We start from the raw sequence: 56684 nt of genomic DNA, 5'->3' as shown, positions 1-56684 counted from the left end.
TTCGACGCCTGGGAGCACGCCTACTACCTGCAGTACCGCAACGTCCGCCCGGACTACGTCACCCGCCTGTGGGACGTCGTCAACTGGCAGGACGTCTCGGACCGCTTCGCGGCCGTCAAGAGCGCCTGACCCGGTTCGGGTGACGGAGGGCCCCGGACCGGTCGGGCGGTCCGGGGCCCTCCCCTTGCGCCCCAAGGGGCGTCCCGCGCGGGCGGGTTGACGCCGGGCGCGGCCGACGCCCCGGCGGACCGGTGATTGCACCGTTCCGCTCGCTCGATTCAACCCGGCGTTCGCCCGCGGGCCGCATACGGTCCGTATGCTCGGGCCACTGTCGGTGACCGGCGGTCGACGGCCGCCCGGCCCGTCCGCTCGTGTCCTGAGCGAAAGGCCGTGCGATGGCCCCGCGTCTCTCCCTCGTCGTCCCGATCTACAACGTCGAGCGCTACCTCGGGGAGTGCCTGGACTCGATCGCGGCCCAGACGTTCGAGGACTTCGAGTGCGTCCTGGTCGACGACGGCTCGACCGACGACGGCCCCGTCATCGCCGAGGAGTACACCGAGCGGGACGGGCGCTTCCGACTGGTCCGGCAGCGGAACCAGGGCCTCGGCGCCGCCCGCAACACCGGCTGGCGCCACCTCACCCCCGGCACCGAGTACCTGGCCTTCGTCGACAGCGACGACGTCGTGCCGCCGCAGGCCTACCAGCTGATGATCAGCACCCTCGACGGGACCGGCTCCGACTTCGCCGCCGGCAACGCCCTGCGGTTGCGCACCTCCGGCCTCAGCCCCTCGCACGCCCACCGCCGCCCGTTCCACGAGACCCGGCTGCGCACCCACATCGGCGAGACCCCCGCCCTCGTCACCGACCGCACCGCCTGGAACAAGGTCTACCGGCGCTCCTTCTTCGACGGCGCCGGCCTGACGTACCCCGAGGGCATCCTGTACGAGGACGCCCCGGTCAGCGTGCCCCACCACTTCCTCGCCGCACGCGTCGACGTGCTCGCCGACCCGGTCTACCACTGGCGGGTGCGCGAGGACGGCGACCTCTCCATCACCCAGAAGAAGACCGACCCGCGCGGTGTCGTCGACCGGGTCCGCTCGATGGAACTCGTCCGCGAATGGCTGCTCGCCCGCCCCGAACCCGCCTTCGCCGAGCACCTGCGCGCCTACGACCGCAACTGCCTGGTCGAGGAGATCCCGATGTTCTTCTGGACCGTCCCGGACGGCGACCGCGCCTACCGCGCCGCCTACCAGCAGCACGTCGCCCGGCTCCTCCGGGCCATCGGCCCCGAGGCCCAGGCCGGCCTCAGCCCCCAGCTCCGCCTCAAGTACCGGCTCACCCAGGCCGACTCCATGCCCGCCTTCGTCGCCGTCCAACGCGCCCACCGCCTCGCCCGCCGCACCCGCCAGGCCCTCCGCCGCTGAGCCGGGGGCGTTGGTCGGCGGGTCGGGCGGTTCCGCGGGTACGGCGGCTCAGCGGACCGGGCCGGCGCGGTCGGCGCTGTGCAGGAGGACGGGCAGGGCGGCGGCCAACCGGTCGTACTGGTCGTGCGGGTCGTGCTGGTCCTGCCGGGCGGCGAACGGCAGCCGCAGGCGGCTGCGGAAGCCGTCGACGGCGGAGAAGGCGGGCCCGGGCACCACCAGCACCCCGGCCCGGCGGGCCAGTTGGGCGGTGGCCTCGGCGTCGGTGCCGGGGAGCTCGACCCACAGCGCGGAGCCGCCGGCCGGCCGCTCCCAACGCCAGTGCGGCGCCTGCGCGGTGAGCAGCCGCTCGGCCGCGGCGAGGCGCTCACGCAGCTGCGCGCGGCGCCGGGCCCGCGCCTCCGGCAGCCCCTGGAGCAGTCGCACCGCGAGCAGCTGCTCCACCACCGGACAGGAGAGGTCGACGGACTTGCGGAGCTCGGCCAGGCGGTGGATGACCGGGCGGGAGGCGCGGATCCAGCCCAGCCGCAGGCCGCCCCAGTAGAGCTTGGAGAGGGTGCCGATGGTCGCGGTCGTGCCGTCCGGCAGCTGTGCGGCGAGCGGGGGCGGCGCGCCGTCCTCGGACAGGGACAGCTCCGCGTACGCGTTGTCCTCGACGGTGTACAGGCCGCGCTCGGCCAGGACGGCGGCCCAGGCCCGTCGGGTCGGCCCGCTCATGGCGCGCCCGGTCGGGTTGTGCACGGCCGGCTGGAGGTACACCAGGCGCGGGCGGATCCGGCCGGTCAGCCGGGCCAGGGCGGCGGGCCCGTCGTCGTGCACGTCGGTGGCGCGGGCCGCGCCGGAGCGGGAGCCGTACGCGGGCAGCGGCACCAGGCGTGCGCCCCGGGCGCGCAGCGCCTCCAGGGCGCCCCGGTAGGTCGGGTCCTCGACGACCACGGTGTCGCCCGGCTCGACCAGCCCCTGGGTGATCAGCCAGAGCGCCTGCTGGGACCCGGCCGTGACCAGGATCTGGTCCGGCGAGGTCGGCAGGCCGGCCGCGCGGTACTGCTCGGCCAGCAGCTCGCGCAGCCGCGGCAGCCCGTACGGGAGGTAGCCGTCACCGGCGAGTGCGGCGGCGAGGTCCCGGCCGGACAGCGAGTCGAGGGCGTCCGCCACGGCGGGCAGGCCCTCCAGCGCCCCGCTGGAGAGGTCGACGACGCCGTCCCGGGTGCCGAAACTGGCGAGCCGCCCCTCGCCGACGGGCTCGCCGACCGCCCCCGAGGCGCGCAGCCGCGAGCCGCTGCCGTGCCGGCTCTCCAACCGCCCCTCCGCCTCCAGCAGCCCGTACGCGGAGGTGACGGTGGAGCGGCTGACCCCGAGGGCCGAGGCCAGCGCCCGCTGCGAGGGCAGCGCGGTGCCGGGGGCCACGTCACCGCGCTCGGCCAGTTCGCGCAGCGCGTCCGCGAGCAGCCGCGGCAGGGCCCCCGGACCGTCGGCGGCCCAGCCGGTGAGCAGGCGCGACAGGCGGGTGGCGGGGATCCGGTCCATGCCGTCCATGATGCCCCGGTGGCCCCGGCCGCCGTCCGGCCCGGTGACCGGGGCCGACGGCAGGCCACTTGCCCGCAAGTGGTCTTTGCCGCCGTCCCGGCCCCGCCGGATGATCGGGGCACCGTCCGTTCAAAGGAGCAGGGACATGGCGACCGTCGTACTGGTCGGGACACTGGACACCAAGGGCGCGGAGTACGCGTGGCTCGCCGAGCGGCTGCGGGAGGACGGCTGCGAGGTGGTCATGGTCGACGCCGGCGTGCTGCCGCCGCCCCCCGGCACGCCCGCCGCCGACCTCGGCCCGGAGGAGGTCGCCCGGGCCGCCGGGCACGACCTGGCGGCGCTGCGCTCCGCGGGCGACCGCGGGGCGGCCGTGACGGCGATGGCTCAGGGCGCAGAGCGGCTGGTCGGCGAGCTGTACCGGTCGGGCCGGCTGCACGCCGTCCTGGCGGTGGCGGGCAGCGGCGGGTCGTCCATCGCGGCCCGCGCGATGCAGGCGCTGCCGGTCGGCGTGCCCAAGCTGCTGGTGTCCACCATGGCGGGCGGGGACGTGGCACCGTACGTGGGCAGCAGCGACGTCACCCTGATGTACAGCGTGGTGGACGTCGCGGGCATCAACTCGGTGTCCTCGCTGATCCTCGGGAACGCGGCGGCGGCCGCCGCGGGCATGGCCGTCCGGCACGAGCGGGTGCTGGCCGCCCCGCGTCCGCACGGCCGCCCGCTGGTCGGCGCCAGCATGTTCGGCGTGACCACGCCCGCGGTCGACGCCGCCCGCGAGCGCCTGGACGAACTCGGCTACGAGGTCCTGGTGTTCCACGCCACCGGGGCCGGCGGCCGGGCGCTGGAGAAGCTGGCCGCGGGCGGCTTCCTGGCCGGCGTCCTGGACCTGACCACCACCGAACTCGCGGACGAACTCGTCGGCGGCGTGCTCAGCGCCGGGCCCGACCGGCTGACCGCGGCCGGACGGGCCGGCATCCCCCAGGTGGTCGCGCCGGGCGCGCTGGACATGGTCAACTTCGGCCCCCGGGAGACCGTTCCGGAGCGCTTCGCCGAGCGCCGGCTGCTGGTCCACAACCCCACCGTGACCCTGATGCGCACCACCGCCGAGGAGATGTCCGCCGTCGGCGCCGACCTCGGGCACAAGCTCAACGCGGCGCGCGGCCCGGTGACGGTGCTCTGGCCGCTCGGCGGGGTGTCCGCCGTGGACGCGCCGGGCGGGCCGTTCCACGACCCGGCCGCCGACCGGGCCGGCCTGGCGGCGCTGCGCTCGGCGCTGGCCGGCGGCCCGGTCGAACTGCGCGAGCTGGACGCCCACCTGAACGACCCGGCCTTCGCCGTCGCGGCCGCGGACCGGTTGCACCAGCTGATCACCGCGCACGCCTGACCCGTTGCCGTTATCCCCCCACCGAACGACACCCACCGAACGAGGAGCCCACCCGTGAACCGCACCGAAGCCCTGGCCCGCCTGACCGCGCAGATCACCGCAGGGAAGCCGGTCATCGGCGCCGGCGCCGGCACCGGCCTGTCCGCCAAGTGCGCGGAGGCCGGCGGCGTCGACCTGCTGATCATCTACAACTCGGGCCGCTACCGGATGGCCGGCCGCGGCTCGCTGGCGGGCCTGATGCCGTACGGCGACGCCAACGCCATCGTGCTGGAGATGGCGGGGGAGGTCCTGCCGGTGGTCCGCGAGGTGCCGGTGCTCGCCGGGGTGTGCGGCACCGACCCGTTCCGGATCATGGGCAACTTCCTGGACCAGCTGAAGGCCGTCGGCTTCACCGGGGTGCAGAACTTCCCCACGGTCGGACTGATCGACGGCACGTTCCGGGCGAACCTGGAGGAGACCGGGATGGGCTTCGGCCTGGAGGTCGACATGATCCGCCAGGCCCACGAGCGCGAACTGCTCACCGCCCCCTACGTGTTCGACCCGGAGCAGGCCGCCGACATGGCCCGGGCCGGCGCCGACGTGCTCGTCCCGCACGTCGGGCTCACCACCAAGGGCTCCATCGGCGCGGCCACCGCGCTCACCCTCGACCAGGCGGCGGCCGCCGTACAGGAGATGCACGACGCCGCGAAGCGGGTCAACCCGGAGATCATCGTGCTCTGCCACGGCGGCCCGATCGCCGAACCCGAGGACGCCCGCTTCGTGCTGGAGCACACCACCGGGATCGCCGGGTTCTTCGGCGCCTCCTCGATGGAACGGCTGCCCACCGAACGCGCCATCACGGAGCAGGCCCGCGCGTTCAAGTCCCTGCCGCTCGGCTGAGACCGACGGGCGGTGGCCGGACGGCGGCGTACCCGGGAACGGGAGCGCCGCCGCCCCGCCCTCCCGGCGGCGGGAGATCCCGGCGGCAGGAAATCCCGGCGCCGGCGCGGTCCGCGTCCCGACCGACGACCGGTCGGTCGAGGACCTCGCCCAGGACGTCCTCCGGGCCGCCGCCTGGTAGCGGCGGAACCCCGCAAAACGGTTGGCAGGGTGCCGCCCGCCCCGGTGAGAATGGGCGGATGATCGCCGCCGCGCCCCAGGGCCCCGTCCAGCCGCCACCCGTCGTCACCGAGCTCGCGGCCGGACGGCCGATCCGGGCCGTCTGGGAGAACGAACTCGGCGGACTGACCTTCCAGCTCGGCCACGGCGACACCCGCCAGTTCGTGAAGTGGACGCCGGCCGGCAGCGGCAGCGGCAGCGGCATCGACCTCGCGGCGGAGGCGGTCCGCCTGCGCTGGGCCGCGAGGTTCGCCGTGGTGCCACCGGTCATCGGCGAGGGCGCCGACGAAACCGGATCCTGGCTCGTCACCCAGGGCCTGCCCGGCCGGTCGGCCGTGGACGACCACTGGAAGCGCGACCCCGCCACCGCCGTCCGCGCCATCGGCGCCGGCCTGCGGGCCCTCCACGACGCACTGCCCGTCGCGGACTGCCCCTTCGACTGGTCCGCCGAAACACGCCTGACGAACGCCCGGGCCAAGGCGGAAGCGGGCCGCACCGACCCGGCCGACTGGCCGGGGGAACTGCGCCACCACGGCACCGTCGAACGCGCCCTGGCCACTCTCGCCGACATCCCCCCGATCGACCACCTCGTCGTCTGCCACGGCGACGCCTGCGCCCCCAACACCCTGATCGGCGACGACGGCACCCACACCGGCCACGTCGACCTCGGCACCCTCGGCCTCGCCGACCGCTGGGCCGACCTCGCCATCGCCACCTGGAGCACCCAGTGGAACTACGGCCCGGGCTGGGAGGAGCCACTGCTCGACGCCTACGGCATCGCCCCCGACCCGGACCGGACCGCCTACTACCGGCTGCTCTGGGAACTGACGGACTGAGCCCGGCATCCGCCAGGAGGCGGCCGCTGCGATTCTCGAACCAACCAGGGCCTGGCGAGTTCCCCTGCCGCATCCGCGTATGAGCGATAGACCGTGCTTCATTCCCCTAGAGCATCTTCCCGTCGCCCCGGATGCCGTGCACGATGCGCTGGGCGGCGGGGTAGTCGTCGGCAACGGTCTCAGGAACCCACTCCGCGCCATCCCATCGAAGGATCAGACGAGGTTCGGACGGGTCGACGTGAGAGGCGGCTTGTCGGCCGTCCAGTCGGACCGCCTTCAAATCGCCGACTGGACGGCGAAGAGCGTCCCGGCAGGCAGCCCACAATTCCAGCGGCTCATTCGAGTCTTCCATCAGTCACTCCAGTGCTGAGGTGCGCTCGTCCAGTTCCGCTACCCCGGGCACGCCGCGGAGGCGGTAGAGGTGGGCCCGCCTGTCGTTGACGGCGTCCTGGCGGAGGTGGACGGTGCCGAGGGCGGTGTCCTCGCCCCGGCCGACCCGGACCTTGTCGTCCGATGTGAGCCGCGCACGCCACAGAACGGCGACGGGGTCGGGCAGACCCGCCGTCGCGAGCGCGTACGCGCTGGAGGCGGCCACGAATCCCCGGCGATCCACCACGGCCCTCCGGCTCAGCTCGATGACGGAATTCACGACCGGGCTGTCGCCCAGCTGATGCTCTGTTCCCGCGGCGTCACCGTGACCTCGAAGCGCTCGAGCGGCGGCGCGCCGTCCGCGTGCCACTGCTGGACATGCCTCTCGACGTCGTCCCACAGCCGGTCCGGGCCTTCCTGGCGTACCGTCCAGCCGTCCGCCGCCCGCGACAACAAGGCCCAGGAGCCGGCCTCGACATCGACCAGGAGGTGTTCGTCCCGGCCCTCGCGGTGCAGCACGATCTTCTGGGCTTGCGGCGCGGCGAGCTGGGCGACGAAGCGGGCCGTCCAGTCTTCCAGGATCTCCGGTCCGTAGATGGCTCCCCGGCAGTCACCGGAATCCACATCGGGCAGCAATCCAAGGGGTGGCGGCTGATGGGGCCGGGCGAACATGAACGAGATCCCGCCCCCGAGGAACCGGCCGACCGCTGTCCCGTCGGCCTGGACAGTGAGCCGGGCCAGCTCCGAGGAGTGCATCCAGCCACCCACAGTTGCCAGGATCACACCGCCGGGTTTGATCTGCTCGATCCACTGTGCCGGGATGGTGCGTACTTCGCACGTCGCGATCAAGCGGTCGTACGGCGCACCTTCGGGGTGGCCCGCGAGCCCGTCGCCGACGACGAGGTTCGGCCAGTAGCCGAGGCCCCCGAGAGCCGCGCCGGCCCGCGCGGAGACGTCCGGATCGACCTCGATGGAGGTCACCTGCTCATCACCGAGGAGGTGCGTCAGTAGGGCGGTGGAATAGCCGGTTCCGGTGCCGATCTCCAGGACCGACATGTCTTCCGACACCTGGAGGTCCTCAAGCATGCGGACCACGAGACCCGGCATGGTGGAGGAGGACGTGGGGGCCTGGAGCAGACGCCCGTCCAACTGGAACGGAAAGATCACACCGCCGAGTTGAGTCACCAGGCTGTCGTCCTCGTACACGCGCCGGATCAGTTCCGGCTCGTCGGCGAGCGAAGCGGCTCGATACCAGCCGCCACCGTCATGCTCGAACCACCCGCCCGCGAGGAACGCTTCACGTGGGACGGACAGCATCGCCGCCTCCCATTCGGGGCTGCGGATCACTTCCTCATCCTTGAGCTGGGCGACGAGCTTCGCCCGCAGGACTTCGGACGGCATGGCGATCATGCGCTCTCTCCATTTTCCAGAAGGTCGGCAATCGCGGTCGTGATCGGCAGCTGGGCCGCGTGCTCAAGCCATGCCCACTGGCCGTTGGGGTTGCATTCCAGGAACCACCACTCGCCATCGGCGGTCACCGCGAAGTCGAACGCGCCGAACTTCAGGCCGAATTCGCTGAGGAAGAGCAACAGAGCCGAACGGACCGAGTCCGGGCACCCGATCGCCTCATAGGTGAGGTAACGGTATGCGCTGCGCCAGTCCACCACGCCCTCCGGGGCCCTGATCAGCGAGCAGAACACCTGATCGCCCACCACTACCGCCCTGACGTCGAAGACCTTGGGCACCTGTTCCTGGAAGAGGTGGGTGCAGCCGGTCACCCGATTGTCGATGTCCACAGGGTCGACCACTGCCGCCCAGATGCCCGCAGGTTCACCGCCGACATGGTACGGGGCGGCATGGAGGGGCTTGTAGATCGTAGGCCGACCGGACGTGAACGACCTTGCCACGGCAGGATCGTTGGTGATCAAGGTTTCAGGTACAGGGAGACCGAACCGTGCTGCGACGCTGAGTTGTTCGGGTTTGTACTCGGCTCGGGCGATGGCCTGTGGATGACTCAGGTAGAGGCAGTCGGGCAGTGCCGCGAGCACACCGCCCAGGCCTCGACGCGTCTCGTGCGCCGAGAAGCGGTCGGCCTGGTCTTCGGTGGCGGGAAGATGAGGGCTCGGCCGGCGGTGGTAGAGCGCGCGCACCTTGCCGAGTTCGGCCGCTCGGTCGCCGACGCGGAGCGCCCCCGTCAGCCCGTCGGCGCCGAATCGAGCCGCGAGGGTGACGATTCCGGGGAGATCCTTTCCGGGGTCGAGTCGCAGAACGGGCACCCGGCGCCGGTTCAGCTCCGCGATGACGAGATCGGCCGTCGGGTCCTCGTGCTCGGTGGAAACGAGCACCGGGTGTCCGTTCATGGTCCTCCCTCTCAGTCCTGCGAAGCGTCGTGGCCGGAGTCGCCGTCCACCTTGCCGTCCTTGCCTTGCTGGGTCGGCGGGTAGGTGTTCACGGACGTGCCGTGCTTGCCGAGTTCGGCAGGGGTCATGCTCCCGTCCTCACCGAACCATCGACCGGTCTGGGTCTCCGGGTCCAGGCCCGCGTACTGCCACCGTGACGGCTCGCCGTTGCGCAGGGGCATCATGCGTTCGAAGCCCCAAGGGACGATGGGGTGGAGATTGGTGACGATGCTCAACTTTCCTCCTGTGTATTGTTGTTGGGGAGGATCTGTCGCTCTGGCATGCAAGACGCTACAGAGCAGTGACCAGGCCGTGAAGTGACCGCCGGTACGGGTATGCCGGCGCGAATTCCCGAAGTTGAGGGCTTTCATGAGGTCGACCCCAAGAGAATCCCTGACTGTTGGTCAGGGAATGCCTCCGCGCTCGCGCGTGGTCAGCATTGCCGGGTACGTCTTCCGAGTGATGCGAGAGCAGCTCGGTCTCACGCAGCAGGAGTTCGCGGCGAGACTGACGGTCTCATTGGACACGATCGCGGGGTGGGAGAGCGGGCGACGTCCGCTCACGGCCGTGCCTGTCGGACAGGTGCTCATGCTTGGCCGTTGGCTCCTGCGTCTGGGCACAGCACCCGCGCTCGTCCAGACATGGGAGCGGGCGTTGGAGGCCGACGTTCTCCTGGCCGGCGTGCTCGCGGAGGAGAAGCACGTCCGGGAGAGTCTGATCGGATCAGTGGTGATGCGGAGAGACCTTGTCGAGATCCTGGCATGGCCTCTCAGCGGGGTGGCGCCGAAGGCCATTCACCTGCTTCCGAGCCCGCCACGTCCACGAAGGGGGCCGGTACCGGTAGGCCCGGAACTCTCCGCCGTCGACCGTGCGTGCTTCTTCGCGAACATCCGGCGTACCGCTGCCGAAGCGCGGGGAGCGGACCAGTTTCTCGTCCGCAGGCAAGCGCTCTACCTTGCGGGGTACGACGATCGAACGGACACGCGGGAGTGGGTCGCTCAGCAACAGCGAAACGAACAACCTGGGGACTGGCTGACCCGTTGGCTCAACTTCCGCTCCGTCGCCATGGTGTCCGCCCGCCACGGGGACCGGGGCCGCATCAACCACTTCATCGACACGGCCCTTGCCGATGAGGCCGGCACGATCGCGAACCTCAACTACTGGGCGTACTGGATCGGCGAAGTCGCGTACCTCGAACTCTCCGACGACTTCATCGGTGCGTCGAAGCCGGGCCCGTGGTCAGGTGACAAGCTGCTGGTACACCTTGCCGAGGGCCTCGTACCTCAGCATGGATACGTGGAGCTCAACGTTCACACCTTGTGGTCCCTGCTCCAGGTGCGACCGAACCTGTTGCGCTTCGGAACCCTGGCCAACGCCCTCCGCGAGCGGCTGCCCATGATGTTGGATAGCCGGGAGGTCTCGCGACGCGGGCGCCGCGAACTCGACAACATCCGCTATGCGATCCGCCTTGCTGAGGCGTGAGAGGAGTCGGCAGTGACGGACGACCTGGGCTCGGTGGCGAGGTTCCTGTTCGAAGCCGGGACGCTCAAGCAGACCAAGCGCACGGGCTGGTGGATGGCCGGTGTCCGTGACCCCGAGTCGGTCGCCGAGCACTCCTGGCGGACCGCGTTGATCGCCTCGGTCATCGCCAGGCTCGAAGGCGCCGATCCGGCGCAGGCCGCGTTCCTGGCGGTCTGGCACGACTCCCAGGAATCGCGCACCGGGGACGTCAACCACCTGGGCAAGAAGTACGCGCCGAGTGCGGATCCGGTGGCGGTGACGGCCGACCAAGTCGGGGGAATGCCGGACGTCCTGGCCTCGACCATTCGGGACCTCGTCGCGGAGTACGAGGCGAAGGAGTCGTTGGAGGCGGTCTGCGCCCGGGACGCGGACAAGCTGGAATGCCTGATCCAGGGCGTCGAGTACAAGGCGCAGGGCTACGCGAACGCGCAGCGGTGGATCGACAACAGCCGCGGCCGGCTCACCACGAAGACCGCGAACGACCTCGCCGATGCCGTCCTGGCGACCGACTCCCTCGACTGGCTGCGGGCCGCTCTCGGCGAGAGGCCGATGTGACGCGGTCAGCGGCGGGCTCCCTCCGGCCAGACGATCTCGACCGGCACGCCCTGTCGTCGAGCGAGGGCGACGACGTCCGCCGTCCCGCCCTGGCCGCGAGCCGGCAGGCCGTCCCAGACGGCGAGGAGCCTGTCGACGTGGTGTACGAGGAGTTCGCCTCCGGCCAGGTGTGCGGGTTCGTCGGATTCGACGTGGCCGGTGCGGTGTACGGCGGCGGCGCTGTCGAACAGCCGGTCGTAGACGGGGTGGTGCCACTCCGGCAGCCCGTCCCGGTACTGGTCGGCCGGGACGACGACCTCCAGCTGCCCGCCCCGCTTGAGCGCGATCTCTGCCAGCCACGAATCCGGCCCGTCCGCGATGCAGGAAACGACGGCGAGGCCTGAGGGTGTCCGGCTCGGTAGGGCGTCTTCGAGCAGTTGCCGGACCTGCACCTCCAACTCGGCCGTCAGTCCTCTATGTCCCGTGATCCCGATGCGGAGGCTCATGGCTCACGCGGCCTTCTGCTGTGCGACCTCGCGGGTGCGCTCCCGGAGTCGGCGCACGGTGCCGTTGGCGGCGTGGGCCGGGAGGGCGGTGTTCAGGGCGCGGAAGTGCTCGTCGCCGCGGACGGAGCTGAGCGTGACATAGTCGTCCAGGAAGGTGTCCCAGGTGGCGCAGGCGGCTTCGACGTGGCCGAGTTCCATCTGCCGCCGGGCGAGCAGGCCGTTGCCGTGTACGCGGCCCTGCTTCTCGTTGGCCGGGCGGGCCCGGTTGGAGAGCTGGAGCTCCTTGACCGCCCCCGGGAGGTCGCCGAGTTCGTACAGCACGTGCGAGACGTGGAAGTGGTACGCGCTCTGGTCGTAGCCGCCGATGGAGTCGTTGCGGCCGTCGGCCTGGGCCAGCGCCGTCTCGGTCTCGGCGAGGCGTGCGAAGGCCTGGCGCCGGTCCTTCACCATGGCGGCGCCGTGCGCCTGTTGGCCGGTGAGGAAGGCCTGCAGGCGGGGGCCGGAGGCCGGAGCGGCCTCGGCGGCCGAGTCGGCGAGTTCGAGGGCTTTTGGACCGTAGCCGAGGTTGGACGCCTGGAGTGCCATGCCACGCAGGGTGCGGCAGTACGTCACGTGGTCCTGGGCCTCCCGCGCGAGCTTGAGGGCCTGGACGTAGTACTTCTGGCCGAGGCCGTGGGCGGTCTCGTACATCGCCATCCAGCCGGTGAGGTAGGTGAGATCGGCGGCGGCCGACAGCAGGTCGGCCTTCACCTGGGTCGTGCCGGACGCCTGGAGCCAGGGCCCGACCGAGTTGACCAGGAACGCCGCAGCCATCGGGCGGGCATGGGCGGCACCGAGCTCGTCGAGGATGCCGGCGATCCGGTCGGTCACCGTCCGTACGGTCTGGACCTCGCCGTCGCCGACACGCACGGTTCGGCCCGCGGCGGCACGGGTGATCCGCTCGGGGCTCTCGTCGAACTCCGGCAGTGTCAGGGTCAGTGAGTAGAGACCGGCGGTCAGGACGCCACGGCGTGAGGGGTCCATGTCGGACCTGCCGATCGACCGTGCGGCGAGCTCGGGGTTGGGTGTGCGCGGTCGAGGGGTCATCGCGGTCCCGTCCTCTGTGCGACCGGTTCAACGGCTGCATCAGCATCTCCGGTTCTCCACGTCGGTGTACCCGCATTGACTCGTTGTCAGCCGTTCGGGCGACGGAAGAGGGCCGGAACGGGCCTGGCATGGCGTGGAGTTGTCGAGCTGCGACCGGATGGGATTCCCAGGAGAACCCGAGAAGCGCCGTGCCCCACGCGGGGGTGGGGCACGGCGCTCGGTCTGCGAGACCTGGGTCAGGCGAAGAAGGCGTCCAGGATCTGCTGGGCCGCCAGCCCTGCCGGGAGGGTGCCGGCGCGGACCTGGGCTTCCAACTCGGGGGTCAGGCGCCGTACTTCGGGGTTCTCGTGGAGGCGGGCGTAGAGCTGGTCGTGGACCATGGACCAGGTCCATTCGACCTGCTGGTCGCGGCGCTTCGCCGCCAGCGCGCCCGTGGCGTCCAGCACCTTGCGGTGCTGCTGCAGCCGCTCCCACAGGACGTCCAGGCCCGCGCCGTCGAGGCCGCTGCAGGTGAGCACCGGCGGCGTCCAGGCAGCGTCCGGGGCCTGCAACAGCCGTAGCGCGCCAGCGAGTTCGCGCGCCGCCGCCTTGGCGTCGCGTTCGTGCGGGCCGTCGGCCTTGTTGACGGCGATGACGTCCGCCAGCTCCAGGACGCCCTTCTTGATGCCCTGGAGCTGGTCGCCGGTCCGCGCCAGGCTGAGCAGCAGGAAGGTGTCGACCATCCCGGCCACCGTCGTCTCGGACTGGCCGACGCCGACCGTTTCGATGAGGACGACGTCGTACCCCGCCGCCTCCATCACCACCATGGACTCACGGGTGGCCTTGGCGACTCCGCCGAGCGTCCCCGAGGTCGGGGACGGCCGGACGAAGGCGGCAGGGTCGACGGCGAGGCGCTCCATCCGGGTCTTGTCGCCCAGGATGGAGCCGCCCGTCCGGCTGGAGGTCGGGTCGACGGCGAGCACCGCGACCCGGTGGCCCTGGCCGGTCAGCATCGTCCCGAAGGCGTCGATGAAGGTCGACTTGCCGACACCGGGCACGCCCGTGATGCCCACCCGGACCGCGCCACCGGCATGCGGCAGCAGCCGTTGGAGCAGCTGCTGCGCGAGTGCGCGGTGGTCGGGCCGGGAGGACTCGACGAGGGTGACGGCGCGCGCGATCCAGGCGCGCGAGCCGTCGAGTACGCCCGTCACATAGCTGTCGAGGTCGATCGTCCGCGGAGGCATGCGTTCAGGCAATCACAGCTCGTGGCCGAGTTCGGCCGCCAGGGACTTGAGCAGGTCGTACGCCGCGTCCGGGATGACCGTCCCCGGGGGGAAGACCGCCGCGGCGCCAGCCTCGTACAGGGCGTCGAAGTCCTGCGGCGGGATGACTCCGCCGACCACGATGGTGATGTCCTCCCGTCCCGCCGCGGCGAGTTCGGCGCGCAGCGCGGGCACCAGCGTGAGGTGTCCGGCGGCGAGCGAGGACACGCCGACGATGTGCACGTCGGCCTCGACGGCCTGGCGGGCGACCTCGGCCGGGGTCTGGAACAGCGGGCCGACGTCCACCGTGAAGCCGAGGTCGGCGAAGGCGGTGGCGATCACCTTCTGGCCGCGGTCGTGGCCGTCCTGGCCCATCTTGGCGACCAGGATGCGCGGACGGCGGCCCTCGGCCTGCTCGAACCGCTCGACCAGGTCGCGGGTGCGCTGGAGGGAGGCCGACGGGCCCGCTTCGTCTCGGTACACACCGGAGATGGTACGGATCTGGCCGGAGTGGCGGCCGTAGACCTTCTCCAGGGCGTCGGAGATCTCGCCGACGGTGGCCTTGGCCCGGGCCGCGTTGACGGCCAGGTGCAGCAGGTTGCCGTCCAGTGAGCCGCCGCGCTGCGGGCCGGCCTCGGCGGCGGCCGTCAGCGCGCGCAGCGCGTCCTGGCACGCGGCCTCGTCGCGTTCGGCGCGCAGTCGGCGCAGCTTCTCGACCTGCCGTGCCCGCACCGAGGAGTTGTCGACCTTGAGCACGTCGATCTGCTCGTCGTTCTCCACCCGGTACTTGTTGACGCCGATCACCGGCTGGCGGCCGGAGTCGATCCGCGCCTGGGTGCGGGCGGCGGCCTCCTCGACGCGCAGCTTGGGGATGCCCGCGTCGATGGCCTTGGCCATGCCGCCGGCGGCTTCGACCTCCTGGATGTGCTCCCAGGCCCTCGACGCGAGGTCGTGGGTCAGCTTCTCGACGTAGGCGGAGCCGCCCCACGGGTCGATCACCCGGCAGGTGCCCGACTCCTGCTGGAGCAGCAGCTGGGTGTTGCGGGCGATCCGGGCGGAGAAGTCGGTGGGCAGGGCGAGGGCCTCGTCCAGGGCGTTGGTGTGCAGCGACTGGGTGTGGCCCTGGGTCGCGGCCATCGCCTCCACGCAGGTGCGGGTGACGTTGTTGAACACGTCCTGGGCGGTGAGCGACCAGCCCGAGGTCTGCGAATGGGTGCGCAGCGACAGGGACTTGGGGTTCTTGGGGTCGAACTGCTTGACCAGCTTGGCCCAGAGCAGCCGGGCCGCGCGCAGCTTGGCGACCTCCATGAAGAAGTTCATGCCGATCGCCCAGAAGAACGACAGCCGCGGCGCGAAGGCGTCCACGTCCAGGCCCACGTCCAGGCCCGCGCGCAGGTACTCCACCCCGTCGGCCAGGGTGTAGGCCAGCTCCAGGTCGGCCGTCGCACCGGCCTCCTGGATGTGGTAGCCGGAGATGGAGATCGAGTTGTACCGGGGCATTTTCTGCGAGGTGTACGCGAAGATGTCCGAGATGATCCGCATCGACGGCTGCGGCGGGTAGATGTAGGTGTTGCGGACCATGAACTCCTTGAGGATGTCGTTCTGGATGGTCCCGGCGAGCTTCTCCGGTGGTACGCCCTGCTCCTCGGCCGCGACGATGTACAGCGCGAGGACGGGCAGCACGGCGCCGTTCATGGTCATCGACACGGACATCTTGTCCAGCGGGATGCCGTCGAAGAGTTGGCGCATGTCGTAGATCGAGTCGATCGCCACACCAGCCATGCCGACGTCGCCGGTGACCCGCGGGTGGTCGCTGTCGTAGCCGCGGTGGGTCGGCAGGTCGAAGGCGACGGACAGGCCCTTCTGGCCGGCCGCGAGGTTGCGGCGGTAGAAGGCGTTGGACTCCTCGGCGGTGGAGAAGCCCGCGTACTGGCGGACGGTCCAGGGCTGGTTGACGTACATGGTCGGGTACGGCCCGCGCAGGTACGGGGCGATGCCCGGGTAGGTCTCCAGGAAGTCCAGCCCGGCGAGGTCGGCCCCGGTGTACAGCGGCTTGACGCCGATGCCCTCGGGGGTGTCCCAGAGCAGCTCGTCGACGTCCTTGCCGGTGGACTGGCGCCAGGCGGCCCGCCACTGCTCGTCGGTGACGCCAGGGCCGCCCGTGAGGCTGCCGCCGGCGCCGTCCAGCCCGATTCCGGTGAAGTCGGGGATCATCGAGCGGCTCCGATCTGGTCCAGCAGGGAGGTCAGGACGGCGACCGCGTCGCCCCCCGCGAAGATGAACTCGTCCACGCCGTCGGGTACTTCGGCGGGTCGCCCGGCGAGCAGCACCCGTTCGGCGCCGGCCGCCTTCAGGGCGCCGGCGACCGGGGCGGCGTGCTCGGCGTACAGCGCGTCGCTGGAGCAGAGGCAGGCGACGGTCGCGCCGGAGGCCCGGAAGGCCTCGGCGAAGGCCGCCGGGTCGACGGACTCGGCCGAGACCGTCGCGATGCCGCCCGCCTGGAACAGGTTGGCGGCGAAGGTGGTGCGCGCGGTGTGCGCGGAGGCGGTGCCGATCGAGGCGAGGAAGAGGTTCGGGCGGGCGCCGTGCGCGGCGGCGTGGGCGTCCGAGCGGTCCCGCAGCGCCTCGTAGGCCTCGGCGCGGCGCACCCGCGGCAGCCCGCCGCCGGGCGCGGCCGGGGCCGGTTCGCGGACCAGCGGCTGCTCGTCCAGGTGCGGGAACTCGCTGACGCCGGTGACGGGTTCGCGCCGCTTGGCGAGCCGTACCGAGCGCTCGGCCCAGGTCGCGGCGATCCGCTCGCCGACGAGGCCGGACTCCAGGGCGGCCTGCTGTCCGCCGGCCCGCTCGATCTCCTGGAACCAGGCCCAGGCTGCCCGGGCCAGCTCCTCGCTCAGCTGCTCGACGTACCAGGAGCCGCCGGCCGGGTCGATCACCCGGGCCAGGTGGGACTCCTCCAGCAGGATCGCCTGGGTGTTGCGGGCGATCCGGCGGGCGAAGGCGTCCGGCAGGCCGAGTGCGCTGTCGAAGGGCAGCACGGTGACGGCGTCCGCGCCGCCGACCCCGGCGGCCAGGCAGGCGATCGTGGTGCGCAGCATGTTCACCCACGGGTCGCGGGCGGTCATCATCACCCGGGAGGTGACGGCGTGCTGGCGCTGTGCCGAGGCGGCCGCACCGGCCCCCGAGGCCTCGGCGACCCGGGCCCAGAGGCGGCGCGCGGCACGGAACTTGGCGATGGTGAGGAACTGGTCGCCGTCGGCGGCGTAGCGGAACTCCAGCTGGCCGAGCGCGTCGTCGACCGGGAGGCCGGCGGCGGTCAGCGCGCGCAGGTAGGCGACGCCGGTGGCCAGCGAGCAGCCCAGTTCCTGGGCGGGGGAGGCGCCCGCCTCGTGGTACGGCAGGGCGTCCACCGTGAGCGCCCGCACACCCGGGTACCCGGCGGCGCAGCGGGCGGCCAGCGCGGTGGCCTCGGCGAGCAGCGCCCCGGTGCGGTCGGTCCGGCCGGTGCGGGCCTGGAGGCCGAGCGGGTCGGCGCCGAGGTTGCCGGCGGCGGCGCCGGGGGAGACCTCGCGCTCCTCGTACAGGTTGAACAACTGCTCGGCGGCGTCGGTGAATTCGGCGCCGGCGTCGAGCGCCACGGCGGCCAGGTCCAGGTACACGCCGGTGAGCGCCTCGGGCAGGGCGTCCACCGGGAGGCCCGCGCCGCCCAGCTCCAGCCAGAGCGAGCTCACGCCGTGCTCCAGGTCGGCCAGGACGGCCTCGTTGGCGCGCCGGCGGTCCGGGTCGGCGTGCCGCTGGCGGACGTCCCAGCCGGCCACGGCGGAGCCCTGCGGCCGGCCGCCGCGCACGAACGGCGGGAAGCCCGGGTAGCCCGGGTCGGCGTCGGTGTCCTCGGCGGTGTACAGGGGGCGTGCGCTCAGCCCGTCCTGGAGCCGGGTGGTGAGCGCCTGCTCGGCGGCGGGACCGTCCTCGGGCTGGGCACCGGACTTGCGCAGCACGCCCTGGACGAGCTGCTGCCACTGCTCTCGGTGCGCGGCCGGGAACTCGGCAGCGAGGGGGAGCCCTTCGGGCGGGACCTTCATGTGCGCAGGTTAGCGCCCGTGCGCGGGGCTGCAGGAGAGGAATCTCATGTGACCTTTCCCTCGGTTCGGCCGCTCGCGAGCACTCTCCGGGGCGGGGGGTGCCATGGCGTGCGGGGACGGCTGGCACCCGCGGCCGATAGGGGTGTCGGCAGGGGGTCGGAGGTCAGGGGGTCGGAGGCGCCGGGTGGGGTCGTCCGGGGTGTCGGCGGAGGCGGGCGGCGCGGTCGTCCGGGTCGTCGTCAGCGGTCCGACCGGCGGTCGTCGGGTGGTGGGAGGTGTCCGCGGTGTCCGGAGGTGTCCGAGGTCAACGCCGATGGCACGGAACGCGATCGATGTCCTGTCATGCTGTCAAAACGTCATGATCAGGGGGATTGCGGAACCCGGCCCCTCATCTATTAAGTTACTTCGAAGAAGGTGGGCGGGGCAGCACCCCCCCGTTGCTCGTCCTGCCCGCCTTCGTCGTCCCCAGGCACCGGCCGAGCCGTCCCCCCGCTCCGCCCGGACCGTCCCGAGATTCCCCCGAAGGAGAGCGACCGCCATGGGAAAGCGCCGCAAGCCCAGCCCCCCGAGCCGGGCCCGCATGGCGGTCCTCACCACGGCCATGGCGGCCGGCGGCGCGGTCCTGGCCTCCGGTACCGCCCACGCCGAGCCGACCCCGAACCTCGCCACCGTCAAGGAGCAGGTCGACAAGCTCAACGAGGACGCCGAGCAGGCGATCGAGAAGTACAACGGCTTCCAGGCGAAGCAGCAGAAGCTCCAGGGCGAGGCCAACCAGATCCAGGAGAAGGTCGTCCGGGGCCAGGAGGCGATGAACGAGCTGCGGACCCGGCTCGGCGCGGTCGCCGCCGACCAGTACCGCACCAACGGCATCGACCCGTCGGTCCAGCTGATGCTCGACTCCGACCCGGCCGCCTACCTGGAGCGCGCCTCGGTGCAGAACCAGGTCTCCGACTCCCAGGCGAGTCTGCTCAAGCAGGCCCAGGACGAGCAGCGCAAGCTCGACCAGGACCGCGCCGAGGCCACCGCCACCCTGGCCGCGCTCGACTCGGTGGGCACGCAGCTGGCGGAGCAGAAGAAGGACATCCAGACCAAGCTGGCCCAGGCCCAGGGGATGCTGAACAAGCTCAGCGCCGAGGACCGCGCCAAGATCAACGCCCAGCAGAACGCGGAGAAGGCCAAGGCCGAGGCCCAGCAGGCCGCCGCCGCCGCGGCCAAGGACCGCGCCTCCCGCTCCAGCGACCGCCCGGACATGAACGCCCCGGTGCCGTCGGCCAGCGGCCGGGCCGGCGCCATCATCGCGTTCGCCCAGGCCCAGCTCGGCAAGCCCTACGGCTGGGGCAAGACCGGCCCCGCGACCTTCGACTGCTCCGGCCTCACCAGCCAGGCCTACCGCGCGGCGGGCGTCACCATCTCCCGGACGTCCGAGGAGCAGTGGAAGGACGGCCCGCACGTCGACCGTGCCAACCTCCAGCCCGGTGACCTGGTGTTCTTCTACGACGACCTGCACCACGTCGGCCTGTACATCGGCGACGGCAAGATGATCCACGCCCCGTACACGGGCAAGAACATCGAGGTCCTGCCGATCTCCGTGATGCCCTACAAGGGCGCCGTCCGCCCGGCCTGACCGCGTCCGATCGCGCGCCGCGACGGCCCGCTCCCGCTTCGGCGGGGGCGGGCCGTCGTCGTCCGTGCGGGTCGTCGTCGTGTGCCCGGGGCGGCCGGGGCGGGCCGGTCAGAGCGCGGCGAGCCGCCGCAGCACGTGCGCCGGGTCGGTGAGGCCGCAGGCCCGGCGCACGGCGGCGTCGTGGGCGGCGGCGAGGGCGTCCAGCCGGGTCAGCCGGGTGCGGCCCTGGCGGGAGAGGTGGGCGGTGATCCGACGGCGGTCCTGGTCGTCCTGGCGCCGGTAGACCCAGCCGGAGTCGGCCAGCGAGTCCACCAGCCGGCTCAGGCTCGCCTGCGGGATCAGCAGGGCCTGGGCCAGCTCGCCCATCGCGTGTCCCCGGTCGTCCGCGAGGACGCGCAGCAGCCGCCACTGGTCGACGGTGCAGTCCTCCTCGGCGAGGGCGGCGGCGAGGCCGCCGGAGAGCCTGCGGTGGGCCAGCGTGACCAGCTCGACCAGCAGCGGCTCCGGGGCGGCCGGGGGGCGCGCCGCGGCGCCGACGGTCTGCTCGGCGGCCGGGGCGGCGGTCCGGGCGGCGGGATCGCCGGGACGGCCGTCGACCCCCGGTGCGGCACCAGCTGCGGTCATCGGACCCTCCCGTTCCGGCCTTCCCCGATATCGGCGGTACGACGATACTCGCACCGTGAGCATCGAGGTGAGGGTGATCGATCCGCTCGATGCGCTGCACTCGGCTCGGGACGGGGCGGCGTTCCGGGTGGGCCTCGTCGTGCCGCAGTCCGGCCCGCTCGGGCTCACCGGCCCGTCCGCGCTGGACGGCGCGCTGCTCGCCGCGCACGAGGTCAACGCGGGCGGCGGGGTCCTCGGCCGCCCGCTGGAGCTGGTGCTGGTGGACGGCGGCGGCGCGCCGGGCCCGGTCGCCGGGGAGGTGCGGCGCCTGCTGGACGCCGGGGCGCTGGACGCGCTCGCCGGGTGCCACACCAGCGATGTGCACCGGGCGGTCGAGACCGTTGCCGCGGGCCGTCTCGCGTACGTCTTCACCCCGCCGCACGAGGGCGGCTCCCGGCTGCCCGGCGTGCTCTGCACCGGCATCGACCCGTCCCGCCAATTCGGCCCGGCGATCCAGGAGTTGACGGATCGTCACGGGATCGGCCGGTGGGCGCTGATCGGCAACGACTACATCTGGCCGCGCTCCGTCCACCGGGCCGCCGAGGGACTCGCGGCGCGGGCCGGCGCCCGGGTGGTGCTGGAGCGGCGGGTCCCCTTCGGGGCGGTCGAGGAGGCGCTCGACCCGCTGCTGGACGCGTTGCGTTCGGCCCGCGCGGACGCCCTGCTGCTCAGTCTGATCGGGCGCGACCTGGTGCAGTTCAACCGGGCGCTGCGGCGCAGCGGGCTGGATCGGAGGCTGGTGCGGCTCTCCGGCTCCCTGGAGGAGAACGGCCTGCTCGCGCTCGGCGGCGACGACACCGGGACGCTGTACGCGGCGATGCCCTCCTTCGCGACGCTGGCCGAGGAGCGCCGGCAGAGCCTCGCCGAGCGGCACCGGGCCCTGTGCGGTCCGTGGGCGCCGGTCCTGGACGCCTACGCGGTGGGCCTGTACGAGGGTCTGCGCCTGCTCGCCGACCTGCCGGCCCGTCGGGCCCTGGCCCCGGACGGCCTGGCGGCGGCCGCGGGCCGGCTGCTGCACGGCGAGGCCGCGGGCCGGGCGCCGATCCACCTGGCCCGGGCCGAGGGCCTCGGCTTCGCCGTCCTGCCCCGGTAGGTCAAGCCAGCCCCGGGTACTCCGTTCTCGTCAGGTGGAATGTCGGAACGAAACCCTTCCATCTGGAAATAGTTCCCTCTACAGTCTCCCCACACCCCTCGCAGGGTCGTCACGGAGAGAGAGCACCATGGCCGACACACCCGCACCCCAGGGCATCGAGAGCTACGGCTACCAGCAGGAACTGCGCCGTTCGCTCGGCTTCACCGACCTGCTCGTCTACGGGCTGGTGTTCATGGTGCCGATCGCACCGTTCGGCATCTTCGGCGGCGTCTTCCAGGGCTCCGGCGGCATGGTGGCCCTGGCCTACGTCCTCGGCATGGTGGCGATGATGTTCACCGCCCTGTCGTACGCCCAGATGTCCCGGGCCTTCCCGATGGCCGGCTCGGTCTACACCTACGCGGGCCGCGGCATCGCCGCCCCGGTCGGCTTCCTGTCCGGCTGGATGATCCTGCTCGACTACGTGCTGGTGCCCGGGCTGCTGTACCTGATCGCCGGTGTCGCGATGAACTCGCTGGTGCCGTCGATCCCGGTCTGGCTCTGGCTGATCGGCTTCGTGCTGCTCAACACCGTGGTCAACTACCTGGGCATCGAGACCACCAACCGGGTCAACAAGGCGATGCTGATCGGCGAACTCGTCGTGCTGGCCCTGTTCGTGGTAGTCGGCGTGATCGCCCTGGCCAACGGCAAGGGCCGGGGCTTCGACTTCACGCCGCTGTACAACGGGCACACGTTCTCGTGGAGCCTGGCCTTCGGGGCGGTCTCGATCGCGGTGCTCAGCTTCCTGGGCTTCGACGGCATCTCCACCCTCTCGGAGGAGAACCGGGACTCCGCCAAGGCCATCGGCCGGTCCATGGTCGCCGCGCTGCTGCTCGCGGGCACACTGTTCATCGTGCAGACCTGGGTCGCCTCGCTGCTGGTCGCCGACCCCGACGCGCTGATCCGGGACGGCGACCCGAACGGCACCGCCTTCTACGACGCGGCCCGCACCGCCGCCGGCGGCTGGCTCGCCACGCTGACCGCCGCCTCCACCGCCGTGGCCTGGGGCTTCGCCAACTCGCTGGTCGCCCAGGCGGCCACCTCCCGGCTGCTGTACGCGATGGCCCGCGACCGCCAGCTGCCCGCCTTCCTGGCCCGGATCCACCCCACCCGCCGGGTGCCGGTCAACGCGACCCTGCTGACCGCCGGGATCTCGCTGGTGCTCGGCCTCTACACGGCCTCGCGCGAGGACGGCATCACCCTGCTGAGCACCCTGGTCAACTTCGGTGCGCTGTCCACCTTCCTGGTCCTGCACGTCGCCGTGGTCGTCCACTACCTGGTCCGCAAGCGCAGCAAGGACTACTGGCGGCACCTGATCGCCCCGGCGCTCGGCTTCGCGATCCTCGCGTACGTGGTGGTCAACGCCAACATCGCCGCCCAGCGGCTCGGGTTCGTCTGGCTGCTCGTCGGCGGGATCGTGCTCGCCGGGCTGGTGGCGACCGGGCGCAGGCCCCGGCTGGCCGTCGCCGAGACCGATGCCGAGGCCGAGGCCGCGGCCACCGATGCCACGGCCGGGAACGCCACCACCACGACCACCACTGCCGCGAACAGCACCGCCACGAACAGCACCCCCGCCGAGGAGAAGCAGTGAGCCTGCCCGAGACCGTCCGGCTGTCCCCGACCCCGGAGGACTACGCCTACACCTTCGGCGGCCGCGCCCCGCTGGTCACCGTCCAGCCGGGCACCGTCGTCGAGTTGACCACCGAGGACTGCTTCGGCGGCAAGGTGCGCGGCACCGGGGACCTGCCCAGCCAGGTGTGCGTCTTCCCCTACCTCAACCCGGTCACCGGCCCGATCGCGGTGGCGGGCGCCGAGCCCGGGGACGTCCTCGCGGTGCACTTCGCGGAGATCACCCCGGCCCGGGAGTACGGCGTCTCCAGCACCTTCCCGCACTTCGGCGCGCTGACCGCGACCCACACCACCGCGATGCTGCACGCGCCGCTGGAGGAGCGGGTCTGGGTCTACGAACTGGACGCCAAGGCGGGCGTCTGCCGGTTCCGGGCCCGCAACAGCGGGTTCACGGTGGACCTGCCGCTCGACCCGATGCACGGCACGGTCGGTGTCGCCCCGGCGGCCGGCGAGGTGCTGGCCTCGATCACCCCGGGCGCGCACGGCGGCAACCTGGACACCCCCGAGATGCGGGCCGGCACCACCGCCTACTTCCGGGTCAACGTCGAGGGCGGCCTGCTCGCCATCGGTGACGGCCACGCCCGCCAGGGCGAGGGCGAGGTGTGCGGCACGGCGGTGGAGGCGGCGATGCGCACCACCGTGATCGTCGACCTGGTCAAGGGCGGGGGACCGGCCTGGCCCCGGCTGGAGAACGACGACTTCCTGATCAGCACCGGCTCCGCCCGTCCGCTGGAGGACGCGTTCCGGATCAGCCAGCACGACCTGGTCGGCTGGACCGGCGAACTGCTCGGCCTGGACCAGCTGGACGCCTACCAGCTGGTCAGCCAGGCCGGGCTGGCCCCGGCGGCGAACGTCTGCGACACCAACTACACGATGGTCGCCAAGCTGCCGAAGACCCTGCTCGGCCGGGCCCGCGCCTACGACGGGCTGCACGACCGGCTGCGCCGGACGGCGGAGGCGTACCTGCGGCACCGCTGACGACGAGGCGCCGCCGGCAACGCGGGCCCGGGCGCGCCGGTTCAGGCGCGCGGGTCAAGGCCACGGCAAATCCCACGAACCCCCACCCCCCACCCCCACCCGGGGCCCGTCGGCACCCCCACGCCGACGGGCCCACGGGGGTGTGTCCGGGGACGGATCCGAGCGCGAGGACTACCCGGCCTCCCGGGACCTCGCGTGTTCGAGGGCGGCGAGCAGGGCCGAGGCCTCCGCCCCGCTGATCCGGTCGACGAAGTGGAGCAGCGCGCCCGCCCGGTCGGGGGTGGTCTCCAGCGCCCGGTGCATCAGCCGGGCGGTGTACTCCTCGCGGGTGCAGCTCGGCCGGTACACCCAGGCGCGGCCGACCTTGTCGCGGCGCAGCCAGCCCTTGGTGTGCAGGATGTCCGCGACCGTGGTGACGGTGGTGTACGCGACGGCCCGGTCCCGCTGGAGGTCGTCGACCACCTCGCGCACCGTGGCGGGCCGGTCCCAGGACCAGAACCGGTCCATGATCTCGGCCTCCAGGTCCCCGAACCCCCGCAGCACCGCCCTCTACTCCCTCTGCTCCCTCGCCGAACCGGACGCCGACGCCCTTGGCCCGCCGGATCGCGGCCCATGGTACGGCGAGCGCCGGGCGCCCGCCCCCGGGTGAGGGGGACGGACGCCCGGCGCGTAGCGGTCGGTGCCCGGGTGGTGCCCAAGCGGTGTCAGCCGGTGGTCGGTACGTGTGCAAGACGTGTCCAAGGCTGACGGGGCCGTCAGGACAGCCGCCGCCCGAGCGGGATGCGGGAGCGGGTGAGCAGCGCCGCGAGCAGCCCCGCGACCACCGGCAGCACCAGCACGATCAGCAGCAGCTCGCCCCAGGGCGCGGTGATCAGCGCCGGCTTGGCCCCGAACCCGCTGGCCCGGGACTTCAGCAGCCCCACCGCCGGCACGAACCCGTTGACCGCCCCGAGCAGCGCGCCCAGCAGGGCGATCAGGGTGCACTGGAGGCCCGCCATGCTCCGCCGGATCCGCGGCGGCGCGCCGACCGCGGCCAGGGTGGCCTGGTCCTGCCGGGAGTCGGCGGCCGCCAGGCCGGTGGCGATCCCGGCCGCGCCGAGCACGACCAGCGCGGCGAAGCCGGTGAGCGCCAGGCTGAGCGCGTCGCCCGTGGGCTGGTAGCCGCGCTCCACCTCCAGCGTGGCGAAGCGGTCCAGCCGGACGGCGGCCGCCGCGGCGCGCTGCTGGGCCTTGCGGTCGGGCGGCGTGGCGGGCAGCCAGACCGAGCCGGACGGCCGGGACGTGAGCCCGAGCGCGGGCAGCGCGGAGGGCAGCGCCAGGCCCTGGGCGAAGTCGGCGGCGGCCGGGTTGTCGACCAGCACCGCGTCGACCGGGACCTCCTGGACGTCCGGCTTGGGCACCTCGCCGGGCTGCAGCGGAGCGCCGCCCCCGCCGCGCAGGACCATCACGGCCTTGCCGTCGGCGCCCACCAGGGACCGGTCGAAGACCAGCAACTTCCCGGCGGCCAGCGCCTGTTCGGCGGCCGGGTCGTGGACGGCGAACAGGTTGTGCAGCACGGTGACGTCACCGGCGGCGATGTGCGGCGGCGAGCCCAGGCCGCGGCGCTCCGGCGGGCCCTGGAGCTGGACGACGCTGGAGCAGTTGTCGCAGAAGCGATACTCCACCTGGCCGAGGTCGCCGCGCGGGCCGAGCCCGGACAGCTGCTTCTCCAGCTCGGCCCGCTCCTCGGTGAGCCGGGGCCCGTCGACGTACGTCATCAACTGGACGGCGCCGTACGGGGCCTGCGGCCGGTAGTCGCGCCGGTCCTCGGCGTCGGTGCTGGTGGAGTAGACGCCGATGGCGACGGCGCCGGCCACCGCGGCCATCACCGCGGCCACCGCCGGAGCGGTGCGCGAGCGGTGCCGGGCGGCGTCGCGCAGCGCCAGCCGGGGGCCGAGCGGCAGCCGCCCGGCGGCCCGGCCGATCAGGGCGACCAGCATCGGGGTGCACAGCAGCAGGCCGATCTCGGCGGTCACCGAGCCGCCCAGCACGGTGAGCGTACGGGTGTCGTAGCCGCCCGCGCCCGGCTGGTCGCGCTTCACGGCGCCCGCGCCGTACATCGCGAGCACGGCGCCGAGGACGAGCAGTCCCAGGCCGGCGAAGGTGACCAGCCGGCTGGGGGCGCGGACGGTGTCCCGGCCGGTCAGCCCGGCGGTGACGCTGCGCCGGGCGGCCTGCAGCGCGGGCAGCGCGGCGGCGAGCAGCGCGGTGAACAGGCCGATCCCGGCGATCGCGAGGAGGTCCAGCGGCGGCACGGCGAAGTGGCCGAAGCGCACGCCGCCGAACTGCTCGATCCGCGGCCGCAGCAGGGCGACCACCGCGGTGCCGAGCACCACGCCGACCACCGCCCCGGTCGCGCCGAGGACGACGCCGCCGCCGAGCACCACCGCGCCGACGTGGGCCCGGCTCCCGCCGGCCGCGCCGAGCAGGGCGAGCTGGCGGCGGGAGCGGCGGGCGCCGACCGCGAAGGCGGGCCCGGCGAGCAGCGCGATCTCCAGCAGCGCCATGCCGCTGACGACGGCGACGACCATCTTGGTGTTGTTGGCGGCCGTCGGGTCGTGGTAACGGTACGCGTCGCGGTAGTAGGGGACGGCCTGCTCGGGCGGCGGAGCGATCGCCACCGAGCGCGCGGTCAGGGTGTAGCCGTGGGCATTGAACCGCTGGACGGCGGCCCAGTCGAGGGAGGCCCCGGACGGCAGTCGGACCAGCCAGCCGGACCGGGTGGCCGAGGGCTTCTCCGCGACGGGCCCGCCGGCCGCCAGCGCGGTGTTCAGCGGCTCGATCAACTCGCCGGGCCGGGCGACGAGTTCGACCCGTCCCAGCTCGCTCGGGTGCTCCACCACACCGGTGATGGTGTAGGTGGTGCGCTCCAGGCCCTGGAGGGTGGTGGTGGCGCCGGTCTTGAGCCCGGAGCGGTCCAGGAAGGCCCGGGTGACGGCGACTTCGTGCGGGGCGCTCGGGGCGCGGCCCTCGACCAGGTCGAGCCGGCCGCGCCAGATCGGGTCGCCGAGGTCGGCCTCGGTGGTGAGGGTGCGGACCAGGCCCTCGGGCGAGTCCGCGCCGGCCTCCGGCCCGGGCCGGGCCGGGGTGAGCGCGCTGCCGGGCGGCAGCAGCGCGGCGACCAGGGCGGCCGGGTCGGTGCTCGCGCCCTTCTCCTGCTCGGCCGTCGGCTTGTCGCCGGGGCGGGCCGGGACGGTGAAGGCGCCGTCCTCGGCGATCGGGGCCTGCTCGACCGGTGTGCCCGGGGCGAGCGAGGTGACCAGGGCGTCCGCGCCGCCCACCACCCGCTCGACCCGTTCGGCCGGGGTCAGCTGCCCGCTGCGGTGGACCACGTCGGCGCCGGTGACGCCGAGCACGGGCAGCGCGATCATGGCGGCGATCAGCGCGCTGCGGCCCTTGGCGCGCAGCGCGTCGCGGCGGGCGATGCGCAGGGCGACCCGCCAGGCTCCGAACCTCACTGCGCCACCTCGCCGACCGCACCGGAGGGGTGCACCGCGGCGAGGCGGGCGGAGGAGCGGCGGCCGGGGGCCTCCGAGGCGACCGCGCCGTCCCGCAGGTGGACCACCCGGTCCGCCCAACTGGCGTGGGCCGCCTCGTGGGTGACCATCATCGCGGCGGCGCCGGCGTCGCAGCGGGCGCGCAGCACGGCGAGCACCGCCTCGCCGGTGGCCGAGTCGAGGGCGCCGGTCGGCTCGTCGGCGAGCACCAGTCGGCGCTCGCCGATCAGGGCGCGGGCGATGGCCACGCGCTGCTGCTGGCCGCCGGACATGTCGTCGGGGAAGCGGTCGGCGAGCTCGCCGATGCCCAGCTCCTCCAGTGCGGCCAGCGCCTCCCGGCGGGCCCGGCGGCCCGGGACGCCGTCGAGTTCGCGCGGCAGCGAGATGTTCTCGGCGGCGGTCAGGGCCGGGATCAGGTTGTAGTCCTGGAACACGTACCCGATCGAGCGCCGCCGGAGGTCGGCGAGCCGGCCGCGGCCGAGGCCGCCGAGGGCGACCCCCTCCACCAGCACCTCGCCGTCGCTGGGCTGGTCCAGCCCGCCGGCCAGGGTCAGCAGGGTGGACTTCCCGGAGCCGGACGGGCCCATGACGGCGACGAACTCGCCCGGGTGGACGGCCAGGTCGATGCCGCGCAGGGCGTGCACCTCGGCGGCGCCCCGCCCGTGCACGCGGGTGACGTTGGCCAGGCGCAGGACGGGTGCGGGCCGGTTCGGATCGGTGTGGGACACACTTCCCCCTCGTGAGCTGCTCAACTGCATATGTCGGTGAACTATATATGTCGGAGGACGTGACGCAAGGCGGGTCGGTTCCCGGGTGGCGGTGATCGGATTCGGTCAAACTTCTACAAAGCTGTCGAGGAAGAGCGGGAAACCCCTGCCCCGGTCGTTCGGAGGCGGTCTATGCTCGGGACGGCTCACGGCTCCGGAGGCGCCCGAGACCCCCGATGCGCCGACGCGCCGTCACGTTGTCCGGGGCCGACCGCACGGCCGGCCCCCGCGCCCTGCGCGCCTCCCCGCCGACCACCGTGGCGATGGCCATCATCGAGGTCGCCCGGCCTGCCGGGAGCATCGACCGCGTGCCACCGTCCGTACCCCTCCTCCCGTGAAGGAGGTGCCGTCGTGCACACCCTGACCACCGTCGACTTCCTGGTACGGCTCGCCACCGGCGTGGCCTGCGGCGCGCTGATCGGCGTCGAACGCCAGTGGCGGGCCCGGATGGCCGGCCTGCGCACCAACGCCCTGGTCGCCGCCGGCGCCACCCTGTTCGTGCTCTACAGCGAGGCCGTCGGCGACGCCGGCAGCCCCACCCGGGTCGCCTCCTACGTCGTCTCCGGCATCGGCTTCCTCGGCGGCGGCGTCATCCTGCGCGACGGCGCCGGCGTACGCGGCCTCAACACCGCCGCCACACTCTGGTGTTCGGCCGCCGTCGGGGTCCTCGCCGCCTCCGGCAAACTGCGGTTCGCCGTCCTCGGCACACTCGCCGTCCTCGTCGTCCACCTGGTCCTGCGCCCCGCCGGCCGACTCCTCGACCGGGCCCCACAGGCCGGCAGCGACCCCGACTCCACCACCCGCGCCACCGTCCACCTGGAATGCGACCGCAAGTCCGAGACCCACATCCGGGCCCTGCTGCTCCAGGCCCTCGCCGCCTCCGGACTCGCCCCCACCGGCCTGCGCGCCCGCCGCACCGACAACGGCGACGCCACCAGCCTGCGGGCCACCGTCGCGATCACCGGGCAGGTCGCCCCGGCGCTCGAACAGGTCGTCACCCGGCTGTCCTTGGAGCCCGGCGTACGCGACCTGCACTGGCACCTGGAGGACGAGCCGGAGGACCCCGGCAACCCGGCGCTCGCCTGACGGGCGGCGCGGACGTACCGTCACCACCCGGACCGCGTCACCCGGACCAGGTCACCCGAACCCCGCCCGAACCGACTGGAGGCAGGATGCCGACCCCCGATCCCGAGCACGGGCCGCTGGTGCCGATGCTGCTGGCGCTGACCGTGGTCACCGGAGTGGTGGACGCGGTCAGCTACCTCGAACTCGGCCACGTCTTCGTCGCCAACATGACCGGCAACGTGGTGTTCCTCGGCTTCGCCCTGGCCGGCGCGGCCAACCTCTCCGCCACCGCCTCGCTGGCCGCCCTCGCCGCCTTCCTGCTCGGCGCCCTGGCCGGCGGCCACCTCGCCCGCCGCCTGCCCGGCCACCGCGGGCACCTGCTGGCCGCCGCCGTCGCCGTCCAGTCGGCGCTGGTCGCGGCGGCCACCGTGCTGGCGGCCGTGGCCGGCCACACCTCCGAGCCGGCCCGCTACACCCTGATCGGGCTGCTCGGCTTCGCCATGGGCGGCCAGAACGCGGTGGTCCGCGCCCTGAAGGTCCCTGACCTCACCACCACCGTGCTGACCATGACCATCACCGCCCTCGCCGCCGACCGCACCGGCCCCCGCCGGCTGGCCTCCGCCGTCTGGATGTTCGCCGGAGCCCTCCTCGGCGCCCTTCTGGTCCTCCACGCCGACATCCCGCTCGCCCTGGCCCTGGCCCTCGCGCTGCTCCTCGCCGTCGCGGCCCTCACCCACCGCGCCGCCAGGACCGTCCCCGCCCCCGCCTGGACCCACCCGCGCTGACCGGGCGTCCGGTGATCCGCCGCCCGTCCGCGACCGGCGCCCGGCACGGACGGTGTCGAACCCCCGTGTTCCTCGGGGGGTTTCGGGCTGCCGGCCGGTGGCCCTCGGCCCGGACGGCGTTCCGGGCGGCCTCGACCTCCGGCGACCGGCCGGGGTGAGCGGCTCAGTCCTCGCTGCGGTGGCCGGCGCGGCCGCTCCAGAGGGGTTCGAGGCGCTCCCACTCGGTGCTCCAGGCGGCCTCCGCCCGGCGGTCGAGCGCGTGGAGGCGCAGGCGGAGGGCGAGGGCGAGCAGGGCCAGCAGGACGAGGAGGGCGCCGGCGCCGGTGCAGGCGGCGGAGACGGCGAGGGCCACCCGGTCGGCCGGGGCGACGGAGACGGTGCCGGCCGCGTCGACCCAGACGGGGATCCGGCTGCCGGTGACGGCGGAGTGCGGGGCCTGGACGGTGCCGTGGCGCGGGCTGCCGTCGGGGGCGGTCCAGTCCGCGTCGACGTCCACCTGGTTGCTGTAGCCGCCGGCGAAGCGGCTGCCGGTGGCGGTGGTGTGGTCCGGGACGCCGCTGACCACGGCGTCGACCTGTTGCAGCCGCCCGCGGTCGGCGTCGGCCCGGTGCGCGGTGGCGCGGTAGAGGAGCAGCGAGCCGCCCGCGCACAGGGCGAGGGCGAGCACCGCGCCGAGCACGGCGGACAGCCAGGCGCGGGCGCGGGAGCGGTCGAGGGGGCGGGCGAGCGGCTCGTGCCGGGCACCGAGTGCCCGCCGCAGCCGCCGGCCGGTGCGCCGCGGGAGCGACGCGGGCAGGGCCGGACGGGGAGTGCTGGACACGGTGAGGGCTCCTCAGGGGCGCGGGGACGCTGGGCGGTTACGCCCCAATGTCCACCCGGTGGCCCCCCGCGCACAAGAGTCGTGCGCGTTCGGAGGACCGCCGGTACCTGCCGGTCAGGGCCGGTCGGCCCAGTGGTCGGGACGTTCGGCCCTCGGCATCCGCACCCGGTCCGGGCAGGCTGGGGTGTGGCGGCGTCCTCCCGGTGCTTGGGCGCGGCCGTGGCCCGGTCGGCCGTGGGGGCGCCGGGCCGAGGTACGGGGCAGGGGGTGGTCGTGGGGTCACCCCCTGCCTGTGCCGTGTCCGGCTCCGGCCCGTTCTCCGCCCTTTCCTCGCCGATGGACTGACGATGTCCCAGGTCGGGGCCGTATTCTGCCCAGATATACACTCGGGGTATACGCCGGGTGTATGTTTCCCCCATGAGTGTTCCTTTGACCCTTCTGGGGCTGCTGGAGCGAGAGCCGAGCCACGGCTACGACCTCAAGCGCGACTACGACGCCCTCTTCGGCCGCGGCAAGCCCCTTCCGTACGGCCAGGTCTACTCGACCCTCGGCCGGCTGGCCCGCGACGGCAAGGTGGTGGCCGGCGAGGCGGAGCCCGGCGACGGGCCCGAGCGCAAGCGGTACGTCATCACCGAGACCGGGGCGACCGAGTTCGAGACCTGGCTCCAGGAGCCGGTCGCGCCCGAGCCCAACCTCCAGTCCGTGCTGTTCACCAAGGTGGTGCTGGCCCTGATGCTGGGCCGGGACGCCGAGCACTACCTGGACACCCAGCGCGCCGCCCACCTGCGCCGGATGCGCGAGCTCACCGAACTGCGCCGCACCGGAGCCCTGGTGGACGCCCTGCTCGCCGACCACGGCCTGTTCCACCTGGAGGCCGACCTGCGCTGGATCGACCTCACCGCCGCCCGCCTGGACGCGCTCGCCGCGGAGGTGAACGCGTGACCGCCGTGATCGAGGCCCGGGACATCGCCCTCGCCTTCGGGGAGACCCCCGCCCTGCGCGGGGCCAGCCTGTCCGTCCAGGCCGGCGAGGTGCTCGCCATCATGGGCCCCAGCGGCTCCGGCAAGTCGACGTTACTGCACTGCCTGGCCGGCATCCTGGTGCCCGACGCGGGGGAGGTGCTGTTCGACGGGCAGCGCCTGGACACCATGTCGGAGGCCCGGCGCAGCGCCCTGCGCCGGGACAGGTTCGGCTTCGTCTTCCAGTTCGGCCAGCTGGTACCGGAGTTGACGGCCGAGGAGAACGTCGCGCTGCCGCTGCTGCTGAACGGCGTGCGCCGCTCCGCCGCGCTGGCCCAGGCCCGTCCCTGGTTCGCCCGGCTCGGCCTGGACGGCATGGAGCAGCGCCGCTCCGGCGAGCTGTCGGGCGGTCAGGCGCAGCGGGTCGCGCTGGCCCGCGGCCTGGTGGCCCGGCCGCGGGTGCTGTTCGCGGACGAGCCGACCGGCGCGCTGGACTCGCTGACCGGCGAGCAGGTGATGGAGCTGATGGTCGCCTCCGCCAAGGAGCAGGGCACCACCGTCATCCTGGTCACCCACGAGGCCCGGGTCGCCGCGTACGCGGACCGCGAGGCGGTCGTCCGCGACGGCCGGGCCCGTACGCTCTCGGCCGGCGCCGGAACGGTGGCCCCGTGATCGCCTTCTCGCTCCGGCTGGCCGTCAGCGGCGGCCGGGAGGCGGTGGCCCGGCTGCTGATGATCGCGGCGGCGGTCGCGGTCGGCGTGGGGCTGCTGCTCTCGACCTTCGCCGGCGTGAGCGCGATCGACCGGGCCAACGAGCGGCAGCTCTGGATGAACACCGGCGTCAAGGGCGCGACCGCGGCCACCTCGGCGGACCCGCTCTGGTGGGGCGCCCGGATGGACTACTACCGGGGGAGGACCGTCTTCCGGGCCGATGTCGCCCCGACCGGTCCCGCCTCGCCGCTGCCGCCCGGCCTGAGCCGGCTGCCCGCGCCCGGCGAGTACTACGCCTCGCCGGCGCTGGAGAAGCTGCTGCGCGACACCCCGGCCGTCGAACTGGGCGACCGCTTCCCCGGACGGCAGGTCGGCACCCTCGGCGAGGACGGGCTGCCCTCCCCGGACACCCTGGCGCTGGTCGTCGGCCGCACCGCGGACGAGGTCAAGGCCCTGCCGAGGGCCACCACCGTCACCAGCCTCGCCACCGTCCTGCCCCACGACTGCGAGTACGACTGCTACGGCGCGGGCGTGCACGGCGACGCGATGGTCCTGGTGCTCACCGTGGTCGCCGCCGCGCTGATCTTCCCGGTACTGGTCTTCATCGGCACCGCGACCCGGCTCTCCGCCGCCACCCGGGAGCAGCGCTACGCCGCGATCCGCCTGGTGGGGGCGACGCCCGGCCAGGTGTCGGTGATCTCGGCGGTGGAGTCCACCCTGGCCGCGGTGATCGGTACGGCCCTCGGCTTCGGCCTGTTCGCCGCGCTGAAACCGGTGGTGGCCGACGTGCCGTTCACCGGCGACCGCTTCTTCGCCTCCGACCTGAGCCTGACCCTGCCGCAGGCGGCCGGGGTGGTGCTGGGCGTGCCGGTGGCGGCCGCGCTCGCCGCCCGGCTCGCGCTGCGCCGGGTCACCGTCTCGCCGCTCGGGGTCTCCCGCAGGGTCACCCCGAAGCCGCCGAGCGCCTGGCGGCTGGCACCGCTGGTGGCCGGCCTCGCCGAACTCGGCTACTTCGTGGGCAACCGCCCGGAGACCACCGACGGGCAGTCCACGGCCTACCTGACCGGTTTCGTGCTGGTGATGCTCGGGCTGGTGGTCTCGGGGCCGTGGCTGACCATGGCCGCGGCCCGGGCGGTGGCCCGGCGCACCCGCCGTCCGGCCGCCCTGATCGCGATGCGCCGCCTGGCGGACGACCCGGGGGCGGGCTTCCGGTCGGTCGCCGGCGTGGTGCTGGCGCTGTTCGTGACCACCGCGACCCTGGCCATCATGAGCACCATCAACGCGAACCAGGGCATGCTCAACGGCGCCCCCGAGGTGCGCAAGGCGATCGTGGACGCTCCCTTCGGCAACCGGAACGACGCGGCCCTGCTGCCGTCGGTGCCCGATCGCGTGCTGGCCCGGGCGCGGGCCGTCCCCGGGTTCCAGGGGATCGCCCTGGTGCACGAGGACCCGGCCGGTACGGGCCAGCGGAGCGGGCGGGGCATCGTGCCCGGCCTGGTGAGCTGCGCGGACCTCGCGCAGATCCCCGTGGTCGGCCACTGCGCTCCCGGCGCCGCCGTCGCGGCCGTCGACCCCTACCAGCTGGTCGGCCTGGTGGACGCCTCCGACCGCGAGTGGCCGGCCGCACCGGTCTCCGCGGCCGAGACGGCCGGGCTCCCGGTGCGGATGCTCTACGCGACCACCGACGGCTCCAAGGCGGCCAAGGAACAGCTGCGAACCCTGTTCATGAAGGAGTTCCCGCACTACGAGGCGAGGCTGGCCGAGGACTGGTCCTCCGCCGGGCAGAAGAAGCTCCAGGGCTGGCGGCAGCTGGCGAACGTGGTGCTGCTGACCACCCTGCCGATCGCCGGGTGCAGCCTCGCGGTGAGCGTGGTGGCCGGATTGTCCGACCGCCGGCGGCCGTTCGCGATGCTGCGGCTGACCGGCGCACCGCTGCGGCTGCTGCGCAGGGTGGTCGGACTGGAGAGCGCGCTGCCGCTGCTGGTGGTCTCGGCACTCGCGATCGGGACGGGCTTCGCCGCGGCGGCGATGTTCCTCAAGGCGCAGAAGGACTACGACCTGGTGTCCCCGGGCCCGGCGTACTACGGGCTGACCGGTTTCGGGCTGGCCGCCTCGCTCGGGATCATCGCCTCGACGCTGCCGCTGCTGAAGCGGATCACCGGACCGGAGGCGGCCCGCAACGGCTGAGCGCCGTCAGGCGGTCGGCTGCCCCGTCACCCGTTCCAGCGGGCGACGGGGTAGCCGTGCGTTCCGGCCAGCAGCCGCGGGGACAGCCGCGGCAGCCAGCTGCCGAGCACCAGCGCGGACGGGTAGAACATCGGCTCGGGCAGCGCGTCCACCGGGACGCGCTCCCAGCCGCCGCACGCGTGCGGCTCGGTGACCACGGCCTCGGCCAGGCTCGGCGGCGCCAGCACGGCGGCCGTCAGCCGGGGCCGGCCGAGCTCGTGGTCGAGGTGGACGGCGAGCACCCGCATCTCCTCGGCGGGCAGCACGATGCCGGTCTCCTCGGCGAGTTCGCGGGCCGCGGTCCGCTCGAAGGACTCGCCGAGGTCGACCTTGCCGCCGGGCAGGCTCCAGGTCGGCGGCTCGCCGGCCGTGGTCCGACGGCCGATCAGCACCCGGCCGTCCCCGGTGGGCACGATGACCCCGGCGCCGAGCAGCGGCGCGGTCGGCGGGACCGGCGCGGCGGGCGCGGCCGGCCCGGCGGGTCCGGTCGGTCCGGTGGGCGCGGTCGGTCCGGTCGGTCCGGACGGTGCGGTGCTCAACTCGCCATCCCCTTCGGCTGGTTACCAGTTGGAGCGGTCGTAGTCCTTGAGGAAGCAGCCGTACAGGTCCTCGCCCGCCTCGCCGCGCACGATCGGGTCGTACACCCGGGCCGCGCCGTCGACCAGGTCGAGCGGGGCGTGGAAGCCCTCGTCGGCGAGGCGCATCTTGTCCGGGTGCGGCCGCTCGTCGGTGATCCAGCCGGTGTCGACGGCGGTCATCAGGATGCCGTCGGACTCGAACATCTCCTGCGCGCTGGTGCGGGTGAGCATGTTGAGCGCGGCCTTGGCCATGTTGGTGTGCGGGTGGCCGGCGCCCTTGTAGCCGCGCGAGAAGACGCCCTCCATCGCGGAGACGTTGACCACGTACTTGCGGCGGGACGCGGAGGCGGCCATCGCCGGGCGCAGCCGGCTGATCAGGATGAACGGCGCGGTGGAGTTGCAGAGCTGGACCTCCAGCAGCTCCATCGGGCCGACCTCGCTGACGGTCTGCACCCAGCTGTTGGTGTCCGCGAGGTCGGGCACCAGGCCGCCGGCGTCGATCGCGGTGCCGGCCGCGATCCGGTCGGGCGTCGCGGAGCCGGTGACCAGGGCCAGCGAGGTGACGTCCTCGGCGGTGATCCGCTGCGTGTCGCCGCCCGCCTGGTGGGGGAGGGCGGGCAGGTCGACGCTGCCGCTGCCGAAGCGGCCGATGGTGGTGGCCTGGGGCAGTTCGCCGGCCGGCAGCGGGGCGGACTCGGCGTTGACCAGCTCGCGGTAGGACTCCGGCGGGCGGCGCACGGTCTGCGCGGCGTTGTTGATCAGGATGTCCAGCGGGCCGTCGGCGGCGACCTCGTCGGCCAGGGCCATCACCTGGGCCGGGTCGCGCAGGTCGATGCCGATGATCTTGAGGCGGTGGATCCACTCGGCGCTGTCCGGCATCGCCGTGAAGCGGCGGATCGCGTCGTTGGGGAAGCGGGTGGTGATGGTGGTGTGGGCGCCGTCGCGCAGCAGCATCAGCGCGATGTACATCCCGATCTTGGCCCGGCCGCCGGTGAGCAGCGCGCGCTTGCCGGTGAGGTCGGCGCGGGCGTCCCGGCGGGAGCGGTTCTTGACCGCGCAGTCCTGGCAGAGGTTGTGGTAGAAGGCGTCGACCTCGATGTACCGCTGCTTGCAGGTGTAGCAGGAGCGCGGGCGCTCCAGGATGCCGGCGATCTCGGTGGTGGTGACGGTGGTCAGACCGAAGGCGCCGGCCGTCTCGTCGTCGATCCGGGTGGGCGCGCCGGTGGCGGTACGGGCGGTGACCTCGCGGTCGTTGGCGGTCTTGCGGGCCCGGGTCTCCTGGCGGCGGCGCTGCTTGAGGGTGCGGAATATGCCGCCGACGGCCTTGCGGACGGTGATCGCGTCCGGGTGGTCCACGTGCAGCTCGTCGAGCTCGGCCAGCACCTCCAGGCAGAGCCGCAGCCGCTCGGGGTCGAGGCCGGGACCGAAGTCGGTCTCCTCCTCGGCGCCCTCGACCGGGTCCTGGCCGAGGTCCGTCCGCCCGGTGCCCGTCTGCTCGATGCCCGCCTGTCGGAGGTCCGTCTGGTCGATGTCCGTCTGACCGATGCTCACGCCTGCTGCCGCTTTCCCGATTCGCCACGCCCACACGCGTGAAGCCAAGCCCCTTACCGCGTGAATGCTACGGGAGCGGTCCGGACCGGGGCGAAAAGCCGACGTCGGAGGGGGTCTTTGGATGATCCTCCATGTCTACGCGCGGAGTATTGATCACGGTTTGTACGCAGCCCCAGCAATGCCCGTCGAACTGGCTTTTGCCCCCACCCTCACGGAGAATCGAACGCTGGGTGCCGGGCGCCCGAGTGCGCTCCGGCGGCATCGCCGCAACCGCACCCGAGGTGTATCCCCCCAGCCAGAGAGCCCTCCTTCATGCGCTTCCTGAACGACCTCAAGCCCTCGTACGACCTGACGTACGACGACGTCTTCATGGTCCCCAGCCGTTCCGCCGTGGGCTCCCGGCAGGGCGTCGACCTCTCCTCGAACGACGGCACCGGCACCACCATCCCGCTGGTCGTGGCCAACATGACGGCCATCGCCGGCCGCCGGATGGCCGAGACCGTCGCCCGCCGCGGCGGCCTGGTCGCCATCCCGCAGGACATCCCCACCGAGGTCATCGCCGAGGTCGTCTCCTGGGTCAAGCAGCGCCACCTGGTGTTCGACACCCCGATCACGCTCGCCCCCGGCGCCACCGTGGCCGAGGCGCTCTCGCTGCTGCCCAAGCGCGCGCACGGCGCCCTCGTGGTGGTCGAGGACGGCAAGCCCGTCGGCGTGGTCACCGAGTCCGACTGCCAGGGCGTGGACCGCTTCACCAGCCTGGCCGACATCATGTCCCGCGAACTGCTGCTGCTGGACGAGGGCATCGACCCGCGGACCGCCTTCGAGAAGCTCACCGAGGCGCACCGCAAGCTCGCCCCCGTCGTGGACGGCGAGGGCCGACTGGTCGGCATCCTCACCCGCAAGGGCGCGCTGCGCGCCACCCTGTACACCCCGGCCGTGGACGAGGCCGGCAAGCTGCGGATCGCCGCCACCGTCGGCATCAACGGCGACGTCGCGGGCAAGGCCGCGGCGCTGATCGAGGCCGGTGCCGACGTGCTGGTGGTCGACACCGCGCACGGCCACCAGGAGTCCATGATCAGCGCGCTGCGCGCGGTGCGCGGCCTGGACCCGCGGGTCCCGATCGTGGCCGGCAACGTGGTCTCCGCCGCCGGTGTCCGCGACCTCGTCGAGGCGGGCGCCGACATCCTCAAGGTCGGCGTCGGCCCCGGCGCCATGTGCACCACCCGGATGATGACCGGCGTCGGCCGGCCGCAGTTCTCCGCCGTCCTGGAGTGCGCCGCCGAGGCCCGCCGGCTCGGCAAGCACGTCTGGGCCGACGGCGGCGTGCGCCACCCGCGCGACGTCGCGATGGCGCTGGCCGCCGGCGCCTCCAACGTGATGATCGGCTCCTGGTTCGCCGGGACCTACGAGTCCCCGGGCGACCTCCAGACCGCCGCCGACGGGCGCCAGTACAAGGAGAGCTTCGGCATGGCCTCGGCCCGCGCCGTCAGCAACCGCACCGCCCAGGACTCCTCGTACGACCGGGCCCGCAAGGCGCTGTTCGAGGAGGGCATCTCGCACTCCCGGATGTTCCTCGACCCGACCCGCCCCGGCGTCGAGGACCTGATCGACTCGATCATCGCGGGCGTCCGCAGCTCCTGCACCTACGCGGGCGCCGGCAGCCTGGAGGAGTTCCAGGAGAAGGCGATCGTGGGCATCCAGAGCGCGGCCGGCTACGCCGAGGGCAAGCCGCTGCACTCCAGCTGGGCCTGACCGGCTCCGGCGCCCGCTGCGCCTGTTGTGCCTGCCGGGCCCGCCGCGTCGGGGCCCGCGCCGTCGGCCGTCCGGTTCCTCGCCTCGGGGAGCCGGGCGGCCGCGGCCGTCGCGGGGGGCGTCGCGGGGGCCGCCGCGGGGGCCGTTACGGGGGTGCGGTGCCCGGGGGCCTGGCCGCTGATCCGGCCGCCGGCCGCTCCGGTGTCGCGCCCGTCCTCCGGTCCGCCGCCGTGCCTCCCGCCCGGCCTCCCGCCGTGCCTCCCGCTCGGCCCGAGCGGGAGCAGCAGGACGCGGCCGAGCAGCCCGACCGATCCGTCCAGCGCCGTGGCGAGGGCCCGGGCGGCGCCCGGCAGGTGCCGCAGCTCCCAGAGCGCCTCGACGGTGCCCCAGGCGCCCTCGCGGGCGGCCCCGACCGACCAGGCGCCGAGCAGGTGGGTGAGCGGCTCGGCGCGCTCCAGCAGGTCGGGTCCGGGCATCAGCTGCTCCCGGACGGCCGTCTCCACCTCGGCCAGCACCCGGTCGATCCGGTGGTAGTCCGGCTCGACGTCGGACGGCTCGCAGCCCCGGCGGCGGCAGGTGTCCACGACGGCCAGCGGCAGGTCGTGCTGGATGTGGGCGGCCATCCCGGCCAGCGCGAACTGCAGCGGGTGCACCCCCGGGTGGGCGCGCAGCGCGAACAGCGGCCGCCAGCAGGCGGGCGGCTCCTGCCCGGCCGCGTCGGCGGCCACGGCCCGCAGGTACCGCCCGGCGAACACCACGTCCAGCTCGGCCACCGCGGACGGGTCGGCGAAGCGCCCGCCGTCCAGCCGGTCACGGACCGCCTCCGTCACGGTGAGGTAGAGCCGGTTGAACACCCCCACCCCGTCGGCCGGGGGCAGCCCCGCCCCGATCTCCCGCAGCCGGCCGACCACCTGCTCGACCGTCCGCGCCTCCACGACCACTGCCGTCGTACGATCCACCGCCGTGTCGGGCATGCGCCACCCTCCGATGTCGATCGTGCACTGATCGCATCATCGTGACAGCGCTGCCCGTGCCCCGACGGATGCGGCACGCCTCCGTCGGGCCGGTGTCGCACGGTCAGGTCGCTGTCGTACGACCGGGCCGATCCCGTCGTGACATGGCGTCGACTTGGCCAAAGCCTTGCCGGTACTTTTCCGATCCCCCACCTCCTGTCATGATCCGTGACCGTGATTAACCGTCGTACCCTGATCGCCGCGTTCGCCGCGGCCCCGGCCCTCAGCACCCTCGGCGCCGCCGTGGGCAGCACCCCCGCGAGCGCCGCCGCCGACCTGTACCCCTCCAACACGGCCCTCTACGCCAACCCGACCGTGGTCGAGGGCGTGGACTACGGCCGCCGCTACCGCCGGCACCTGGTCGACGACCAGAGCCCGCAGGGCCGTACGCCGTTCGTCCGGACCACCGTCATCGCCCCGCACGGCGGCGGCATCGAGGGCGGCACCTCCGAACTGTGCCTGGCCATCGCCGGCTACCACCCGGCCGACCTCGCCCCGGCCCCGGCCGCCGGGCCGACGCACGACTTCTGGATGTTCGAGGGCCTGCGCTCCTCCAACAACAGCGAGCTGCACGTCACCTCGACCCACTGCGACGACGGAGTGGCCCGCGCGATGTGCGCCGGCAGCCGCAACGTGCTGTCGCTGCACGGCTGCACCGCCGCCCAGGCCGGACTGGAGGCCGGTGCCCAGGCCGTGCTGGTCGGCGGCCTGAACCCCACCTTCCGCCAGTACCTGATGGAGGAGTTCGCGGCCGCGGGCATCCGGGCCGTGACCGCCTCCGGCGAGGAGGAGATCGCGGGCATCTCCCCGGAGAACATCTGCAACCGCAGCCTGCTCGGCATGGGCGCCCAGCTGGAGATGACCACCGAGCTGCGGGCCGCGATGTTCGCCCCGGGCAAGAACACCCGCACCGAGCGGGCGGCCAACACCCTGCCGCTGTTCTGGGCCTACACGACCGCGGTCGGGACCGCGATCCAGCGGCTGGAGGCGACCCAGCCCATCCTCTGACCGACCGGGGCCGCCGGCCGCGCGCGCCGCGGCCGGCGTCAGCCCAGCCCGTACTCCAGGACGTAGGTGTGGGTGCCGGACCCGTCGACGGTCAGGTGGAACTCGCCGGTGATCCCGGCCAGCTCGCCCGTGCCCGTGCCCGGCACCACGCGTATCGTCGTGCCGGTGGTGTCCCAGGCCGCGTGCTGGAGCACGAACGAGCCCTTGCGCCCGTCCAGTTCACCCGTCACGTGCTCCACCGCGACGTACGAAGCCGGGCTGCCGGAGGGGCCCGCGACGGAGAGCATCCGCACCTCGCTCTCCCCGCTCAGCCCGCCCGTAAAGGTCTTGGCGATCCGGACCCGCCCGAACGCCGCGCCCTCCCGCTCCTCCGTCTCCACCGGCTCGAACGCCGTGACCTCGAAAGACCCGCTCGCCCTGCTCCCGCTCCCCATGGCACCGTCCCCTCGTCGATCCGCGACCACCCTGCGGCCGGCTCCCCGCCGACCGTGGACCGAGCCTTGCACACACCACTGACATTGATGCTGGTGCTCAGGTTCCGGTGGTCGTGGCTCGGCCACTGACTGACGTTCTGCTGGACTGTCCTCTGGTTGTTCTGTCCGGCTGCCGGGACCTGTTCTCACGGCACCGGCCGGGCGGAACATGACCTGATAGGAGCTTGGTCCAGAAGCCCCTTCAATGTCCTGTCTGCTCCACCCGGCCGGCGCCGACCTCCGGCTAGGGAAGGCACCATCAGCATGACATCAGCGGTCAGACCGGACACAGCGGACCAGGAGGTGTTCGGCGGGGTCGACTCCCACGCCGACACAATCCACGTCGCCGTCATCAGCGACAACGGCGGCCACCTCGCGGACGCCGGGTTCGCCACCACCACAGCCGGATACGCCGCCGCCCTGGCCTTCCTGAACGCCCACGGCCACGTGACCGCGATCGGCGTCGAAGGCACGTCCTCCTACGGGGCCGGCTTCACCCGCGAAGCCCGCGCGTGCGGGCACCGGGTCGTCGAGGTCAACCGGCCCGACCGGGCCGAACGCCGCCGCATCGGCAAGTCCGACCCCATCGACGCCTACGCCGCCGCCCGCGCCGCCCTGTCCGGCCGCGCCTCCAGCGTGCCCAAGGACGACACCGTCGCCGGGATACGCGCCCTGCACAACGCCGCCCGCTCGGCCGTCAAGGCCCGCACCGCCGCCCTCAACCAGATCGGGCAGCTCCTCGTCACCGCACCCGAGGCGATCCGCGCCAGGTACGGGCGACTCAAGGCGGCGGAGCGCACCGAGGCCCTGGCCCGACTGCGACCGGCCGGGGACGCGGTCCACACCGCGGTCCTGACCGCGCTCAAGAGCCTCGCCCGGCGCGTCAAGGAGCTCACCGCCGAACACCAGGCCCTCACCAGAGCCCTCGACGCCGAGGTCACCGCCCACAATCCCGGCCTGCGCGCCGCCTACGGCGTCGGCCCCGACACCGCCGCCCAACTGCTGGTCACCGCCGGAGGCAACCCCGAACGCCTGCGCACCGAGGCCGCGTTCGCCGTCCTGTGCGGAGCCGCCCCCGTCCCCGCCTCCAGCGGCAGGACCAACCGCCACCGCCTCTCACGCGGCGGTGACCGCGCCGCCAACGCGGCCCTCTACCGCATCGCCCTGGTCCGCATGTCCAGTGATACCCGCACCCGTGAGTACGTGGTCCGGCAGACCGCCGCCGGCCGGACGAAGAAAGAGATCATCCGGCTCCTGAAACGTGCCGTCGCCCGGGAGATGTTCCGCTGCCTGACCACCACGGTCACCGTCCCCGGCATCGCCGACCTGCGACCCCTGCGACAGTCCAAGAACATCACCCTCACCGCCGTCGCCAACCACTTCGGCGTCTGGCCCGCCACCATCTCCACCCTCGAACGCGGCCTCCGCCGAGACGACGACCTCGCCAACGCCTACCGCGACTGGCTCACCACCGCTTGACAGCCAATAGGAGCATCAATCGCGGCCGGGCAGTTCTCCGGACCGCTTTCCGGACCGCCCTCCCGAGCCATCGGCGCGGCCCGGTCACGGCTCCCAGCGGATCGCCAGCACCGCCGCGTCGTCGGCCAGTCCGGCGTCCCCGACCCAGCCGCCGACGTCCGTCAGCACGGCGTCCAGCAGGTCCGCCGGGGTGCCGCCGTGCAGTCCGGGCAGCCGCTCCGCGATCGGGTAGAACCGGCCCGCGGCGTCCCGGGCCTCCGACACGCCGTCGGTGTGCAGGAGCAGCAGGTCGCCCGGCTCCGGGTCGAACCGCCGGTCCGGGTAGCTGTCGTCGGTGAGCCCGAGCAGCCCCAGCGGAGGCGCCGGGAACGGGGGCTCCAGCTCGCTCACCCGGCCCGCCCGGCGCAGCAGCGGGGGCGGGTGGCCGCAGTTCACCAGCCGCACCGGCCCCCGGTCCGGCGCCACGTCGAGCAACAGCGCGGTGGCGAACCGCCCCTCCTCCGACGGCCGGGCGGCCAGCGCCGCGTCCAGCCGTTCGGCGAGCCGCCCGGGGTCCGGCTCGGTCCGCGCGGCCTCCCGGAACACTCCGAGGACGTCCGCCGCCGTCTCCACCGCCGGGAGGCCGTGCCCCTGGACGTCCCCGAGCAGGATGCGCAGCCCGAAGCGGGTCTCCACCACGGCGTACAGGTCCCCGCCGATCCGGGCCTCGGCGGCCGCCGCCACGTACCGCACCGCCAGGCGCAGCGGCCCGATCCGCTCCGGCGGCGGGCGCAGCAGGGCCCGCTGGGCCGCCTCGGCCACCGTCCGGACCTGGAACAGCTCCCGCTCGCGGGCCGCCACCAGGACGACGCTGGCCGCGCTGGCCAGGGTCGAGGCCAGGACGGTGACCGGCACGCTGATCCGGACCGAGAGCGGCAGCTGCGCGTTGGCCGACTCCAGCAGGCCGACGGCGACCACCGCGGCCGCGCCGACCAGCAGCGGCACCCGGGCCCGCCGGGTGGTCGCACCGGCCAGCACCGGGGCCACCGCGAGCAGCGGCGCCAGGGTGGTCCCGGGCCCGATGGCCAACGCGGCCACCACGGCGGCGACCAGCAGCAGGAGCGAGCCGTAGAGCAGCAGCCGGGTCCGCCTCGGCAGGTGCAGCGGCGGCACCCCGTCCGGGCCGTCGGCGGTCACGCGTCCTCCAGTGGTGCCGGCCGGTGGGCCGGACGTCGGTTTGCTGGTCCCTCGGCCCTCAGCCCGCCGGCCCGCCGGATGCCCGGTGGGCGGCCGGCGGACGGTCGGAGGCCCCCGGCGTCACGAGGGCCTCCGGTCCACTTTCCCTGCCCGGCCCCGGGTCAGCACCTCGGCCGAGGGGCGCGCGCCGGCGCGCACTAGGCTGGGGCGGGAGATGAGACGCAAGAGCCGCCGCCCGGCCTCCCCCCTCCCGCAGCGCCACGGTGTGGACCCGGTCCACCTCCGGCTGCCGCTCGAAGGCCCCTGGCCGACCGTGCGGGACCACCTGGTGGACCGGCTGCCCGCCGTCCCGGCCGAGCGGGTCGACGCCGCGCTGCGGGACGGCGAGATCGTCGGCGAGCAGGGCCCGGTCGCCCCGGCGGAGCCGTTTCGCCCCGGCGCCCACCTGTGGTTCTACCGGGACCTCCCCGAGGAGGTGCGCGTCCCGTTCGAGCTGGTGGTGCTGCACCGCGACGAGCACCTGGTGGTGGTCGACAAGCCGCACTTCCTGGCCACCACCCCGCGCGGCCGGCACGTCACCGAGACGGCGCTGTCCCGGCTGCGGCACGCCCTCGACCTGCCCGCGCTCAGCCCCGCGCACCGCCTGGACCGGCTCACCGCGGGCCTGGCCATGTTCGTCGTCCGCCCGGAGGACCGCGGCGCCTACCAGACGCTGTTCCGGGACCGCCTGGTGCGCAAGGAGTACCAGGCCGTCGCCGGGTACGACCCGGAGCTGAGCCTGCCGCGCACCGTACGCAGCCACATCGTCAAGGAGCGCGGGGTGATCGCCGCCCAGGAGATCGACGCGCCGCCGAACAGCGAGAGCCGGATCGACCTGCTGGAGCGCCGCGACGGACTCGCCCGCTACCGGCTGCGGCCGCTGAGCGGGCGCACCCACCAGCTGCGGCTGCACATGTGCGGCCTCGGGCTGCCGATCCTCGGCGACCCGGTCTACCCGGTCGTGCTGCCCGAGCCCGCCCCCGACGACTTCCGCCGCCCGCTGCAACTGCTCGCCTCGACGATCGAGTTCACCGATCCGCTGACCGGCCGGGAGCGCCGCTTCGAGACCCGCCGCACACTGACCGCCTGGACCGACCCGCAGGGCTGGGCCGACGGCGCCGGTCCCGGGCCCCAGGACCTCCGAACGATCTAGCTAGGGCCAACGTCCGAGCCGGTCCCCGTTCCGGTGGCCGATCCGCCGACCGGCCCGGCGGCGGGATGGTGTGCGGCATGAACGCAGGCACCAACGCAGACAACAACGCGGGCATGAGCGCGGGCATGAGCGCAGGCATGACGAGCGCAGGCACCGGCGGGGCGGGCCGCGCAGCCGTACCGCGGAGCGCTCCCGTCGCCCTGGTCACCGGAGCCTCCCGCGGCCTCGGCCTGGCCCTCGCGCGCGCCCTCGCCACCGACGGCTGGCAGCTGGTGATCACCGCCCGGGGAGCGGCCGAACTCGCCTCCGCCGCGGCCGATCTGGCCGCCGTCACCAGGGTCGTCGCCCTGCCCGGCTCCGTCGTCGACGACGACCACCGCGCCCACCTGGCCGGGGCCGCGGAGGAGCTCGGCGGCGCGAGCCTGCTGGTCAACAACGCCGGAACGCTCAACGGCGCCCCCGGCCCCGGAGGGCAACCGCTGCCCCGGCTGGCCGACTTCCCGCTGCCGGGCCTGCTGGAGACCTTCGAGGTCAACACGTTCGCCCCGATCGCCCTCACCCAGCTCGTGCTGCCCCAGCTGCGTGCCCACGCCGGCGCCGTCCTCAACGTCAGTTCCGAGGCCGCCGTGGTGCCCTACCGCGGCTGGGGCGGTTACGGTGCCAGCAAGGCCGCGTTGGACCTCGCCGGCGACGTACTCGCCCGGGAGGAGCCGGAGTTGCGGGTCTGGTCGGTGGACCCGGGCAGCATGCGCACCCGGATGCTCCAGGAGGCCGGCCCCGGCGAGGACGTCTCCGGCGCGCCGCTGCCCGAGCGGGTGGCGCCGGCCCTGCTCGGCCTGCTCCGCGACCGCAGGCCCTCCGGCCGTTACCGCGCCGAGGACCTGGCCGGCCGCTGACGACACCCCCCGACCTCGGTGTCCCGCCCCAACTCGCCGCCCGCGCACCGGCCGAGAGACGCGGTGCGACAGCCGCAGATCGTTCAGGCGGACGGTGTTGCCCCCGGGGGCAGCTCCAGCTCGAACCAGACCACCTTGCCGTCCTTGGTCCGGCGGCTGCCCCAGCGGTGCGCGAGCTCGTTGACCAGGTGGATGCCCCGGCCGCCCTCGTCCTCGCTGCGGGCGCGGCGGATCCGCGGCACCTCGGACTCCTGGTCGGCGACCTCGACGGTGAGCACCCGGTTGCAGTACAGCCGCAGTTGGGTGGGCGATCCGGCATGCACCAGCGCGTTGGTGATCAGTTCGCTGGTGAGCAGCTCGGCCCAGTCGATGAGCGCGTCGAGCCCCCAGGAGGCCAGCGTCTCGCGGGTGAAGCGGCGCGAGTGGGCGACCATGGCGTGGTCGCCGGTGAGCCGCAGGGTGGCGATCCGGTCCGCGCCCTTCGGGCGGACCTGCGCCATGATGACGGCGATGTCGTCCTCGCCGGTGGTCTCGGTGAGCCGCTTCAGGACGGCGTCGCAGGTCTGTTCCAGCGAGCCGCGCCGGTCGGCGACCGTCCGGCACAGCAACTGCAGTCCCTCGTCGAGGTCCTGGCCCCGGCGCTCGACCAGCCCGTCCGTGTAGAGGGTCAGGATGCCCTCCTCGGGGAGGGTGAACTCGGCGCTCTCGAAGGCGACTCCGCCCACCCCCAGTGGGGCGCCGGTGGGCAGCTCGACCAGGTGCGCCCGCCCCTCGGTGTCGGCGACCACGGGCGGCAGGTGCCCGGCGCTGGCCGCGGTGCACTGGCGGTCCACCGGGTCGTAGACCACGCAGACGCAGGTGGCGAACTGGCCCTCGCCGATGCCCGCGGTCGCCTCGTCCAGCCGGTACAGAACCCGTTCGGGATCCAGGTCCAGCGTGATCAACGTCCTTGCGGCCGTGCGGAGTTGGCCCATGGTGGCGGCGGCCCGGATGCCGTGGCCCATCACGTCGCCGACGATCAGCGCGACCCGTCCGGAGGACAGCGGTACCACGTCGAACCAGTCGCCGCCGACCTCGCTGACCACGCTGCTCGGCAGGTAGCGGTAGGCGAGGTCCAGCCCGAGCGTGCGGTGCACCTCCTGTGGCAGCAGGCTGCGTTGGAGGGTGAGCGCGGTGTCCCGTTCGCGGCGGTAGAGCCGTCCGTTGTCGATCGCCAGCGCGGTGCGGGCGGCCAGCTCCTCGGCCAGCGAACGGTCCGCCGACCCGAACGGCACCGGGTTGCGGGAGCGGACGAACTCCGCGCCGCCCAGCACCTGTCCGCGCGCCACCAGCGGCACCATCAGGTACGAGTGCACCCCGGCGTCCAGGCTCGGCTGCACCCGGTCGGGCGAGGCGACGATCCGGCTCAGCTCCTCCTCGGTCACCTCGGAGACCAGGATCGAGCGCCGGGTGCGCAGGCTCTGCGCGTACAGCCCGGCCGACTGCGAGGTCTCGCCCACCTGGTCGGCCGCCCCGAGCATGCCGCCGTCCGGGCCGGTGTCGCCGACCGCCACCGCCCGCATCAGCACCGGGCCCTCCGCCGGGACCGCCCCGGGCTCCTCGCCGCTGAGCACCGCCTCGCGCAGGTCCACGGTCACGAAGTCGGCGAAGCGCGGGATCACCACCTCCACCAACTCCCGGGCGGTGCGGTGCAGATCGAGCGTGGTGCCGATCCGGTTGCTGGCCTCGTTCAGCAGCGACAGCCGCTGCTGGGCGGCCCACGCCTCGTCCAGCGCCCGCTGCCGGGCGGCGGCCGCGTCGCGCTCGCGGGTGAACAGCAGCGCGTTGTCGATCGAGACGGCCGCCCGCACCGCCAACTCCCCGGCCAGCGCCACGTCGTCGTCATCGTACGGGCGCTCGACCCGGGTGCGGTAGAAGCCCGCCACGCCGACCGGGGTGCCGCGCGCGATCAGCGGGACCACCATGAACGACAGCACGTTCTGCTCCCGTACGGCGGCCTGCCGCACCGGGTCGTCCGCGAACCAGGCCATGCCCTCCTCGTCCATCCTGGGCACCAGGACGGGCTTGCGGTGCGCCAGGCACCAGGCGTACGGCGAACCGGGCACGAAACGGTGCAGGTTGCCGGTGCGGGCGATCGGCGCCAGCGTCGAGCCGGGCACCGAGTGGAAGGCCATCCGCCGCAGCAGCGCCGAACCGTCCACCGGGGCGGTCGCCTCGCGCTCGCCGCGGACCAGCTCCTCCAGCACCTCCACCACCACCGTGTCGGCCAGCCTCGGTGCCGCCACCTCGGCCAACTCCTGCGCGGTCTGGGCGAGATCGAGCGTGGTGCCGATCCGGGCGGAGGCCACGTTGACCAGCGCCAGACGCTCCTGCGCGGCCCTCGCCTCGCGCAGCGCCTGCTGCCGGGCCAGCACGGTCTGGTGCTGGCGCAGGTACAGCCGGGCGTTGTCGATCGCGACGGCCGCGCGCGAGGACAGCTCGTCGCCGAGCGTGATGTCGGCCGCCGCGAAGGACTCCCGCGCGCCGCGCCGCGAGTACACCACCATGCCGAGCGTCGTACCGCGCGCCACCAGCGGGGTGATCCGCACCGAGCGCGGGCGGTCGCCCAGGTAGGCCTGGCGGTGGCTCTCGTGGACGGGCTCGCTCAGCATCGGCAGCTCCCAGGAGGGCACCACCACCGTGCGCCCGCCGGCCAGCGCCCGGGCGTACGGGGAGTCCGGCCGCAGCTCGTACACCGCGTCGACCGGCAGCGAATCGGCCGGGTAGACGGCGTCGGCGGAGGCGATCGCCAGGCGGCGCACCAGCAGCGGGACGTCCGGCGCGGGCGGCTCCACGTTCCGGCCGGCCACCAGCTCCTCCAGCCCGAACACCGCGCTGATGTCGGCGACCCTCGGCACCATCGCGTCGACCAGCTCCCGGGCGGTCTGCCGCAGGTCCAGCGTGGTGCCGATCGAGGCGGTCGCGTCGACCAGCAGGGACAGCCGCTCCTGGGCGCGGGCCGCCCGGGCGTCGGCGTGGAACCGCTCGGTGATGTCGATGACCGTGGCGCACACGCCGAGCACCCGGCCACCGCGGTCCCTCAACCGGAAGTACGAGGCCGACCAGGCATGGTCGTGGCTCGGGTCGCCCGGGGTACGGCCGTGCGCCAGGTCGTCCACCACCGGCTCGCCGCTCTCCAGCACCCGGCGCATCACCGCCTCGGACTCCGGGGCGTTGATCCCCGGCAGCACCTCGGTGAGCCGACGGCCCAGCGGCTCCTCGACGCCCAGGCCGTTCGCGTCCGCCAGCGCCGCGTTCAACCGGACGAAGCGCAGGCCGGTGTCGAACACCGCCATGCCGACCGGGGACTGCGTGAAGAACCCGTCGAGGAGCGCCAGGTCGGCCTGGAGCCGGCGCAGCGTCGTCACCTCGGAGGCCACCGCCAGCACCATCGGGGCGCCGCCCGGGCCGCGGATCGGATACGTACGGAACTCCAGGTTCACCAGGTGCCCGTCCCGGTGCCGCACCGGGAACACCCCGGACCACGACCGGCCCGCCAGGATCTGCCGGAACAGCTGGAGCACCTCCGGCCGGTGCTCCTCGGAGGTCAGCAGCGTCGCCGCCCGCGCCCCCACCGCCTCCTGCGCAGGGTGCCCGAGCAATGCCTCCGCGTCACCGCTCCAGTGCAGGATCCGCCCGTCGGCGTCGATCAGCGCTGTGGCGATCGGCACCATCAGCAGGGCGTCCTGCCGAGGCTGCCCCGCGCGCTGCGCGTATTCGTCCACCATGGCCAGAGAACCGTCCCAGAAACCGTCCGGAGATCGTTCCCACCAGCCCTGCCATCTTCGCACGCACCCCCACCCACCGCAGCCGCCCCAGCCCCCACACCCCGCCCTCAAGCGCTGCCCACGGAGGCAGGGCCTCCACCACCACCCGACCCGGCAGCTCCCGCACGAGAAGTCGATCCAGCCGGCTCCCTGTGCGCCCTACCCGAGCACGGTTCCTGTCGCTGCGGCCTCCACCACGCCCCGAGCTGGTGCCCGCACGAGAAGTCGGCCCAGTCGACTTCTCGCGTCCCTACCCTCAGGCGCCGCCCACGGCGGCGCGGCCTTCACCACCTCTCGAGCCGGCAGCTCCCGTGCCATCCGTCGGCCTCGGAGCGACTGCCCCGAGCCCCTCACCCCGGTTGTGCGCAGGAAGTCGACCGGGCCGACTTCCTGCACCCCGCACCCTCTGGCGTTTTCCATACCGGTGCGGCCTCCCGCTGCCGCGACGAATCGACGGGTCCCGCGCAGGAAGTCGATCCAGCCGACTTTCCGTGCTTCGAGTCCGAGTGCGGTTCCTGCCGGCGAGGCTTCCAGCACGCCCCCCCAAGCGGTGCCCGCGCAGGAAGTCGGCCTGGCCGACTTCCCATGTCCTGCTCCAGTGACCCTGCTCGCCAGGCAGCGTATTGCCAGGGCTTGCTTCGCTTGTGCCGCGCTATCTGTTGGCCTTGGCGCGAGCGTCCGGAAGCAGCCCACCCCGGTTGTGCGCAGGAAGTCGACCGGGCCGACTTCCTGCGCCCCATTCCCAGGTGTTGTCCATGGCGGTGTGGCCTTCACTGCCGCGACGGACCGGTGGGTTGCGCGCGGAAAGTCGATCTAGCCGACTTTCTGGGCCTCCCGCCCGAGCGTGGTTCCTGTCGCTGCGGCCTCGACCCGGCTCCCAACCGGTGCCCGCGCGAGAAGTCGATCCAGTCGACTTCTCGCGTCCGACCCAAGTGCGGTTCCTGTCGGTGAGGCCTCCACCATGCCCCCAAGCGGTGTCCGTAGAGGAAGTCGGCCGAGCCGACTTCCTACGTCCTGTTCCGGTGACGCTGCTCGTCAGGGAGCCCCTTGCCAAGGGCTCGCTTTGCCTGTGTCGAGCCGCAGTGGCGCGAGCAGGGGCCGGTGCCATCCGTCGGCCTTGGAGGGTCCGCCCGGGAGCCGCTGACCCCGATTGTGCGCAGGAAGTCGACCGGGCCGACTTCCTGCGCCCCATTCCCAGGTGTTGTCCATGGCGGTGTGGCCCCCGCTGCCGCGACGGATCGGTGGGTTGCGCGCGGAAAGTCGATCCAGCCGACTTTCTGGGCCTCCCGGCCGAGCGTGGTTCCTGTCGCTGCGGCCTCCGCCAGGGCACCGAGCCGGTGTGTGCGCGAGAAGTCGGCCCGGTCGACTTCTCGTGCCTCGCCCAGTGACGCTATTCAGTACGGGGCGTTTGGTCGGGGGCCCGCTTCGCCGGTGTCCGGCTTTGCGCTCCAGGCGGGCGAGCCCCGGTTGATGTCGGCGGAGCCGGGGAGGGTCCTTCCGCCTGGGTGTGCGTGGGAAGTCGATTGAGCCGACTTCTCGTGCGCTTGGAGGGTGGGATTTCCGTGTGTGGGCTCCCGGTCTGCTCGCGAATTGTCCGTTGGCCTCGGCGCGGTCGTCCGGAGGCCTTCCGCGTAGGCCTTGGGGTGGTGGTTCGGGCGGACCGGTTGCGCGGTGCTGGCGCCTGGATCGGCGCCGGCGGCTCCGGGGTTCGCTGCTTCAGGCCACGTGTTGCGGCAAATGGCATCGGCAGCGGCTCAATTTGGGTTCTGGGTCACGGAAAGTCGTCCAGAACCTCAACCGTTGGCCGACAAAACCGGTGCCTGTGTTGCCACAGGTGGGGAGGCGTTTCAGCTGCCGCGGCGGAAGTCGGATGGGCCGACTTCTGGTGTCTCGCGGGGGTGGGAGGGGGGTCTGGTGGCTCACGGGACGGGGGTGGGGTGGGTGGTGCGGGATTCGGTGGTGTGGGCGGCGAGGGCGAGGAGGGCGCCGAGGAGGCAGAGGGCGGCGGCGGTGAGGGTGGCCCGGTCGGTGCCTGCGGCGAGGGTGTGGGCGGTGGGGTGGGGGGAGCCGGCGACGGTGACGGTGAGGGCCACGCCGAGGGCCGAACCCAGGTAGCGGGAGGTGTTGTTGGCGCCGGAGCCCATGGCGGCCCGGTGTGCGGGGACGCTGCTGACCGCGAGCCGGGCGAGCGCCGCGTTGAGGATGCCGCTGCCGATGCCCGCGACGGCGAGTCCCGGGGCCAGTCGCAGCCAGGACGAGCCGGGGGTGAGCCCGTACAGCGCGGCCTCGCCGGTGCCGCAGACGAGCAGGCCGAGGGCGACCTGGGCGGTGGCGGGCAGGCGGGTGGCCAGGTGGCGGGCCTGGAGCGCGGAGACCACCGAGAGGCCCGACCACAGGGCCAGCACGCCGGCCGCGGCCGGGCCGGACAGGCCGAGCACGCCCTGGAGCAGGGTGGGCAGGTAGCTCATGAAGCCGACCAGGGCCAGCCCCGTGAACAGCGCCCCGCCGGTGGCCGCGATGAAGCCGGGGCTGCGGAACAGGGCGAGGTCCAGCATCGGCTCCCGGACCTTCGCCTCGACCACGGCGAACGCCGCCAGCAGCAGCACCCCGCCCGCCAGCAGCGCCACCACGGCGGGCTGCCCCCAGCCGCCGCGGCCTTCGGCCAGTCCGGCGATCAGGCAGGAGGTGCCGGCGGCGAGGGTGAGCACCCCGTACGGGTCGAGGGCACGCGGGCGTTCGGCCCGTGACTCGGTGAGGATCCCGGCGGCGCAGCCGGCCACCACGGCCGCGGCCACCGCGATCCCGCCGCTGACCGCGCGCCATCCGGCCCACTGCTGGACCAGGGCGCCGTACACCGGCCCGATCGCGATGCCCAGCCCGACCGCCGCGCCCCAGACGCCGAGCGCCCGGATCCGGCCGGGCCCGGGCGGGTGGGCGTGGCTGATCAGGCCGAGCGCGGGGGCCAGGACGGCGGCCGAGGCGGCGCCGAGGAGTACCCGGGAGGCCAGGTAGAGGGCGCCGCCGGGGGCGAGGGCGGCCAGCGCCTCGGCGGCGGCGAACAGCAGAACGCCGAAGGTGAAGACCCGCTTGCGGCCGTGGTCGTCAGCGGCGCTCCCGGCGGTGAGCAGCAGCGCCGAGATGCCGACCAGGGTGCCGGTGAGGATCCAGGTGCGGCCGGAGGCGCCCAGGTGGGCGGCCTGGGCGGTGGCGGCGAGCGAGGCGGTGGGGGCGGTGTACGCGACGGTGGTCAGGGCGGTCGCCGCCGCGGTGGTCGCCAGCGTGGCCCCGGGCCGGACGCGCGGGCCCGGGGTGGTGGGGGTGGTGGGGGAGGAGGCGGGTGAGGAGCCAGGTGGTGCGGGGGGCATGGGTGTTCCCTCCGAGGGCCGGACCCTAATGGTCTGGTGAATGAACCTTCGTCTCGGACGGCACGCTACCACCGCTGGTCTGTTCATTGAACCCACTAGAGGGGTGGACTAGGCTGACGCCCATGGCCCTGGGAACCGACTACGAACTGCAGGAGTGCGCGCTGGCCCGCGCCCTGGAGGTGGTCGGCGAGCGCTGGAGCCTGCTGATCGTGCGCGACGCGTTCTACGGTGTGCAGCGCTTCAACGACTTCCTCGCCCACCTCGGCATCCCGCGCGCCGTCCTCACCTCGCGCCTCAACGCCCTGGTCGCGGCCGGGGTGCTGCGCAAGGAGCCGTACCAGCGGGCGCCGCTGCGCCACGGCTACCTGCTGACCAGTGCCGGCCTCGAACTCTGGGGCCCGCTCTACCAGTTGAGTCGCTGGGGCGGCCGGCACGCCACCGAGGGGGGTCCGTACCACCTCTTCGCGCACGCCGTCTGCGGCACCGACCTCGACCTCGTCGGCGTCTGCCCGGCCTGCGGCGGCGGGCCCGTCCCGCCGACCGCGGTCGTCATGCGCCCCAACCCCGCCCGGGCCGGCGGCCACCGCGAGGACCCGGTCTCCCGCGCCCTGGTCCGCCCCCACCCGCTGCTCGAACCGATCGCCTCGGCGGCGGTGCTGCCCGGCTGACTGTAGGCAGAGCGCCCGTACGCCGACGGGGCCGCCGGCGCGCTGCCGACGGCCCCGCCCCGGGAACCGCTGTCACTCGGAAATCGCTGTCATTCGGGGACGGCCGTCAGGGGGTGAACCGCACCTCTGGGTTGGCGGCGCTCGGCCCGTCGAGCAGCGGCTGCGGGACGCCCTTCAGCTGGAGGTCGAAGAACGCCCCGACGTACTGCCGGGTGAGGGCGACGGCCCGCTGGCTGCCGATGGTGGTGTCCGGGCCCTTGGGGAGGCCGAGCCCGTCGAAGAAGAGCGGGAAGTCGGTGAAGCTGCCGTGGTCGGTGCCGTCGACGGTCAGCCAGCGCTTCCAGCCGTCCAGCCGGGGCCAGCTCCTGAGCCAGCTCTCGTCCTCGCCGCCGCCGGGCAGCGGGTGGCCGATCATCAGGTACGGCTTGCCCTTGATGCCGGACTCGGGCACCAGGTAGTCCATGGTGCCGTCCAGGTCGACCCCGGCCCGGAGCCGGTCGTCGGTGAGCAGGGCCGGGACGGTGGCGGCGCCACCGGCGGAGTGTCCGGCCATGGCGATCCGGTCGCGATCGATCAGCCGGGCGTAGCGCCAGGCCGGGTGCGGGCGGTCGGTCAACTGGTCGATGACGAAGGAGACGTCCTTCGCCCGGCTCGCGTCCAGGGCCTCCCAGGCCTCCTGGGTCCTCAGCGTCCCGCACACCTCGCAGGGGAGCGTCCGGCCGTCGGGGAAGGTGGTCCCGGTGTTCTCGTAGGTGTGGTCGACCAGCGCGACGACGTAGCCGCGGCTGGTCAGGTCCTCGGCGAGGCTGCTGAGCGTGGCACGCGGCATGGTGAAGCCGGGCGACAGGACCACCAGCGGGTAGTGGCCGCCCTGGGGGCGGGCCCCGGACTCCGCCCACGTCCGGGTGCCGGACACCGCCTCGGTCGGGATGGTGTTGCCCGGTAGCTTCCCGTCCAGCAGCGCGCGGGCGGCGGCGGGCGTCATGTACGGGGCGGGGGTGCCCGTCCCGGCGTGCGCGGGGTAGTACATCGAGACCATCAGCTGGCGCGGACCGGCGGCGGGCACCCACGGGTCCGGACGGTTCTGGTCCACGAGGTGCAGGACCTCCTGCCCGACCGCGTACGGCCCGGTCGGGCGGGGGAGTTCGACCTGGGCGGCGGCCCGGGTGGTCGGGTTCGCGGGAGCGGTGGCGGAGCTGGCGGGCGCGGCCGCCAGGGCCGGCGCGGCGGCGGCGACGGACAGCGGCAGCGCGAGCAGCAGGGCCGCAGCGGCGGCGGTCGTACGGAGTCGGCTCATGTCAGCGACCGTAGGCCGCCCGCCACGGAACTGACGTCCACTCAGCGGCGTACTGATCCCTTCCGGAAGGCACTGTGGCGCCCCCTAGGGGGCGGGCCCGGGCGAACCTGCGCGAACATGCGGGAACCTGCACCGGGGCTGCTCGGCCCGGGCGGGCCGTCAGCCGGTGGAGGCCGTCCGGAGGTCCTCCAGGAAGCCTGCGGCCGCACGGGCGTTGGGCACCGGGAAGGTGAGCGGGAGACCGGCCGAGTGCGTCCGGACCTCCAGCTCGCCGAGGGCTGAGGCCCGGGCCGAGTGCACCTCCGGCCACCGGTAGGCCTCCGTCGCGGCGAGCGGGTGCGGCGGCCGGTGCACCAGCCCGCCGGCCGTCACCGTCAGTCGCCCCCGGACGAAGCGGACGCTTCCTTCCGTGCGCAGCGTCTCGTGCAGGGCGGCCCGGAGCCCGGGGGAGAGGCGCTCCTCCAGCTCCCGGAACAGCCTGCCCAGCCCGCCCAGGTGCGCCAGCACCAGCGGCTCGTCCGCGCCCGCCGGCCATATTCGCCCGTGCTCGTACTCCCCGTGCGGCCCTCCCGGGGAGTACTCGGTGGCCTCCATCGCGCGCCAGGGCAGCGGCTCCTCGCCGCCGCCGGCCGAGACCAGCACCAGCCCACCCTCGTGGACCCGTACGGAGCGCAGCCCGGGTGTGGGCCGCAGCCGCTCGTACCCGCTCACCGCCACCACCGCGGCGGCGGCCAGTACGGGCGCGGGCCACCACTCGCCGAGCGCCAGACAGACCACCACGGAGACGGCCACCCCGCAGGAGTGCAGCCACACCCGCGCCGGCCAGGACAGCGGCCGGAACCGTCTGTGCACCCGCAGCACCGGGCCCAGTCGACCGGCAGCGCCGGCCGAACCAGCCATGCCGGCCGCACCGGCAGAAGCGGCCAGGTCGGCAGAACCGGTCGCACCCGCCGACCGCACCCGCGTCGGCGACCACGTCACCGCCACGTCGGCCCCCTTTCACTCGGCTCAGTCGGAGGGCTCCCCCAACGGAACCGCGACTTCCAGAACCCCAGCATCGACCGCGCGCCGCCCCCGGCGACAGAGCCAATCAGCACCTTTTGGCCTGGTTCGGCCCCGCCATCATCGCGCCCCGGCCGCAGCCGCCCGCCACGGGGGTGGGGACGAACGGCCCAGGTGCCCCTGGGCGGGGCCGCAACGCCCGCCCGGGCGGCCCGCACCACCGTCATACCGAGCTCCCTCCGCTCCGCGGCAACCCCTCAGGAGGGCCGCAACCATCGGATGCCCAGGATCGACTCCTCACCGCGCCCGCCGACAGTGCCGATCGGCACATTCCGATCGAAATCCCCCCCGTCACCGCCGGAACCCCCGTCACCGCCCTCACCCCGTCGTCGCGAACCCGATCTGCAGCCCGCGCAGCAGCGCCGTGCCCGCCGGATCGACCGACCGGCGGGTGTTGGCCAGCACCACGGCGCCGACCCGCTTCTCCGGGTCGAAGGCCACGAACGAACGGAACCCGCCGGTGCCCCCGTTGTGCCAGA

At 73.7% G+C, this 56684-nt stretch carries 48 protein-coding genes (2 of these 48 only partly in view); 22 read left to right on the top strand and 26 right to left on the bottom strand.

The window, feature by feature from the left end; translation table 11 throughout:
* Both ACLWS4_RS28045 and ACLWS4_RS28040 read left to right on the top strand, forming a co-directional pair.
* Positions 1 to 129: the final stretch of a superoxide dismutase gene (locus ACLWS4_RS28045; RefSeq protein WP_049649981.1), read on the top strand. The gene continues 474 nt to the left of window position 1, outside the view; 129 of the gene's 603 nt are visible here — the last part of the coding sequence; its start codon lies off the left edge, out of view; it ends in the stop codon at positions 127 to 129.
* A 266-nt stretch (positions 130 to 395) separates the two neighbouring features.
* Entirely contained in the window at positions 396 to 1424 is a 1029-nt protein-coding gene (locus ACLWS4_RS28040; protein ID WP_416875547.1) for a glycosyltransferase family 2 protein, read from the top strand.
* Positions 1425 to 1472: 48 nt separating this feature from the next.
* On the opposite strand, the gene ACLWS4_RS28035 is transcribed toward ACLWS4_RS28040, so the two are convergent.
* A complete protein-coding gene (locus ACLWS4_RS28035; RefSeq protein WP_416875546.1) occupies positions 1473 to 2948 on the bottom strand; it encodes a PLP-dependent aminotransferase family protein in 1476 nt (491 codons plus the stop codon).
* A 145-nt stretch (positions 2949 to 3093) separates the two neighbouring features.
* Here ACLWS4_RS28035 and ACLWS4_RS28030 point away from each other — a divergent pair, with 145 nt between their 5' ends.
* From ACLWS4_RS28030 to ACLWS4_RS28020, 3 genes are all read left to right on the top strand, one after another.
* Positions 3094 to 4329: a Tm-1-like ATP-binding domain-containing protein gene (locus ACLWS4_RS28030; RefSeq protein WP_074002547.1), complete on the top strand. Its 1236-nt coding sequence runs from the start codon at positions 3094 to 3096 to the stop codon at positions 4327 to 4329.
* 54 nt (positions 4330 to 4383) lie between these two features.
* Positions 4384 to 5208 (top strand): phosphoenolpyruvate hydrolase family protein, encoded by an 825-nt coding sequence (locus ACLWS4_RS28025; protein WP_416875545.1) that lies wholly within the window; start codon positions 4384 to 4386, stop codon positions 5206 to 5208.
* 239 nt (positions 5209 to 5447) lie between these two features.
* Positions 5448 to 6263 (top strand): aminoglycoside 3'-phosphotransferase, encoded by an 816-nt coding sequence (locus ACLWS4_RS28020; RefSeq protein ID WP_416875544.1) that lies wholly within the window; start codon positions 5448 to 5450, stop codon positions 6261 to 6263.
* Positions 6264 to 6369: 106 nt separating this feature from the next.
* Here the strand turns inward: ACLWS4_RS28020 and ACLWS4_RS28015 are convergent, their stop codons facing one another.
* From ACLWS4_RS28015 to tgmA, 5 genes are read right to left on the bottom strand one after another with little or no spacing between them, the layout of a single operon-like run.
* Positions 6370 to 6615, bottom strand: a complete 246-nt coding sequence (locus tag ACLWS4_RS28015) for a DUF6087 family protein (RefSeq protein WP_416875543.1) — start codon at positions 6613 to 6615, stop codon at positions 6370 to 6372.
* 3 nt (positions 6616 to 6618) lie between these two features.
* The gene (locus ACLWS4_RS28010; RefSeq protein ID WP_416875542.1) at positions 6619 to 6876 is read right to left on the bottom strand and encodes a hypothetical protein; all 258 of its coding nucleotides are present in this window, start codon (positions 6874 to 6876) and stop codon (positions 6619 to 6621) included.
* 32 nt (positions 6877 to 6908) lie between these two features.
* Positions 6909 to 8042 carry an ATP-grasp peptide maturase system methyltransferase gene (gene tgmC, locus ACLWS4_RS28005; RefSeq protein ID WP_416875541.1) on the bottom strand — a complete coding sequence of 378 codons (1134 nt, stop codon included), beginning with the start codon at positions 8040 to 8042 and terminating at the stop codon, positions 6909 to 6911.
* Positions 8039 to 8992 (bottom strand): ATP-grasp ribosomal peptide maturase, encoded by a 954-nt coding sequence (gene tgmB, locus ACLWS4_RS28000; protein ID WP_416875540.1) that lies wholly within the window; start codon positions 8990 to 8992, stop codon positions 8039 to 8041. The genes tgmC and tgmB overlap by 4 nt, the downstream gene beginning before the upstream one ends.
* 11 nt (positions 8993 to 9003) lie before the next feature.
* Positions 9004 to 9267 (bottom strand): putative ATP-grasp-modified RiPP, encoded by a 264-nt coding sequence (gene tgmA / locus ACLWS4_RS27995; RefSeq protein ID WP_234348235.1) that lies wholly within the window; start codon positions 9265 to 9267, stop codon positions 9004 to 9006.
* Positions 9268 to 9442: 175 nt separating this feature from the next.
* On the opposite strand from tgmA, the gene ACLWS4_RS27990 reads away from it, so the two are divergent.
* Positions 9443 to 10513 (top strand): helix-turn-helix domain-containing protein, encoded by a 1071-nt coding sequence (locus ACLWS4_RS27990; RefSeq protein WP_416875539.1) that lies wholly within the window; start codon positions 9443 to 9445, stop codon positions 10511 to 10513.
* Positions 10514 to 10525: 12 nt separating this feature from the next.
* Entirely contained in the window at positions 10526 to 11107 is a 582-nt protein-coding gene (locus ACLWS4_RS27985; protein ID WP_416875538.1) for an HD domain-containing protein, read from the top strand.
* Between the two features lie 5 nt (positions 11108 to 11112).
* Here the strand turns inward: ACLWS4_RS27985 and ACLWS4_RS27980 are convergent, their stop codons facing one another.
* From ACLWS4_RS27980 to mutA, 5 genes are all read right to left on the bottom strand, one after another.
* Positions 11113 to 11592: a hypothetical protein gene (locus ACLWS4_RS27980; RefSeq protein WP_416875537.1), complete on the bottom strand. Its 480-nt coding sequence runs from the start codon at positions 11590 to 11592 to the stop codon at positions 11113 to 11115.
* Between the two features lie 3 nt (positions 11593 to 11595).
* Positions 11596 to 12678, bottom strand: a complete 1083-nt coding sequence (locus ACLWS4_RS27975) for a hypothetical protein (protein ID WP_416875536.1) — start codon at positions 12676 to 12678, stop codon at positions 11596 to 11598.
* 236 nt (positions 12679 to 12914) lie between these two features.
* Positions 12915 to 13901, bottom strand: a complete 987-nt coding sequence (gene meaB, locus ACLWS4_RS27970) for a methylmalonyl Co-A mutase-associated GTPase MeaB (RefSeq protein ID WP_074002556.1) — start codon at positions 13899 to 13901, stop codon at positions 12915 to 12917.
* Between the two features lie 12 nt (positions 13902 to 13913).
* Positions 13914 to 16133 carry a methylmalonyl-CoA mutase gene (scpA, locus tag ACLWS4_RS27965; protein WP_416875535.1) on the bottom strand — a complete coding sequence of 740 codons (2220 nt, stop codon included), beginning with the start codon at positions 16131 to 16133 and terminating at the stop codon, positions 13914 to 13916.
* Positions 16130 to 17998 carry a methylmalonyl-CoA mutase small subunit gene (gene mutA, locus ACLWS4_RS27960; RefSeq protein ID WP_416875534.1) on the bottom strand — a complete coding sequence of 623 codons (1869 nt, stop codon included), beginning with the start codon at positions 17996 to 17998 and terminating at the stop codon, positions 16130 to 16132. Before mutA ends, scpA begins: the two co-directional genes overlap by 4 nt.
* 538 nt (positions 17999 to 18536) lie before the next feature.
* Between mutA and ACLWS4_RS27955 the strand changes: the two genes are divergently transcribed.
* Positions 18537 to 19622 carry an NlpC/P60 family protein gene (locus ACLWS4_RS27955; RefSeq protein ID WP_416875533.1) on the top strand — a complete coding sequence of 362 codons (1086 nt, stop codon included), beginning with the start codon at positions 18537 to 18539 and terminating at the stop codon, positions 19620 to 19622.
* A 108-nt stretch (positions 19623 to 19730) separates the two neighbouring features.
* Here the strand turns inward: ACLWS4_RS27955 and ACLWS4_RS27950 are convergent, their stop codons facing one another.
* Positions 19731 to 20246, bottom strand: a complete 516-nt coding sequence (locus tag ACLWS4_RS27950) for a MarR family winged helix-turn-helix transcriptional regulator (RefSeq protein WP_380739659.1) — start codon at positions 20244 to 20246, stop codon at positions 19731 to 19733.
* Positions 20247 to 20301: 55 nt separating this feature from the next.
* Between ACLWS4_RS27950 and ACLWS4_RS27945 the strand changes: the two genes are divergently transcribed.
* The 3 genes from ACLWS4_RS27945 to ACLWS4_RS27935 all read left to right on the top strand — a co-directional run bounded on the left by ACLWS4_RS27945 (position 20302) and on the right by ACLWS4_RS27935 (position 24021).
* A complete protein-coding gene (locus tag ACLWS4_RS27945; RefSeq protein WP_416875532.1) occupies positions 20302 to 21378 on the top strand; it encodes a substrate-binding domain-containing protein in 1077 nt (358 codons plus the stop codon).
* Positions 21379 to 21505: 127 nt separating this feature from the next.
* Entirely contained in the window at positions 21506 to 23005 is a 1500-nt protein-coding gene (locus ACLWS4_RS27940) for an APC family permease (RefSeq protein WP_416875531.1), read from the top strand.
* Positions 23002 to 24021, top strand: coding sequence for an acetamidase/formamidase family protein (locus tag ACLWS4_RS27935; RefSeq protein ID WP_049649998.1), 1020 nt, complete (start codon positions 23002 to 23004; stop codon positions 24019 to 24021). The genes ACLWS4_RS27940 and ACLWS4_RS27935 overlap by 4 nt, the downstream gene beginning before the upstream one ends.
* Positions 24022 to 24192: 171 nt before the next feature.
* On the opposite strand, the gene ACLWS4_RS27930 is transcribed toward ACLWS4_RS27935, so the two are convergent.
* From ACLWS4_RS27930 to ACLWS4_RS27920, 3 genes are all read right to left on the bottom strand, one after another.
* The gene (locus ACLWS4_RS27930; protein ID WP_049650008.1) at positions 24193 to 24561 is read right to left on the bottom strand and encodes a BlaI/MecI/CopY family transcriptional regulator; all 369 of its coding nucleotides are present in this window, start codon (positions 24559 to 24561) and stop codon (positions 24193 to 24195) included.
* Positions 24562 to 24776: 215 nt separating this feature from the next.
* The gene (locus tag ACLWS4_RS27925) at positions 24777 to 27518 is read right to left on the bottom strand and encodes an FtsX-like permease family protein (RefSeq protein WP_416875530.1); all 2742 of its coding nucleotides are present in this window, start codon (positions 27516 to 27518) and stop codon (positions 24777 to 24779) included.
* The gene (locus ACLWS4_RS27920; protein ID WP_117486990.1) at positions 27515 to 28315 is read right to left on the bottom strand and encodes an ABC transporter ATP-binding protein; all 801 of its coding nucleotides are present in this window, start codon (positions 28313 to 28315) and stop codon (positions 27515 to 27517) included. The genes ACLWS4_RS27925 and ACLWS4_RS27920 overlap by 4 nt, the downstream gene beginning before the upstream one ends.
* Positions 28316 to 28675: 360 nt before the next feature.
* Here ACLWS4_RS27920 and ACLWS4_RS27915 point away from each other — a divergent pair, with 360 nt between their 5' ends.
* Positions 28676 to 29410 (top strand): MgtC/SapB family protein, encoded by a 735-nt coding sequence (locus tag ACLWS4_RS27915; RefSeq protein WP_416875529.1) that lies wholly within the window; start codon positions 28676 to 28678, stop codon positions 29408 to 29410.
* 86 nt (positions 29411 to 29496) lie between these two features.
* The gene (locus ACLWS4_RS27910) at positions 29497 to 30174 is read left to right on the top strand and encodes a YoaK family protein (RefSeq protein WP_416875528.1); all 678 of its coding nucleotides are present in this window, start codon (positions 29497 to 29499) and stop codon (positions 30172 to 30174) included.
* A 163-nt stretch (positions 30175 to 30337) separates the two neighbouring features.
* Here ACLWS4_RS27910 and ACLWS4_RS27905 read toward each other — a convergent pair whose 3' ends face one another.
* Positions 30338 to 30994, bottom strand: a complete 657-nt coding sequence (locus ACLWS4_RS27905; RefSeq protein ID WP_416875527.1) for a hypothetical protein — start codon at positions 30992 to 30994, stop codon at positions 30338 to 30340.
* A gap of 417 nt (positions 30995 to 31411) precedes the next feature.
* On the opposite strand from ACLWS4_RS27905, the gene ACLWS4_RS27900 reads away from it, so the two are divergent.
* The 3 genes from ACLWS4_RS27900 to ACLWS4_RS27890 are packed head-to-tail and all read left to right on the top strand — an operon-like array spanning position 31412 to position 34850.
* Positions 31412 to 31936 carry a PadR family transcriptional regulator gene (locus tag ACLWS4_RS27900; RefSeq protein ID WP_049656925.1) on the top strand — a complete coding sequence of 175 codons (525 nt, stop codon included), beginning with the start codon at positions 31412 to 31414 and terminating at the stop codon, positions 31934 to 31936.
* The gene (locus ACLWS4_RS27895; protein ID WP_416875526.1) at positions 31933 to 32625 is read left to right on the top strand and encodes an ABC transporter ATP-binding protein; all 693 of its coding nucleotides are present in this window, start codon (positions 31933 to 31935) and stop codon (positions 32623 to 32625) included. The genes ACLWS4_RS27900 and ACLWS4_RS27895 overlap by 4 nt, the downstream gene beginning before the upstream one ends.
* Positions 32622 to 34850, top strand: coding sequence for an FtsX-like permease family protein (locus ACLWS4_RS27890; RefSeq protein WP_416875525.1), 2229 nt, complete (start codon positions 32622 to 32624; stop codon positions 34848 to 34850). Before ACLWS4_RS27895 ends, ACLWS4_RS27890 begins: the two co-directional genes overlap by 4 nt.
* 26 nt (positions 34851 to 34876) lie before the next feature.
* Here the strand turns inward: ACLWS4_RS27890 and ACLWS4_RS27885 are convergent, their stop codons facing one another.
* Positions 34877 to 35428: a nucleotide triphosphate diphosphatase NUDT15 gene (locus tag ACLWS4_RS27885; protein ID WP_416875524.1), complete on the bottom strand. Its 552-nt coding sequence runs from the start codon at positions 35426 to 35428 to the stop codon at positions 34877 to 34879.
* A 21-nt stretch (positions 35429 to 35449) separates the two neighbouring features.
* Complete coding sequence (locus tag ACLWS4_RS27880; protein ID WP_234348576.1) at positions 35450 to 36868, bottom strand: SDR family NAD(P)-dependent oxidoreductase; 1419 nt, start codon at positions 36866 to 36868, stop codon at positions 35450 to 35452.
* Between the two features lie 462 nt (positions 36869 to 37330).
* Between ACLWS4_RS27880 and ACLWS4_RS27875 the strand changes: the two genes are divergently transcribed.
* Positions 37331 to 38770 (top strand): GuaB1 family IMP dehydrogenase-related protein, encoded by a 1440-nt coding sequence (locus tag ACLWS4_RS27875; RefSeq protein WP_049656920.1) that lies wholly within the window; start codon positions 37331 to 37333, stop codon positions 38768 to 38770.
* Here ACLWS4_RS27875 and ACLWS4_RS27870 read toward each other — a convergent pair.
* Positions 38731 to 39744 carry a DUF5995 family protein gene (locus ACLWS4_RS27870; RefSeq protein ID WP_416875523.1) on the bottom strand — a complete coding sequence of 338 codons (1014 nt, stop codon included), beginning with the start codon at positions 39742 to 39744 and terminating at the stop codon, positions 38731 to 38733. The two genes, ACLWS4_RS27875 and ACLWS4_RS27870, sit on opposite strands and share 40 nt — an antisense overlap.
* Before the next feature lie 207 nt (positions 39745 to 39951).
* Between ACLWS4_RS27870 and ACLWS4_RS27865 the strand changes: the two genes are divergently transcribed.
* Positions 39952 to 40791, top strand: a complete 840-nt coding sequence (locus tag ACLWS4_RS27865) for a poly-gamma-glutamate hydrolase family protein (protein ID WP_416875522.1) — start codon at positions 39952 to 39954, stop codon at positions 40789 to 40791.
* A gap of 38 nt (positions 40792 to 40829) precedes the next feature.
* Here ACLWS4_RS27865 and ACLWS4_RS27860 read toward each other — a convergent pair whose 3' ends face one another.
* On the bottom strand, positions 40830 to 41225 hold the full coding sequence (locus ACLWS4_RS27860) for a DUF3224 domain-containing protein (RefSeq protein ID WP_380739681.1): 396 nt from the start codon (positions 41223 to 41225) through the stop codon (positions 40830 to 40832).
* Positions 41226 to 41528: 303 nt separating this feature from the next.
* Here ACLWS4_RS27860 and ACLWS4_RS27855 point away from each other — a divergent pair, with 303 nt between their 5' ends.
* Entirely contained in the window at positions 41529 to 42743 is a 1215-nt protein-coding gene (locus ACLWS4_RS27855; RefSeq protein WP_416875521.1) for an IS110 family transposase, read from the top strand.
* 84 nt (positions 42744 to 42827) lie between these two features.
* Here ACLWS4_RS27855 and ACLWS4_RS27850 read toward each other — a convergent pair whose 3' ends face one another.
* Entirely contained in the window at positions 42828 to 43919 is a 1092-nt protein-coding gene (locus tag ACLWS4_RS27850; RefSeq protein ID WP_049655986.1) for a PP2C family protein-serine/threonine phosphatase, read from the bottom strand.
* A 214-nt stretch (positions 43920 to 44133) separates the two neighbouring features.
* On the opposite strand from ACLWS4_RS27850, the gene ACLWS4_RS27845 reads away from it, so the two are divergent.
* Together ACLWS4_RS27845 and ACLWS4_RS27840 are read left to right on the top strand one after the other, a co-directional pair.
* Positions 44134 to 45111 (top strand): pseudouridine synthase, encoded by a 978-nt coding sequence (locus ACLWS4_RS27845; RefSeq protein ID WP_416875520.1) that lies wholly within the window; start codon positions 44134 to 44136, stop codon positions 45109 to 45111.
* A 137-nt stretch (positions 45112 to 45248) separates the two neighbouring features.
* The gene (locus ACLWS4_RS27840) at positions 45249 to 46007 is read left to right on the top strand and encodes an SDR family NAD(P)-dependent oxidoreductase (protein WP_416875560.1); all 759 of its coding nucleotides are present in this window, start codon (positions 45249 to 45251) and stop codon (positions 46005 to 46007) included.
* An 83-nt stretch (positions 46008 to 46090) separates the two neighbouring features.
* Here the strand turns inward: ACLWS4_RS27840 and ACLWS4_RS27835 are convergent, their stop codons facing one another.
* Positions 46091 to 49774, bottom strand: a complete 3684-nt coding sequence (locus ACLWS4_RS27835) for a SpoIIE family protein phosphatase (RefSeq protein WP_416875519.1) — start codon at positions 49772 to 49774, stop codon at positions 46091 to 46093.
* Between the two features lie 1958 nt (positions 49775 to 51732).
* Positions 51733 to 53178: an MFS transporter gene (locus ACLWS4_RS27830; protein WP_416875518.1), complete on the bottom strand. Its 1446-nt coding sequence runs from the start codon at positions 53176 to 53178 to the stop codon at positions 51733 to 51735.
* A gap of 122 nt (positions 53179 to 53300) precedes the next feature.
* On the opposite strand from ACLWS4_RS27830, the gene ACLWS4_RS27825 reads away from it, so the two are divergent.
* Positions 53301 to 53846, top strand: a complete 546-nt coding sequence (locus ACLWS4_RS27825; RefSeq protein ID WP_416875517.1) for a winged helix-turn-helix transcriptional regulator — start codon at positions 53301 to 53303, stop codon at positions 53844 to 53846.
* A gap of 106 nt (positions 53847 to 53952) precedes the next feature.
* On the opposite strand, the gene ACLWS4_RS27820 is transcribed toward ACLWS4_RS27825, so the two are convergent.
* The 3 genes from ACLWS4_RS27820 to ACLWS4_RS27810 all read right to left on the bottom strand — a co-directional run.
* Complete coding sequence (locus tag ACLWS4_RS27820) at positions 53953 to 55143, bottom strand: alpha/beta hydrolase family protein (RefSeq protein WP_416875516.1); 1191 nt, start codon at positions 55141 to 55143, stop codon at positions 53953 to 53955.
* A gap of 159 nt (positions 55144 to 55302) precedes the next feature.
* Entirely contained in the window at positions 55303 to 56043 is a 741-nt protein-coding gene (locus ACLWS4_RS27815; protein WP_380743529.1) for a hypothetical protein, read from the bottom strand.
* Positions 56044 to 56523: 480 nt separating this feature from the next.
* Positions 56524 to 56684 carry the 3' portion of a serine hydrolase domain-containing protein gene (locus ACLWS4_RS27810; protein WP_416875515.1) on the bottom strand. It continues 904 nt past the right edge of the window, so the window shows 161 of its 1065 coding nt (coding positions 905–1065); its start codon lies beyond the right edge, outside the window — the gene reads right to left on this strand; the stop codon is at positions 56524 to 56526.

Source organism: Kitasatospora sp. SC0581, from assembly GCF_048159585.1.
In the GTDB taxonomy this organism is placed as follows: domain Bacteria; phylum Actinomycetota; class Actinomycetes; order Streptomycetales; family Streptomycetaceae; genus Kitasatospora.
Note: the sequence above shows the minus strand (reverse complement) of the source record. Positions and strands in the feature narration are given on the sequence as shown.

Excerpts from the sequence above, each read along its gene's own strand:
- ACLWS4_RS28040 (WP_416875547.1), top strand. The coding sequence starts at position 396 with ATGGCCCCGCGTCTCTCCCTCGTCGTCCCGATCTACAACGTCGAGCGC.
- ACLWS4_RS28035 (WP_416875546.1), bottom strand. The coding sequence starts at position 2,948 with ATGGACCGGATCCCCGCCACCCGCCTGTCGCGCCTGCTCACCGGCTGG.
- ACLWS4_RS28030 (WP_074002547.1), top strand. The coding sequence starts at position 3,094 with ATGGCGACCGTCGTACTGGTCGGGACACTGGACACCAAGGGCGCGGAG.
- ACLWS4_RS28020 (WP_416875544.1), top strand. The coding sequence starts at position 5,448 with ATGATCGCCGCCGCGCCCCAGGGCCCCGTCCAGCCGCCACCCGTCGTC.
- ACLWS4_RS28015 (WP_416875543.1), bottom strand. The coding sequence starts at position 6,615 with ATGGAAGACTCGAATGAGCCGCTGGAATTGTGGGCTGCCTGCCGGGAC.
- tgmC (WP_416875541.1), bottom strand. The coding sequence starts at position 8,042 with ATGATCGCCATGCCGTCCGAAGTCCTGCGGGCGAAGCTCGTCGCCCAG.
- tgmB (WP_416875540.1), bottom strand. The coding sequence starts at position 8,992 with ATGAACGGACACCCGGTGCTCGTTTCCACCGAGCACGAGGACCCGACG.
- ACLWS4_RS27990 (WP_416875539.1), top strand. The coding sequence starts at position 9,443 with ATGCCTCCGCGCTCGCGCGTGGTCAGCATTGCCGGGTACGTCTTCCGA.
- ACLWS4_RS27980 (WP_416875537.1), bottom strand. The coding sequence starts at position 11,592 with ATGAGCCTCCGCATCGGGATCACGGGACATAGAGGACTGACGGCCGAG.
- ACLWS4_RS27975 (WP_416875536.1), bottom strand. The coding sequence starts at position 12,678 with ATGACCCCTCGACCGCGCACACCCAACCCCGAGCTCGCCGCACGGTCG.
- meaB (WP_074002556.1), bottom strand. The coding sequence starts at position 13,901 with ATGCCTCCGCGGACGATCGACCTCGACAGCTATGTGACGGGCGTACTC.
- scpA (WP_416875535.1), bottom strand. The coding sequence starts at position 16,133 with ATGATCCCCGACTTCACCGGAATCGGGCTGGACGGCGCCGGCGGCAGC.
- mutA (WP_416875534.1), bottom strand. The coding sequence starts at position 17,998 with ATGAAGGTCCCGCCCGAAGGGCTCCCCCTCGCTGCCGAGTTCCCGGCC.
- ACLWS4_RS27955 (WP_416875533.1), top strand. The coding sequence starts at position 18,537 with ATGGGAAAGCGCCGCAAGCCCAGCCCCCCGAGCCGGGCCCGCATGGCG.
- ACLWS4_RS27950 (WP_380739659.1), bottom strand. The coding sequence starts at position 20,246 with ATGACCGCAGCTGGTGCCGCACCGGGGGTCGACGGCCGTCCCGGCGAT.
- ACLWS4_RS27940 (WP_416875531.1), top strand. The coding sequence starts at position 21,506 with ATGGCCGACACACCCGCACCCCAGGGCATCGAGAGCTACGGCTACCAG.
- ACLWS4_RS27920 (WP_117486990.1), bottom strand. The coding sequence starts at position 28,315 with ATGCAGTTGAGCAGCTCACGAGGGGGAAGTGTGTCCCACACCGATCCG.
- ACLWS4_RS27910 (WP_416875528.1), top strand. The coding sequence starts at position 29,497 with ATGCCGACCCCCGATCCCGAGCACGGGCCGCTGGTGCCGATGCTGCTG.
- ACLWS4_RS27900 (WP_049656925.1), top strand. The coding sequence starts at position 31,412 with ATGAGTGTTCCTTTGACCCTTCTGGGGCTGCTGGAGCGAGAGCCGAGC.
- ACLWS4_RS27875 (WP_049656920.1), top strand. The coding sequence starts at position 37,331 with ATGCGCTTCCTGAACGACCTCAAGCCCTCGTACGACCTGACGTACGAC.
- ACLWS4_RS27870 (WP_416875523.1), bottom strand. The coding sequence starts at position 39,744 with ATGCCCGACACGGCGGTGGATCGTACGACGGCAGTGGTCGTGGAGGCG.
- ACLWS4_RS27860 (WP_380739681.1), bottom strand. The coding sequence starts at position 41,225 with ATGGGGAGCGGGAGCAGGGCGAGCGGGTCTTTCGAGGTCACGGCGTTC.
- ACLWS4_RS27855 (WP_416875521.1), top strand. The coding sequence starts at position 41,529 with ATGACATCAGCGGTCAGACCGGACACAGCGGACCAGGAGGTGTTCGGC.
- ACLWS4_RS27845 (WP_416875520.1), top strand. The coding sequence starts at position 44,134 with ATGAGACGCAAGAGCCGCCGCCCGGCCTCCCCCCTCCCGCAGCGCCAC.
- ACLWS4_RS27840 (WP_416875560.1), top strand. The coding sequence starts at position 45,249 with ATGACGAGCGCAGGCACCGGCGGGGCGGGCCGCGCAGCCGTACCGCGG.
- ACLWS4_RS27835 (WP_416875519.1), bottom strand. The coding sequence starts at position 49,774 with ATGGTGGACGAATACGCGCAGCGCGCGGGGCAGCCTCGGCAGGACGCC.
- ACLWS4_RS27830 (WP_416875518.1), bottom strand. The coding sequence starts at position 53,178 with ATGCCCCCCGCACCACCTGGCTCCTCACCCGCCTCCTCCCCCACCACC.
- ACLWS4_RS27825 (WP_416875517.1), top strand. The coding sequence starts at position 53,301 with ATGGCCCTGGGAACCGACTACGAACTGCAGGAGTGCGCGCTGGCCCGC.
- ACLWS4_RS27820 (WP_416875516.1), bottom strand. The coding sequence starts at position 55,143 with ATGAGCCGACTCCGTACGACCGCCGCCGCTGCGGCCCTGCTGCTCGCG.
- ACLWS4_RS27815 (WP_380743529.1), bottom strand. The coding sequence starts at position 56,043 with ATGGCTGGTTCGGCCGGCGCTGCCGGTCGACTGGGCCCGGTGCTGCGG.